At 71.5% G+C, this 50862-nt stretch carries 40 protein-coding genes; 19 read left to right on the top strand and 21 right to left on the bottom strand.

Going from position 1 to position 50862, the window contains the following annotated elements; genetic code table 11:
- Nucleotides 1-80 precede the first annotated feature (80 nt).
- A complete protein-coding gene (locus RM704_RS41290) occupies nt 81-1907 on the bottom strand; it encodes an acyl-CoA dehydrogenase (protein ID WP_033530539.1) in 1827 nt (608 codons plus the stop codon).
- 149 nt (nt 1908-2056) lie between these two features.
- Between RM704_RS41290 and RM704_RS41285 the strand changes: the two genes are divergently transcribed.
- The 4 genes from RM704_RS41285 to RM704_RS41270 all read left to right on the top strand — a co-directional run bounded on the left by RM704_RS41285 (nt 2057) and on the right by RM704_RS41270 (nt 7020).
- Entirely contained in the window at nt 2057-2554 is a 498-nt protein-coding gene (locus RM704_RS41285; protein WP_033530538.1) for an SseB family protein, read from the top strand.
- Nucleotides 2555-2839: 285 nt separating this feature from the next.
- A complete protein-coding gene (locus RM704_RS41280) occupies nt 2840-3811 on the top strand; it encodes a pirin family protein (protein WP_033530537.1) in 972 nt (323 codons plus the stop codon).
- A gap of 422 nt (nt 3812-4233) precedes the next feature.
- On the top strand, nt 4234-5658 hold the full coding sequence (locus RM704_RS41275) for a glycosyltransferase family 39 protein (protein WP_033530804.1): 1425 nt from the start codon (nt 4234-4236) through the stop codon (nt 5656-5658).
- A gap of 336 nt (nt 5659-5994) precedes the next feature.
- Nucleotides 5995-7020, top strand: coding sequence for an AI-2E family transporter (locus tag RM704_RS41270; protein WP_033530536.1), 1026 nt, complete (start codon nt 5995-5997; stop codon nt 7018-7020).
- A gap of 20 nt (nt 7021-7040) precedes the next feature.
- Here RM704_RS41270 and RM704_RS41265 read toward each other — a convergent pair whose 3' ends face one another.
- A complete protein-coding gene (locus RM704_RS41265) occupies nt 7041-9473 on the bottom strand; it encodes a SpoIIE family protein phosphatase (RefSeq protein WP_033530535.1) in 2433 nt (810 codons plus the stop codon).
- A 419-nt stretch (nt 9474-9892) separates the two neighbouring features.
- On the opposite strand from RM704_RS41265, the gene aspS reads away from it, so the two are divergent.
- The 3 genes from aspS to RM704_RS41250 all read left to right on the top strand — a co-directional run bounded on the left by aspS (nt 9893) and on the right by RM704_RS41250 (nt 13876).
- The gene (gene aspS / locus RM704_RS41260; RefSeq protein ID WP_033530534.1) at nt 9893-11656 is read left to right on the top strand and encodes an aspartate--tRNA ligase; all 1764 of its coding nucleotides are present in this window, start codon (nt 9893-9895) and stop codon (nt 11654-11656) included.
- 134 nt (nt 11657-11790) lie between these two features.
- Nucleotides 11791-12693: an intradiol ring-cleavage dioxygenase gene (locus RM704_RS41255; protein WP_033530533.1), complete on the top strand. Its 903-nt coding sequence runs from the start codon at nt 11791-11793 to the stop codon at nt 12691-12693.
- Nucleotides 12694-12871: 178 nt separating this feature from the next.
- On the top strand, nt 12872-13876 hold the full coding sequence (locus RM704_RS41250; RefSeq protein ID WP_033530532.1) for an intradiol ring-cleavage dioxygenase: 1005 nt from the start codon (nt 12872-12874) through the stop codon (nt 13874-13876).
- Nucleotides 13877-14594: 718 nt separating this feature from the next.
- Here RM704_RS41250 and RM704_RS41245 read toward each other — a convergent pair.
- The gene (locus tag RM704_RS41245; RefSeq protein WP_033530530.1) at nt 14595-15200 is read right to left on the bottom strand and encodes an O-methyltransferase; all 606 of its coding nucleotides are present in this window, start codon (nt 15198-15200) and stop codon (nt 14595-14597) included.
- A gap of 82 nt (nt 15201-15282) precedes the next feature.
- Here RM704_RS41245 and RM704_RS41240 point away from each other — a divergent pair, with 82 nt between their 5' ends.
- The gene (locus tag RM704_RS41240; protein WP_033530803.1) at nt 15283-15975 is read left to right on the top strand and encodes a GOLPH3/VPS74 family protein; all 693 of its coding nucleotides are present in this window, start codon (nt 15283-15285) and stop codon (nt 15973-15975) included.
- A 29-nt stretch (nt 15976-16004) separates the two neighbouring features.
- On the opposite strand, the gene RM704_RS41235 is transcribed toward RM704_RS41240, so the two are convergent.
- Together RM704_RS41235 and RM704_RS41230 are read right to left on the bottom strand one after the other, a co-directional pair.
- Entirely contained in the window at nt 16005-16712 is a 708-nt protein-coding gene (locus RM704_RS41235; RefSeq protein WP_033530802.1) for a hypothetical protein, read from the bottom strand.
- A gap of 194 nt (nt 16713-16906) precedes the next feature.
- Nucleotides 16907-17539 carry a pathogenesis-related family 1 protein gene (locus tag RM704_RS41230; protein WP_311592991.1) on the bottom strand — a complete coding sequence of 211 codons (633 nt, stop codon included), beginning with the start codon at nt 17537-17539 and terminating at the stop codon, nt 16907-16909.
- Nucleotides 17540-17858: 319 nt separating this feature from the next.
- On the opposite strand from RM704_RS41230, the gene RM704_RS41225 reads away from it, so the two are divergent.
- The 3 genes from RM704_RS41225 to RM704_RS41215 all read left to right on the top strand — a co-directional run bounded on the left by RM704_RS41225 (nt 17859) and on the right by RM704_RS41215 (nt 21231).
- A complete protein-coding gene (locus RM704_RS41225; protein ID WP_033530529.1) occupies nt 17859-18467 on the top strand; it encodes a DUF4956 domain-containing protein in 609 nt (202 codons plus the stop codon).
- Nucleotides 18464-19294, top strand: coding sequence for a VTC domain-containing protein (locus RM704_RS41220; protein WP_033530528.1), 831 nt, complete (start codon nt 18464-18466; stop codon nt 19292-19294). Before RM704_RS41225 ends, RM704_RS41220 begins: the two co-directional genes overlap by 4 nt.
- Before the next feature lie 155 nt (nt 19295-19449).
- Nucleotides 19450-21231 carry a carbohydrate-binding domain-containing protein gene (locus tag RM704_RS41215; protein WP_311592988.1) on the top strand — a complete coding sequence of 594 codons (1782 nt, stop codon included), beginning with the start codon at nt 19450-19452 and terminating at the stop codon, nt 21229-21231.
- Between the two features lie 161 nt (nt 21232-21392).
- Here the strand turns inward: RM704_RS41215 and RM704_RS41210 are convergent, their stop codons facing one another.
- Complete coding sequence (locus tag RM704_RS41210) at nt 21393-22247, bottom strand: CAP domain-containing protein (RefSeq protein WP_033530527.1); 855 nt, start codon at nt 22245-22247, stop codon at nt 21393-21395.
- A gap of 484 nt (nt 22248-22731) precedes the next feature.
- Here RM704_RS41210 and RM704_RS41205 point away from each other — a divergent pair, with 484 nt between their 5' ends.
- Both RM704_RS41205 and RM704_RS41200 read left to right on the top strand, forming a co-directional pair.
- Nucleotides 22732-23085 carry a cupin domain-containing protein gene (locus tag RM704_RS41205; protein ID WP_033530526.1) on the top strand — a complete coding sequence of 118 codons (354 nt, stop codon included), beginning with the start codon at nt 22732-22734 and terminating at the stop codon, nt 23083-23085.
- A 170-nt stretch (nt 23086-23255) separates the two neighbouring features.
- Nucleotides 23256-24614, top strand: a complete 1359-nt coding sequence (locus tag RM704_RS41200; RefSeq protein ID WP_033530525.1) for a pectate lyase family protein — start codon at nt 23256-23258, stop codon at nt 24612-24614.
- Between the two features lie 105 nt (nt 24615-24719).
- Here the strand turns inward: RM704_RS41200 and RM704_RS41195 are convergent, their stop codons facing one another.
- From RM704_RS41195 to RM704_RS41175, 5 genes are all read right to left on the bottom strand, one after another.
- Nucleotides 24720-25085 carry a PH domain-containing protein gene (locus tag RM704_RS41195; protein ID WP_033530799.1) on the bottom strand — a complete coding sequence of 122 codons (366 nt, stop codon included), beginning with the start codon at nt 25083-25085 and terminating at the stop codon, nt 24720-24722.
- 81 nt (nt 25086-25166) lie between these two features.
- Complete coding sequence (locus tag RM704_RS41190; RefSeq protein WP_033530524.1) at nt 25167-26114, bottom strand: hypothetical protein; 948 nt, start codon at nt 26112-26114, stop codon at nt 25167-25169.
- The gene (locus tag RM704_RS41185; RefSeq protein ID WP_033530523.1) at nt 26114-26755 is read right to left on the bottom strand and encodes a hypothetical protein; all 642 of its coding nucleotides are present in this window, start codon (nt 26753-26755) and stop codon (nt 26114-26116) included. The genes RM704_RS41190 and RM704_RS41185 overlap by 1 nt, the downstream gene beginning before the upstream one ends.
- Nucleotides 26756-26881: 126 nt before the next feature.
- The gene (metG, locus tag RM704_RS41180) at nt 26882-28612 is read right to left on the bottom strand and encodes a methionine--tRNA ligase (protein ID WP_033530522.1); all 1731 of its coding nucleotides are present in this window, start codon (nt 28610-28612) and stop codon (nt 26882-26884) included.
- Between the two features lie 131 nt (nt 28613-28743).
- Nucleotides 28744-30882 (bottom strand): VWA domain-containing protein, encoded by a 2139-nt coding sequence (locus tag RM704_RS41175; protein WP_033530521.1) that lies wholly within the window; start codon nt 30880-30882, stop codon nt 28744-28746.
- 253 nt (nt 30883-31135) lie between these two features.
- Here RM704_RS41175 and RM704_RS41170 point away from each other — a divergent pair, with 253 nt between their 5' ends.
- Nucleotides 31136-33217: a PhoX family protein gene (locus tag RM704_RS41170; RefSeq protein WP_033530520.1), complete on the top strand. Its 2082-nt coding sequence runs from the start codon at nt 31136-31138 to the stop codon at nt 33215-33217.
- 78 nt (nt 33218-33295) lie between these two features.
- Here the strand turns inward: RM704_RS41170 and RM704_RS41165 are convergent, their stop codons facing one another.
- The 5 genes from RM704_RS41165 to RM704_RS41145 form a co-directional block, all read right to left on the bottom strand.
- On the bottom strand, nt 33296-33511 hold the full coding sequence (locus RM704_RS41165) for a hypothetical protein (protein ID WP_033530519.1): 216 nt from the start codon (nt 33509-33511) through the stop codon (nt 33296-33298).
- Nucleotides 33512-33652: 141 nt separating this feature from the next.
- Entirely contained in the window at nt 33653-35659 is a 2007-nt protein-coding gene (locus RM704_RS41160; protein WP_033530518.1) for an FUSC family protein, read from the bottom strand.
- A gap of 57 nt (nt 35660-35716) precedes the next feature.
- Nucleotides 35717-36754: an endonuclease/exonuclease/phosphatase family protein gene (locus tag RM704_RS41155; protein WP_033530517.1), complete on the bottom strand. Its 1038-nt coding sequence runs from the start codon at nt 36752-36754 to the stop codon at nt 35717-35719.
- Between the two features lie 223 nt (nt 36755-36977).
- Complete coding sequence (locus tag RM704_RS41150) at nt 36978-37433, bottom strand: DUF7144 family membrane protein (protein ID WP_033530516.1); 456 nt, start codon at nt 37431-37433, stop codon at nt 36978-36980.
- A gap of 138 nt (nt 37434-37571) precedes the next feature.
- The gene (locus RM704_RS41145; protein WP_033530515.1) at nt 37572-38363 is read right to left on the bottom strand and encodes an alpha/beta fold hydrolase; all 792 of its coding nucleotides are present in this window, start codon (nt 38361-38363) and stop codon (nt 37572-37574) included.
- Nucleotides 38364-38522: 159 nt separating this feature from the next.
- Here RM704_RS41145 and RM704_RS41140 point away from each other — a divergent pair, with 159 nt between their 5' ends.
- A complete protein-coding gene (locus tag RM704_RS41140; protein WP_033530514.1) occupies nt 38523-40106 on the top strand; it encodes an aminotransferase-like domain-containing protein in 1584 nt (527 codons plus the stop codon).
- On the opposite strand, the gene RM704_RS41135 is transcribed toward RM704_RS41140, so the two are convergent.
- Nucleotides 40021-40959, bottom strand: coding sequence for a hypothetical protein (locus RM704_RS41135; RefSeq protein WP_033530513.1), 939 nt, complete (start codon nt 40957-40959; stop codon nt 40021-40023). The genes RM704_RS41140 and RM704_RS41135 overlap by 86 nt on opposite strands.
- A 329-nt stretch (nt 40960-41288) precedes the next feature.
- On the opposite strand from RM704_RS41135, the gene RM704_RS41130 reads away from it, so the two are divergent.
- Nucleotides 41289-41714 carry an SH3 domain-containing protein gene (locus RM704_RS41130; protein WP_311592972.1) on the top strand — a complete coding sequence of 142 codons (426 nt, stop codon included), beginning with the start codon at nt 41289-41291 and terminating at the stop codon, nt 41712-41714.
- Nucleotides 41715-41751: 37 nt separating this feature from the next.
- Here RM704_RS41130 and RM704_RS41125 read toward each other — a convergent pair whose 3' ends face one another.
- Nucleotides 41752-42246 carry a hypothetical protein gene (locus RM704_RS41125; protein ID WP_033530512.1) on the bottom strand — a complete coding sequence of 165 codons (495 nt, stop codon included), beginning with the start codon at nt 42244-42246 and terminating at the stop codon, nt 41752-41754.
- A gap of 121 nt (nt 42247-42367) precedes the next feature.
- Between RM704_RS41125 and RM704_RS41120 the strand changes: the two genes are divergently transcribed.
- The gene (locus RM704_RS41120) at nt 42368-43594 is read left to right on the top strand and encodes a PP2C family protein-serine/threonine phosphatase (RefSeq protein WP_033530511.1); all 1227 of its coding nucleotides are present in this window, start codon (nt 42368-42370) and stop codon (nt 43592-43594) included.
- Nucleotides 43595-43800: 206 nt separating this feature from the next.
- Nucleotides 43801-45114, top strand: a complete 1314-nt coding sequence (locus RM704_RS41115) for a hypothetical protein (protein WP_033530510.1) — start codon at nt 43801-43803, stop codon at nt 45112-45114.
- 322 nt (nt 45115-45436) lie between these two features.
- Here the strand turns inward: RM704_RS41115 and RM704_RS41110 are convergent, their stop codons facing one another.
- The 3 genes from RM704_RS41110 to RM704_RS41100 all read right to left on the bottom strand — a co-directional run bounded on the left by RM704_RS41110 (nt 45437) and on the right by RM704_RS41100 (nt 49783).
- Nucleotides 45437-46864 (bottom strand): sensor histidine kinase, encoded by a 1428-nt coding sequence (locus RM704_RS41110; RefSeq protein ID WP_311592966.1) that lies wholly within the window; start codon nt 46862-46864, stop codon nt 45437-45439.
- Entirely contained in the window at nt 46852-47577 is a 726-nt protein-coding gene (locus RM704_RS41105) for a response regulator transcription factor (RefSeq protein WP_311592964.1), read from the bottom strand. The genes RM704_RS41110 and RM704_RS41105 overlap by 13 nt, the downstream gene beginning before the upstream one ends.
- A gap of 244 nt (nt 47578-47821) precedes the next feature.
- On the bottom strand, nt 47822-49783 hold the full coding sequence (locus RM704_RS41100) for a YncE family protein (protein WP_033530509.1): 1962 nt from the start codon (nt 49781-49783) through the stop codon (nt 47822-47824).
- Between the two features lie 330 nt (nt 49784-50113).
- Between RM704_RS41100 and RM704_RS41095 the strand changes: the two genes are divergently transcribed.
- A partial coding sequence (locus tag RM704_RS41095) for a mechanosensitive ion channel family protein (RefSeq protein WP_311592962.1) occupies nt 50114-50862 on the top strand: 749 nt, incomplete at its 3' end.

Raw genomic sequence — 50862 nt, 5'->3', positions numbered from 1 at the left:
CCCCCCCGCCCCCCCCCCCCCCCCCCCCACGACCGGGGTGCGGCCGGGATGCGGCCGGGGGTGAGACGGTCCGGGACTGTCTAGAACGCCGCCTCGTCCAGCCCCATCAGCTCCAGGTCGACGCCCTCGGAGATCTTGCGGGCGAGGGTGACGCCCGGGAGGACGTTGGCCGCGAAGAACTTCGCCGCCGCGATCTTGCCGGTGTAGAACGCCTTGTCCTTGGCGGAGGCGTTCTGGAGCTTCTCGGCGGCGACGGCGGCACCCTTGAGGAGCAGGTAGCCGACGACGACGTCACCGGAGGCCATCAGCAGGCGGGTGGTGTTGAGGCCCACCTTGTAGATGTTCTTGACGTCCTGCTCGGTGGCGGCGAGGTCGGTGAGGAGGAGGCCGACGATGGCCTCCAGCTCGACGGCGGCCTTGGCGAGGTGCTCGCGGGCGCCCTCCAGCTGCTCGCCGCCCTCCCCGAGGGCCAGGAACTTCTTGATCTCCTCGGCGAGGCTGTTCAGCGCGGCGCCCTGGTTGCGGACGATCTTCCGGAAGAAGAAGTCCTGGCCCTGGATCGCGGTGGTGCCCTCGTAGAGGGTGTCGATCTTGGCGTCGCGGATGTACTGCTCGATCGGGTACTCCTGGAGGAACCCGGAGCCGCCGAAGGTCTGCAGGGACTGGGCGAGCTGCTCGTAGCCCTTCTCGGAGCCGTAGCCCTTGACGATGGGCAGGAGCAGGTCGTTCAGGGCCTCCAGGGCGGAGACGTCCTCGCCCGCCGCCTCCTTGACCTGGATCTCGTCCTGGATGGAGGCCGTGTAGAGGACGAGGGCGCGCATGCCCTCCGCGTACGCCTTCTGCGTCATCAGCGAGCGGCGGACGTCGGGGTGGTGGGTGATGGTGACCTTGGGGGCGGTCTTGTCCATGAAGTTCGCCAGGTCGGGGCCCTGGACGCGCTCCTTGGCGTACTCCAGGGCGTTGAGGTAGCCCGTGGACAGCGTGGAGATCGCCTTCGTGCCGACCATCATGCGGGCGAACTCGATGATGCGGAACATCTGGCGGATGCCGTCGTGCTTGTCGCCGACCAGCCAGCCCTTGGCCGGGTGGCGGTCGCCGAAGGTCATCTCGCAGGTGGTGGAGGCCTTCAGGCCCATCTTGTGCTCGACGTTGGTGGCGTAGACGCCGTTGCGCTCGCCCAGCTCGCCGGTCTCGAAGTCGAAGAGGTACTTCGGGACGAGGAAGAGGGACAGGCCCTTGGTGCCGGGGCCGTGGCCCTCGGGGCGGGCGAGGACGTAGTGGAGGATGTTCTCCTCCATGTCGTGCTCACCGGAGGTGATGAAGCGCTTGACGCCCTCGATGTGCCAGGAGCCGTCCTCCTGCTGGACCGCCTTGGTGCGGCCGGCGCCGACGTCCGAGCCCGCGTCCGGCTCGGTGAGGACCATGGTCGAGCCCCAGGTCCGGTCCACCGCGATCTGGGCGATCTTCTTCTGTACGTCGTTGCCCTCGTCGTAGAGGATGCCGGCGAACGCCGGGCCGGAGGAGTACATCCACACGGCCGGGTTCGAGCCGAGCAGCAGCTCCGCGTAGGCCCAGATCAGGGAGCGGGGCGAGGTGGTGCCGCCGATCTCCTCGGGCAGGCCGAGCCGCCAGTACTCGGAGTCCATGAAGGCCTTGTAGCTCTTCTTGAAGGACGCCGGTACGGGGGCGGTGTTGGTCTCGGGGTCGAAGACCGGGGGGTTGCGGTCGGCGTCGGTGAAGGACTCCGCCAGCTCGTTCTCCGCGAGACGGGCCAGCTCCTCCAGGATGCTCCTGGCGGTGTCCGTGTCCATCTCCGCGAACGGGCCGGTGCCGTACAGCTTGTCGCGCCCGAGGACCTCGAAGAGGTTGAACTCGATGTCGCGGAGATTCGACTTGTAGTGCCCCATGGCGACGGCTCCGTAAGAGGGATCGGCGAGGCACAGGATCCTCGCGCTGATTCACGTACCAACTAGTAGCTTGTCTGTCGATGATGCTACCCATCAGTAATAAGAAGCAACCCCGATCGGGTCATCTGTGACTCGTTACGCTTTGCCGCATGTACGGCTACGACCAGAGCGCCGGCCCCCAGCAGCAGCAGTACGCCCCGCCGCCGCAGCAGCAGATGCCCGGGCAGATGCCCGGCGGCCAGATGGGGGGCGGTTACGGGCAGCAGCCACCCCTGTACCCGGAGCCGTCCCCGCCCTCCCTCGCGGACGCGGTGCGGGCCTTCACCACCGGCCAGATGGCGGCGGAGGACTTCCAGCAGGTCTTCGCGACGTCCAAGGTGTACTGCCCGCGCGGCGACAACCCGGGGTTCCTGGCGCTGCACAACACCCAGCAGCCCGTGATCCCGATGTTCACCTCGCTCAAGGAGCTACGTCGGTACGCCGGCAAGGAGTCCAAGTACTTCGTGATCACCGGTGCGGAGGTGATCGATCTGCTGCCGACCGGGTACGGCTTCGTCCTCGACATGGAGGGGGAGCACCGGATGGTGTTCGACGCGAAGGCCGTGGAGCAGATGGTGGAGTTCGCCATGCGGCGGATGTACGGGTAGCTGCGCTGGTTGGGCCGGTTCCGGGTTCTGGGTTCCGGCTACCGGGTTCCGGGTGGTTGGTTGCGGTTCGTTGCGGGTGCGGGGCTGTGGGGGTTGCGCGCAGTTCCCCGCGCCCCTGGCGGGCTGCGCCCGCTGAATCGGGGATCACCTCCTCGCCGTTGGTCCGCTGGGGCCGACGGCGTTCTGCTGTCCGGGGTCGCGCGGGAATGCGAGGGGGTTCGCGTCTGTTGGGCCTGGCAGGAAGTTCAATAATCAACTAAACTGAGCGCACAAGGAGGTACCGACATGCCCGCAGTGACCGTCGAGAACCCGCTGATCCTGCCCCGTGTCGCCGCGCCGACCGACGCGGTGGCCCGTCCGGTGCTCGCCGTGACGACCGCGCCCAGTGGTTTCGAGGGCGAGGGCTTCCCGGTCCGCCGTGCGTTCGCCGGGATCAACTACCAACACCTCGACCCGTTCATCATGATGGACCAGATGGGCGAGGTGGACTACGCGCCGGGAGAGCCCAAGGGCACCCCCTGGCACCCCCACCGGGGCTTCGAGACCGTCACCTACATCATCGACGGTGTCTTCGACCACCAGGACAGCCACGGCGGTGGCGGCACCATCACCAACGGTGACACCCAGTGGATGACGGCCGGCTCCGGCCTCCTCCACATCGAGGCGCCGCCGGAGTCCCTCGTCACGTCCGGCGGGCTGTTCCACGGCATCCAGCTGTGGGTGAACCTCCCGGCCCGGGACAAGATGATGGCCCCCAAGTACCAGGACATCCGCGGTGGTCAGGTCCAACTGCTCACCTCCGCCGACGGCGGCGCCCTCCTCCGCGTCATCGCCGGTGAGCTGGACGGTCACCAGGGGCCGGGCATCACCCACACCCCGATCACCCTGCTCCACGCGACCGTCGCGCCGGGCGCGGAGATCACCCTGCCGTGGCGTGAGGACTTCAACGCCCTCGCCTACGTCCTCGCCGGGCGTGGCACCGTCGGCGCGGACCGGCGGCCGATCCACCTCGGTCAGACGGCCGTCTTCGGCGCGGGCTCCTCGCTCACCTTCCGCGCGGACGAGCAGCAGGACTCCCACGCGCCCGACCTGGAGATCGTGCTCCTCGGCGGACAGCCCATCCGTGAGCCGATGGCCCACTACGGTCCGTTCGTCATGAACACCCGCGACGAACTCCAGCAGGCGTTCGAGGACTTCCAGAAGGGCCGGCTGGGCACCATCCCGGCGGTCCACGGGATGACCCCCGAGGGGCTGTAGAGCGGGGCGCACCCCTGGGCAAACGAGGCTCTTCCTCGCCAATCGGGCCACCGGGAGCCGTCCGGGTTCACTGGCGACCGGGTGATCATGCACACCCGGTCGACGCCTGGATAAGCACCGTCTCCGCCGCGTAGGTTCTGGCGTGCCCACCCCTTCGGCTGACCTCCGGAGCGGGTGGCGCTCACGGGGGAGAGCGCACCACTCGGATCCCGCCTCGGCCATCGGCCGGGGCGGGCTCAGTCCTGCCCGCTCCCCCGCCGCTCAGGCAGGGAAACGGGGAGAGACACCATGCGCAGGCCGTTCCACGACGATGGATCCCGACGTCCGTCCGGCACTTCTCCGATCACTTGAGCGCGCCGGCGCTGTCGTTCCTGAGAAGCTGCGCGCCCCTCACGGCGGCCCGTTCGGCGGCCGCGGCGGCGGTGCGGCGGCTGCCGGTCTGGTCGGCTCCGGTGCTGTGGACGCTCGCGCTCGGCCTGTGGGGGTTGTCCCGGCAGCACAGCGTGTGGCGGGACGAGGCCGCGACCTGGCAGGTGGCGCGGCGGTCGACCGCCGACATCTGGCACATGCTGGGGCAGGTCGACGTCGTGCACGGGGCCTATTACCTGCTGATGCACGGTCTCTTCACCTGCTTCGGACCGAACACGACGACCCTGCGGTTGCCCTCGGTGCTGGCCATGGCGGCGGCCGCGGCCTGTGTCACGGTCATCGGACGTCGGCTGGCCGGGGTCTGCGCCGGTCTCGGTGGCGGACTGGCGTTCGGGCTGCTGCCTGCCGTGCAGTTCCACCTCCAGGAGGGCCGCCCGTACGCGCTGACAGCGGCCGGCGCGGGACTCTCGACGCTGCTGCTGGTGACGGCGCTCCAGCGGGGGCGGTCCGGCGCGGGGGCGCGCTGGGTGGCGTACGGGGGCGTGATCCTGGCGTGCGGGCTGCTGAACTGGCTGTCCTTGCTGATCGTGCCCGCGCATGCGGCGACCCTGGTGTGGACACGGGTGCCGCGCGCGACCTGGGCGCGCTGGGCGGCGGCCTCGGCGGCCGCCGTGGCGGGTGTCCTGCCGTTGATCCTGTTCAGCCGGCGCCAGGCCGAGCAGGTGTCCTGGATACCGCCGCTGACCTGGCACATGCTGATCGGCCCCGCGGTCCTGCTGACCATCGGCGGCCTGGGGGCGCTGTTGGACAGGCCCCGGGTGGGGCGGCTGTCGGTGGCGGCCGTCGCGCTGCCGCTGCTGGCGGTGCCGCAGCTGGGCCTGCTCGGCCTGTGCCTGGTCCGCCCCCTGTTCCTGGACCGCTACGTCCTGTTCAGCATGCTGGGTCTGGGGATGCTGATCGGGGTGGCCCTGAGCGCGGCGGTACGGGCCGTCCGGCCGGGGTACCCCCGCACGGCTTCCTGGCTCGTCCCGGTGCTGGTCGCCGTCGCGATGGTGGCGCTGTTGCCGCATTCGCTGGCCAAGCGGTCCCCCGCCAGCCGGGTCGACGACGTCCTGGCGACGGCCGTGAACGTTCGGCACCTGAAGCAGCCCGGCGACGCGGTCCTCTTCGCCCCGTCCGCCCGGCGCGACACCGCGCTCGTCTCCCCCGACGACTTCACGGGCCTGCGGGACATCGCGCTGGCCCAAAGCCCCGTGACGTCCGGGACGCTCAAGGGTGTGGAGGCGGACCCGGCCCGGATACGGACCGCGATGCTGGCGCAACGACGGATCCTGCTGGTCACCGACGCGCCCGGGGTCGCCCGGCCGCTGTCGGGGGGACGGGACCGGATGAAGGCCGCTGTGCTGGAGGAGCACTTCACCGTGGTGGCGGACGAGTCGGTGCGCGGGCGACGGGTGATCGTGTACGAGCGGCTCTGATCGGTTGGCGGCTCTGCGACTCGGCGGCCCGGCGACTCGGCGGCCCGGCGGCCCGGCGGCCCGGCGGTTCGGTGGTCCGGTGGTGCGTGGGTCCGGTGGGCCGGCGGTTCGGCGGCCCGGCGGCCCGGCGGCCCGGCGGTCCGGCGGTTCGGTGGTCCGGTGGTCCGGTTGGTCCGGTGGTGCGTGGGTCCGGTGGGCCGGGTGGCTCGCGGTCCGGTGGGCCGGGTGGCTCGGGTCGCCGAGGTGGCTCGATGAGAGAGGGCCGGTTCGGGGCCCTGTCACCCGGGCGGGGCCTCATCCGACGACACCAGCCGTGGGGCGTGGTGCCCTGGGGGTGTGCAGTTGCTCCCGGAACCCGTGCGGCGTGTGGCCGCGTGGTGTGCCGTCGTCCTGCTGGTGGCCGGGGTCGCGTACGTCGGAGTGCGGCTGTGCGTGGAGTTCCGGACGGCGGTGACGCCGGTGCTGCTCGCGCTGTTGGGGACAGCCCTGCTCGGACCGTTGCACCGGAGGCTGGTCAAAGCACGGGTTAACCGGTCGGTGGCGGCGGGGCTCACCTGCGTGGCCGTGGTCGCGGTCGTCGGTGGGGCCGTGTACATCGTGGTCGCGGCGCTCGTCGAGACGGGGGACCAGATCATCGCCTCGTTGCGGAACGCGGCCCAGGATCTCGCGTCGCACTTCGGGGCGGCGGGGACCTCGCTCGACGATCTGGCCGCCAACGCGAAGGAGTTGCTCAGCCGGTTCGGGGGGACGGCGGCGTCCAACGTCATCAGCGGGGTGAGCGTCGTCGGCGAGGCCATCGCCATGGCCGTCCTCGCGTTGTTCCTCGTCTTCTTCTTCCTGCGGGACTCGCATCGGGCCGTGCACACGGTGCGGGCGTTGTCACCGCGTGCGGGTGCGGACACCGTCGAGGCGATCGCGCGGCGGGCCTTCGAGGCGGTCGAGGGGTTCATGCGGGGGACCACGCTCATCGCCCTCATCGACGCCGTCTGCATCACGGCCGGGCTGCTGATCCTGGACGTACCGGGGGCGGTCGGACTCGGAGCGCTCGTGTTCGTCGGGGCCTACCTGCCGTATCTCGGCGCGTTCGTCTCGGGGGCGGTGGCCGTGCTGGTCGCGCTGGCGGACCGGGGGGCGGTGATCGCGCTGTGGACGCTGGGGATCGTGCTGGCCGTGCAGGTGCTGGAGGGGCATGTGCTGATGCCGGCCATCCAGAGCCGCACCGTGCAGATGCATCCGGCGGTGGTGATGGTCGCGATCACGGCGGGGGCGTCGGTGGCCGGGGTTCTCGGCATGCTGCTGGCCGTGCCGCTGACGGCCGCGGCGTTCGGGGTGGTCCATGAGGTGAGGGAGCGGTTCGTGTAGTCCCCGGCGATGCCCCCCGTTCATGGCGGCCCTGGTTCATGGCGGCCCTGGTTCAGGGATTCGCTGTGCGACCCCTCCGGCGGTGGCGTCTCGTACAGCTCGAACCAGATGCTCTTGCCGTCGCCGCGGGGGTCCACGCCCCAGGCGTCGGCGAGCATGTCCATGAGGACGAGGCCGCGGCCGGAGGAGGCGAGTTCACCGGGGTGGCGCTTGTGGGGGAGGTCGTCGCTGGCGTCGGTGACCTCCACGCGCATCCTGCGCTTGCCGCCGTCGCCGGTCATCTCGGCGACGAGGAGGGCGTCGGCATCGGTGTGGACGAGGACGTTGGTGAGCATCTCGGAGACGAGGAGGACGGCGGAGTCGACCTGGTCGCCGCAGGTCCAGTCGTGGAGGAGTTCGCGCACCTGCTGGCGGGCGCCGGAGATGCGCTCGGGCTCCGCCTGGGCGATGGTCAGGGCGGTGCGGCGGGTCGGCACGGACAGGGCGCCCGTGTCGCCGCGGCCCCGTCCCTCGCTCTCCCGGCACAGCAACAGCATCGCTATGTCGTCCTCGCGCCGGTCGGCGAGCGGGCCGGGCGAGTGGTGCGAGGAGGGGCCGTGCACCCCCTGCACGAGCGCGTCGGCCAACGCCTCCAGCCGCCCCGGCGCGAGCCCGCTCGGCTCCGGCCGATCGGCGGCGAGGGCGGCGGCCGGGGAGAGGACACCGGCGTTCGGGTGGCCGGACGTGGGGGGTCTCTCTTCCGGGGTGGCCGGCCGTTCCGACCCGGAGGGATCCGCTGCCGGCGGAAGCGCTCGCCGCTGTTCCGACTGCACCCCTCCCGCCCCCTCGACGTCCGAGACCCCCTCGACGTCCGAGACCCCCTCGCCGTCCGAGATCCCCTCGACCTCGTGCGGTGCAGCGTCGAAGGACTCCAGGATCGTGCGGATGCGGCGCCAGCCCGTGTCGAGGTCGTGGCCGCCGGTTTCGATGAGGCCGTCGGTGCACAGGAGCATGGTCTCGCCCGGCTCCAGCACCAGCCGGGTCGTCGGGTAGTCGGCGTCGGGGTCGACGCCGAGGGGGAGGCCGCCCGGGGTGGGCCGGACGAGGACCGTCCCGTCGGCCATGCGGATCACCGGGTCGGGGTGTCCGGCACGGGCGATGTCCAGGACGCCGGACGCCGGGTCGACCTCGATGTAGAGGCAGGTCGCGAAGCGGAGGTCGGGGTACGCGTCGCCGGCGGAGTCGGTGATGCCGTGCAGGAAGCGTGAGGCGCGGGAGAGGACGGCGTCGGGGCGGTGGCCCTCGGAGGCGTAGGCGCGCAGGGCTATGCGGAGCTGGCCCATGAGACCGGCGGCGCGTACGTCATGGCCCTGGACATCGCCGATGACCAGGGCGAAGCGGCCGCTCGGCAGGGCGATCATGTCGTACCAGTCGCCGCCGACCTGGAGTCCGCCGCCGGTGGGGACGTACCGCGCGGCGACGCTCATGCCCGGTATCTCGGGGCCCAGGGTGGGCAGCATCGTGCGCTGCAGGCCGTCGGTCAGTTCGCGTTCGGTCTCGGCCGCGCCGGCGCGGGAGAGGGCCTGGGCGAGCATGCGCGCGACGGTGGTCAGGACCGAGCGCTCGTCGGGGGTGAAGGTGACGGGGTGGGTGAAGCCCGCCATCCACGCACCCATCGTGCGGCCGGCGACGGTCAGCGGCAGGAACGCCCAGGACTGGCGGCCGAACTGCTCGGCGAGCGGCCAGGCCGTCGGGTAGCGCGCCTTGTAGTCCTCGGGGGAGGAGAGATAGACGGCGCGGCCGGTGCGGACCACCTCGGCGGCCGGGTAGTCCGTCTCCAGCGGCATGTGGGTGAAGGGTCGTTCGTCACCCTGGTTGTGCCCGTGGTGGCCGATGACGGTGAGGCGGTCGGCCTCCACGCCGAAGACCGCGAGTCCGTCCGGCGAGAACCCGGGCATCGCCAGGCCCGCCGCGACCCGCAGCACCTCGGCCGTGGACCGCGCCTCGGCCAGCGCCCGGCCCGCGTCCAGCAGGAACGCCTCGCGTGAACGCCGCCAGTCGCCGGTGACGGACGGAGCCCGGACGGCAGTCGCCGGGGACGGCTCGGTGACCTCCTGGATGGTGCCGATCAGCTCGAAAGACTTGCGCACCGGGTCGAAGGTCGGCTTGGAACGGCTGCGGATCGTACGGATCACGCGGCCCTGTTCGTCCATGACCCGGATCCGTACCTCGGCCAGGGTGTCCTCGGCGACGGCGAGCTGCACGACCGAGACGATCTCGTTCCAGTCGACGGGGTGCAGACGTGAGCGTGCCCCGGCCTGGGTGAGGGTCGTCGGTTCGGCGGGCAGCCCCATGAGCCGGGCGGCCTCGGCGTCCAGCGTGACGGTTCCGGCAGCGCTGTCCCAGGTCCACAGTCCCGTCGCGAGGGCGGACAGGACGTCCCCTACCGTGGGCGGGGGCTCACCAGTGCGCATTGACCCACTCTAAGAACAGCTGATCGGACCGTGCCACCGAAGCTGTGCCGGGCACCGGGTGGTGCCGGACGTCATGAGGGAGCCATGTGCCGACGAGGACCATGACCGAGCCATGACGAGAAACCACGACCGGTGGCGACGGAGGTGACGGCAATCGACGCTAGCGACAGTAACCGCTTGCGGTCCTGCCCATGGCTATGACCGTGCGTATCCGGTCAGGAGAACGGCGGCCGGGGGGTCGTTGCCTCGGCCCCGACGGTAAGCGCTGGAGGTCCTCGCCCCCCGGGGGAAATGGTGGGGAGGCGATCTCGGGGTGCCCGGTACCCTTGGCGTTGTTTCACGTGAAACAGCGGCCATAGGGAACACCGGCCGTGAGACACCCGCCAGATCCCCGATCAGCGAAGGCTGGATGAACGACGATGCATCGGTACAGGTCCCACACCTGCGGCGAGCTCCGCGCCTCTGACGTCGGCACCGACGTCCGGCTGAGCGGCTGGCTGCACAATCGGCGCGACCTGGGCGGCATCCTCTTCATCGATCTCCGCGATCACTACGGCATCACGCAGCTGGTGGCCCGTCCGGGCACCCCGGCCTACGAGGCCCTGGACAAGATCTCCAAGGAGTCGACCGTCCGCGTCGACGGCAAGGTCGTCTCGCGCGGCGCCGAGAACATCAACCCGGACCTGCCCTCCGGCGAGATCGAGGTCGAGGTCGGCGAGGTCGAGCTGCTCGGCGCGGCCGCTCCGCTCCCCTTCACCATCAACACCGAGGACGGGGTCAACGAGGAGCGGCGCCTGGAGTACCGCTTCCTTGACCTGCGCCGCGAGCGCATGCACCGCAACATCATGCTGCGTACGGCCGTGATCAGCGCCATCCGCCACAAGATGACCGCCCTCGGCTTCAACGAGATGGCGACGCCGATCCTGTCCGCCACCTCCCCCGAGGGCGCCCGCGACTTCGTCGTGCCGTCGCGCCTCAACCCGGGCAAGTTCTACGCCCTCCCCCAGGCCCCGCAGCAGTTCAAGCAGCTGCTGATGATCTCGGGCTTCGACCGGTACTTCCAGATCGCGCCCTGCTTCCGGGACGAGGACGCGCGCGCGGACCGTTCGCCGGGTGAGTTCTACCAGCTCGACGTGGAGATGTCCTTCGTCGAGCAGGAGGACGTCTTCCAGCCCATCGAGAAGCTCATGACCGAGCTCTTCGAGGAGTTCGGCGGCGGCCGGCACGTCACCTCTCCCTTCCCGCGCATCCCGTTCCGCGAGGCGATGCTCAAGTACGGCTCCGACAAGCCGGACCTGCGCGCCCAGCTGGAGCTGGTCGACATCACCGATGTCTTCGAGGGTTCGGAGTTCAAGGCGTTCGCCGGCAAGCACGTGCGCGCGCTCGCCGTGCCGGACGTCTCGGCCCAGCCGCGCAAGTTCTTCGACCAGCTCGGCGAGTACGCGATCGAGCAGGGCGCCAAGGGTCTGGCCTGGGTGCGGGTCGCCGAGGACGGTTCGCTGTCCGGCCCGATCGCCAAGTTCCTCACCGAGGAGAACGTCGCCGAGCTGACCAAGCGTCTGTCGCTGGCCGCCGGGCACGCGGTGTTCTTCGGCGCGGGTGAGTTCGAAGAGGTCTCGAAGATCATGGGCGCGGTGCGGGTCGAGGCCGCCAAGCGTGCCGGGCACTTCGAGGAGGGCGTCTTCCGGTTCTGCTGGATCGTCGACTTCCCGATGTACGAGAAGGACGAGGAGACCGGCAAGATCGACTTCTCGCACAACCCCTTCTCCATGCCGCAGGGCGGCCTGGAGGCCCTGGAGACCCAGGACCCGCTGGACATCCTCGGCTGGCAGTACGACATCGTCTGCAACGGCGTCGAGCTGTCCTCCGGCGCGATCCGGAACCACGAGCCCGACATCATGCTCAAGGCCTTCGAGATCGCGGGCTACGACCGTGACACCGTCGAGGAGCAGTTCGCCGGCATGCTGCGCGCGTTCCGCTTCGGCGCCCCGCCGCACGGCGGTATCGCGCCGGGTGTCGACCGTATCGTCATGCTCCTCGCGGACGAGCCCAACATCCGCGAGACCATCGCCTTCCCGCTCAACGGCAACGCCCAGGACCTGATGATGGGCGCGCCGACGGAGCTGGAGGAGGCGCGGCTGCGCGAGCTGCACCTGTCGGTGCGCAAGCCGCAGCCGAAGTAAGGCAAGCCTTTATAAGTGCTTTCCCGGAAAGGGACCTGAAGTCGTCCGTCGATTTCAGGTCCCTTTCGCATGGCCGGGGAAAAGGAGACCTTTTCTCAGCTCGTTGACAGGTTTCTTGTCTAACTTCCCGGCGCATGACAGCCAATCAACAGAGTCACGAAGAGCAGGACCGGCAGGACCGGCAGGGTCAGCAGGATGTGACGCGTCGCAAGGTCGTCGTGGCCGGCGCGGGTGCCGTGGCGGCGGTGGGCCTCGGTGGTGCCATGGCGGCGAACGCCTTCGCCGCAGAGCAGAGAGAGAAGACGGGCGACGGCTCCGCGCCCTTACCGGAGGAGTGCTACCTGCTGACCTCCGTGGCCATGGAGGGCCCGTACTACATCGACGCCGACAAGATCCGCCAGGACGTCACCGAGGACAAGGAGGGCATACCCGTCACCCTGCGCCTCAAGGTGATCGACTCCGAGACGTGCCGGCCGGTCCGCGACGCGGCGGTCGACATCTGGCACTGTGACGCGGTCGGTGTCTACTCCGGCTACGAGGACATGGGCAACGGGGACGGCGGCCCGGCCCCCACCGCCCCGCCTCCGACCGGCGACCCCTCCGGTCCGCCCCCGGGCGGCGGCCACCAGGAGCCGACGGACGACACGCGCTATCTGCGCGGCACATGGCGGACGGACCGGCAGGGCTTCGTCACGTTCAGGACCGTCTTCCCGGGCTGGTACCAGGGCCGCTGCGTGCACATCCACCTCAAGGTGCACGTCAACGGCGAGTGGACGGACGCCGGTTACGAGGGCGGCACCACCTGCCACACCGGGCAGCTCTACTTCGACGAGGAGTCCGTCCTCGCCTCCGCCGAGGTCGAGCCGTACGCGTCGAACACGGCGGAGCGCACCACGCTCGACGAGGACTTCATCTACGACGGCAACGGCGCCCGCGGTGGACTGCTGAAACTGCGCTACGACCCCCGGGACATCGCGAAGGGCGTGCGGGCCTCGCTCACGGTGGGCGTGGATCCTGAGGCGACCAACGAGGGATAGCGCGAGGGGAGAGGGAGGGCAGAGGGAGGGTAGAGCAAGGTATATCCAGATTTTCCGCCGAGAAAGGGCCCGAAAGGGACGGAGATTTCGGGCCCCTTTTCCGTTCGCTCGGGAAAGCCGGGGCAAACCACAGTCCCTTCTCATCGCTTTGACAGTCCGACTCCCTAATTTCCTGGCCATGACGGGAAACCAGACCGGGAACGAGAAGGCCCAGGGGCCGAAACACAAGCGGGACCTGACGCGTCGCAAGGTCGTCGTGGCGGGAGCGGGCGCCGTGGTGGCCGTGGGCGTCGGCGGAGCGGTCGTCGCGACCGCCAGCGCGGGCACCACCACGAAGGGCAACGCCGAGCCCCTCGCCTCCACGAGCGCGAGCGCCGGGGAGGAGTGCTACAAGCTCACCTCGGAGACCACCGAGGGCCCGTACTACATCGACGCGGACAAGCTCCGCCAGGACATCACCGAGGACAAGGAGGGCATCCCCCTCACCCTGCGCCTCAAGGTGATCGACTCCGAGACCTGCAAGCCCGTCCGCGACGCGGCCGTCGACATCTGGCACTGTGACGCGCTGGGGCTCTACTCGGGCTACGAAAGCTTCTCCGAGGGCGGCGGCACCGCGCCCACCGACGCGCCCTCGGGCACCCCCACGGACGTGCCGTCCGGCACCCCGACCGGGGAGCCCCCGGCCGGCGGTGGCGGCGGGGGAGGCGTGCACGAGGAGCCGACCAGCGACACCCGCTATCTGCGCGGCACCTGGAAGACCGACAAGCAGGGCCTCGTCACCTTCACGACGATCTTCCCGGGCTGGTACCGGGGCCGGTGCGTGCACATCCACACCAAGGTGCACGTCAACGGCGAGTGGACGGACGCCGGTTACGAGGGTGGCAACACCTGTCACACCGGGCAGTTCTTCTTCGACGAGGAGTCCGTCCTCGCCTCCGCCGAGGTCGAGCCGTACGCGACCTCCACGACCGAGCGCACCACCCTCGGCGACGACACCATCTACGACGGCAGCGGCACCCAGGGCGGACTGCTCAAGCTGAAGTACAAGAAGAACGCCATCGCCAAGGGTGTCGTCGCCTCCCTCACGGTCGGTGTCGACCCGGAGGCCACGAACACCGGCACGGACGGCTCCGTCCAGCCGGGCGCGTCGGAGACGGCGTCGGAGTCCGCCTCGGCGAGCTGACCCCGACCGGCGTACACCGTGGCTGAGCGGCCGACGGGCGTACGCCCCGGCGCACACGGGCGAAGGCCCGGAACCCCCTCCTCCTGGGTTCCGGGCCTTCGCCCGTGCGCGCGCCCCGGCCTCGGGTACCCGCTGGGGAAGTCATCAGGGGACGCACAGGTTTCTCGACGGGCGATCACAGGGGGAAGGGATGTGATGGGACGTACAGGGTGAGTGACCCGTACAGGAGGTACGCCCTGTACGGGACGGAACGTCGGAACATCGGAACGCTGGAGGAGGCCATGAAGCTGGCCGTGCTGGTGGCAGTGCTGCTGATCGTCGGGGCGGTGGTCGCGACCGTCGCGCGGCGGCGGCCCGTGGAGGATCCGCGGCCGTCGTCCGACCTGGACGCGGAGGCCGAGGCCAACCGCTGGGTCGTACGACTGGGCGGCAGCCTGGCCGGTATCGACGTACGGGCCCAGGCCCGGGCGGGCGGCAGCGCGGCCGAGTCCCTGACCGAGGCCACCGAACGCCTCCGCACCGCCCGCGCCCAGCTGACCGGGGCCCGCACACCGGACGAGTACGCGCGGGTCACGCGGACGGCGGTCGAGGGGCTGCGCCATGTGGGGGAAGCCCGTGTGGCGTTGGGGATGGACACGGCTGCGGGCGCGGGCGTGGGGTCGGCCGGTGGTGCGGGCACGGAGTCGGGCAAGGAGCCGGGTGGGCCGGGTGGCGGCGGTCAGGGAGAGACGCCGGTGGCGGCGTCGGTCCGTACGGCGATCAGCAGGCCGGTCGACCAGGTCAGCCGGGTCGTGCGGAAGTCCGAGCGGCCCTCCAGAGCCGCGAGCAGCTCGGTCACCGCCGCCCCGTGACCCTCCGGCCAACCGGGCAAGGGCGTCAGGTCGTCGACGACGTACGCGCCGCCGGGCGCCACCAGCCCCAGCGCGGCGTCGAGGTGGGTGAACTTGCCGGGCCAGGTGTCCGCGAAGACGAGGTCGAAGGGGGCGCCGTCGTACCGCTCCAGCCAGCGACCGCCGTCCCCGGTGACGAAGGTGACCCGCCCGTCCTCGGCGAACCGGTCACGCGCGACGGCCTGCACGGCGTCGTCGAGCTCGACGGTGACCAGGGTCGCCGTCTCGTTCATTCCGTCCAGGAGCCACGCGGTGCCCTCGCCCACCCCTGTGCCGAGTTCGAGGATCCGGCCGCCGGGGCGGGTGGCCGCGAGCGTGGCGAGCAGGCTGCCGGTGCGGGGTTCACACGACATGGTGAACCCGGCGACGCGGGCCGACTCCTGCAACTCGGGCAGGGAGGAGGGGAGTTGGCTGAGCCTGGGGAAGTCGTCCATGCGGGGATTCTGGGTGGGCGGGGGTGTCGGCCTCAACTCGATTGTGCGGAACCTCCGGTCCGCCGCCCGCGTCGTATCGATCATGACCATGTCGATCGACGCCACTCCCGCCGTGTCCGCACCCGTCCCCACGACCCTCGGGGAGGAGATCCTCCTGCTCTCCCTGGACGACACCACGGGTGAGGCCCGGCTGCCCTTGCGGACGCCCTACGCGATCGCGGCGGCGGCCCTGCTGGAGCGGGTGCTCTCCGGAGCGGACGGCGCGGACAGCGAAGGCGACGATGCCGATGCGGCCGACGGGGCCGACGGTTCGGGCAAGAGGGCCCTGCCGGACGACATCGGGAAGTGGATCCACGGGCGCAGCACGGCGGAGTACGAGACGGCTCTGCGCGGTGTCCTGGACAAGGGCCTGATCCGGAAGGAGAAGCGCCGGGTCCTGCTCGTCTTCCGCACCACCCGTTATCCGGAGGCCGACGGCACCGTGGAGTCCGCCCTGCGTGGGCGCCTGGCGGAGGTCGTGCTGGAGGGGGCCGACCCGGACCCCCGCACCGCCGCCCTGATCAGCCTTCTGCACCACGGTGACCTGCACACCCTCGCCTTCCCGGACGCCGACTCCGACGACTCCCCCGCCCGGCGGCGCATGGCGGAGATCGCCGACCACCACTGGGCCGACCCCACCCTCCGCCGGATGGCCGAGACCGCGGCGGCCACGGCGGCGGCCCTCACGGCGGCGACGATGGCGATGACGGTGGTGGTGATCGCGGCGGCGACCTGACCCCCCCCGGGGGACCTACCGTCTCCGGCTCACTCGGGTTCCTCCTCCGGTGGGGAGGTCAGGGCCTCCTCCTCCAGGAGGCGTTCGGCGATGTCGTCGGCCCAGGTCTGGGCCCAGCGGCGCAGTCGCAGGACGGCGTCGGCGTCGAGGCCGTGGCGGGCGAACTCCCGGTCGTCGAGCCACTCGGTGCCCTCCAGCCGGGACTGGAGGTCGGCGAGGTCGAAGGCGCTGGACGTGGCGGAGGTGTGGCGGCGGGCCAGTTCCTCCAGTTCGACGGCGGTCCAGTGGGCGGTGGCCGCGTGCACGGCGATCAGGTCGCGGGCGGTGCCCCGGTCGGCCACGGCCCGGACCAACGTGCCGACCACGTCCTCCAGGGAGAGGGTGAGGCCGAGAGGTGTCTCCACCGGTGGGTGCCAGAGGGTCTCCTTGAGGAGGTCCAGGGTGCGTTCCTCCGCCGTGGTGGGGTCGGTGACGACGAGACGGGCGGAGAGCGGGGCCGTCTCCACCGGGCGCACCAGCCAGCCGCGTTCCGCCAGCCCCGCTCGCACCGTGGCCGCGATCCGCTCCATCGGCGCCGCGTGTTCCGTCGCCGTCTCCAGGTCCCGGCCGGGCGGCCGCGCCTCGACCAGACCGTGCGCCTGCGCCGCGTGATCGCCGGTGAGGGCGAGCCCGTACGGGGCGCCGACGGCCAGCACGTCGTCGAGGAGATGGCGAAGCTGATCGGGTAGGCCGCTCACGCGCGGGTCCGTGGGGCCGTCGTGCCCGCGCGGGTCCGGAGCGTCGGTGTGCGGCTGCGGGTCCGAGAGGTCGGGGTGCGGGTGCGGGTGCGGATCCGGGGCAGGGTCGTTCACGCGCGGGCCTCGGGGACGGCGGGGAGGAGCGGGAGTGGGGCCATGGAGGGATTATCACGGCCCCCGCTGTCTTTCCCCGGTCAGTACGGCCGTCGCCCCACCCAGTTCCCCGGCGGGTCGAAGTTGGCGACCACGTAGGTCCAGCCGTTCCCGCACCTCGCCTTGGCCGCCCCGACCCGTGTCGAGGCACGCCAGACGAGCTGGGTGTAGTGGAGGCACTCCCGGTCGTTGACGCAGGAGTTGGAGGGGCGGTCGTAGTCGGACTTCTCGTCGAGCCACAGACGGGCCGCGTCCGCCAGCGAGTAGCGAGGGCTCGACCCCTTGGCCAGGTTCTCGCCGTACCGGCTGTTCGAGTGGACGAGCGCACAGTCGGCGACCCGCACCCGCGCCCAGGAGCGGGCCTGCGCGGCGACGGACTCGTCCCAGACCAGCGGGGGGACGCCGACGTCCGCCCGTGCCTGGTTGACGACCGACAAGAACCCTCTGACCTCGGCTTTCGGCGCGTTCGGCGCGTTCGGCGCGGCCGCCACCGAGCCGGCACCGGTCACCTCGACGCCGGTCACTCCGGCACCGGTCACCCCGGCCGCCGTCGCCGTGACCGTCTCCACGACCGGGGGCCGGGGGCCGACGGCCCGAGCCGCCCCCGGAGCGAGCGCCAGCGTCGCCGCCGCGGTCACCGCGGCCATCGTCCGCGCCCTGTCCCGTCGCACCACTGGTGCCTCCTTCTGCTCCAACTTCCTTACTGGCAAAGCCACTTGTAGGGCAGGGCGGGGGCCGGCCAGGGGCGACCGGATCTCCTGCCACCCCATCGGGGGAATCACGGCGCGTCCGGGTTTCGGCGGCCCGGACCGTCAGGCCATGGCACCGTTACCTCAGGGCGGGCCGCCCGCCGAGACGGTCTGTTCGGAGGGCGTGACCGTGGAGACATCGACGGGCGCCCGGGTTCACCTGCAGTTGGCCGGCGGAACTTCTCAAGTTCAGTTAAGGGAAGGCACAGCGGGCTCAAAGGTCGACCCTCGATCGTCTTTTGACATGGACCAGACCCTTCTCGTGGTCGCCGATCTGGCCGCCATCTCCGTGCTGACCTTCGCGGTCTACTTCCCGCGCCACCACCGCCGGGACCTCATCGCCGCCTTCCTCGGCGTCAACGTCGGTGTCCTAGCCGTGGCGATGACGCTCAGCTCGTCGTCGGTCGGCATCGGCCTCGGCATGGGGCTGTTCGGCGTCCTGTCGATCATCCGGCTGCGGTCCAACGAGATCGCCCAGCACGAGATCGCGTACTACTTCTCCGCGCTCGCCCTCGGCCTGCTGGCCGGCCTCCCGGAGCAGGTCAACGTCCTGTCGGCGCTGCTCATGGCGCTGATCGTCGCCACCATGTACGTCGGCGACCATCCGCGGCTGTTCGGCCGCTACCGGCAGCGCAGCCTGCGCCTCGACGCCGCCTACACCGACGAGGACGCCCTGCGCGCCCACCTCGAAGTGCTGCTGGGCGGGCGGGTGGTGAACCTCTCCGTGCAGAGCGTCGACCTGGTCAACGACATGACCCTGGTCGACGTCCGGTACCTCGTCACCGGCGAGGGCCCGCGCGCACCGCGCGAGGCCGGCGGCCGGATCGAGCGGGAACAGGGGGTCCGGGCATGACGGCCCTGGACTCCGTCGCCCCCGTCGTCGGGGCGCTGCGCCCCATCGGCCTCGACGAACTCGTCGACCGTGCCGAGCTGCTGACCCGGCTGGACCGCAAGTACATGCTGCCCCTCACCGACCTGCCCCTCGTGCTCGGCGGGCTGGACGGTGGGGGCCCCTCCCGGTCGAGCGAAGTCGAGACTGGGGGAGTCCAGGTGCTGGAGGTCGACGGCGAGCGGCAGTTCGCGTACCGGTCCGTGTACTTCGACACCCCGGACATGGACGGTTACCGGGGCGCCGCCCACCGCCGCCGACGCCGCTTCAAGCTGCGGATACGGACCTACCTGGCGTCCGGGCAGCACTTCCTGGAGGTCAAGACGCGCGGCCCGCGCGGCACCACCGTCAAGCAGCGCGTCCCCTACGACGGTGAGCTTGGCCGGCTGGGCCCCGAGGCGCGGGCGTACGTCGACGACGTACTCCGCGCGGCGGGCATCGACTCCCGCGGCTTCCGCCTGGTGCCGGCGCTCACCACCCGCTACCTCCGCACCACCCTCTTCCTGCCGGGCAGCGGCAGCCGGGTCACCGTCGACACGGACCTGACGTGGGCACTGCCCGACGGCGCCGAGCTGCGCACCCCCGAGCGGACCATCGTCGAGACCAAGGCGGGCCGCGCCGGATCGGGCGCCGACCGGCTGCTGTGGTCGCTCAGGCACCGGCCCTGCCCGGTCTCCAAGTACGGCACCGGGCTCGCCGCGCTGCGGCCCGACCTGCCCGCCAACCGTTGGCTGCCCGTTCTGCGGCGCCACTTCCCCACCGCACCTGCACTGAACGGGAGCCCCGCATGAACATCCGTAGGAACTCGTGGAACGCGTGGAATGCGCGGAGCGCAGGGAATGCGCGGAGCGCAGGAAAGGCGCGGAACGGGTGGAACTCGCGGAGCGCGTGGAGGAGAAGGGCTCGCGGGCTGCGTACGAGGACCGCGGGCGCCCTCGCCTCCGTCGTGCTCGCGACCGCCGCGCTGGCCGGGTGCTCCGCCGGGAGCGACTCCGGCTCGGCGTCGTCCGACTCCTCGGCGAGCGCGAGCGCGGCGGCGGCCGTGGACGGCACACAGAACGCGGCGGCCGTCCTCGCCGCCAACGAGGAGACGCACGCCGAGGACGGCGACACGGAGTACGAGGAGGCCGACGCGTCGGCGGCTGTCGCCATCGAACTGAAGGGCGACTCGGCCTCCGTCGACGGGAAGGGCGTGGACATCGACGGGTCCACCGTCACCATCACCTCCGGCGGGACCTATGTGCTGAGCGGGTCCCTCGACGACGGGCAGATCGTGATCACCGCCCCCGAGGCGACCGTGAAGCTGGTCCTGGACGGCGTCGACATCTCCAGCTCCTCCGGGTCGGCCATCGCCGCGACCGAGGCGGAGCGGCTGGTCGTCGTCCTCGCGGACGGCAGCGAGAACAAGCTGAGCGACACCGACTCCTACGCCGACGACGCCGAGGCCGACGCCGCCCTGTACAGCGCGGGCGACCTGACGATCGGCGGCAGCGGCTCGCTGACCGTGCGGGGCAACGGCAACGATGCCATCGCCGGCAAGGACGGTCTGGTCGTCGAGGGCGGGAACATCACCGTCGAGGCCGCAGATGACGGCATCCGTGGCAAGGACTACCTGGTGGTGAACGGCGGCACGGTCACCGTGACGGCGAAGGGCGACGGGCTGAAGTCCGACAACGCGGACGAGGAGGACGCCGGGTACATCGCCGTCGACGGCGGCACGGTGTCCGTCACCGCGAACGGTGACGCCGTGGACGGCGCCACCGACCTCGTCGTCACCGGCGGGAAGCTGACCGTGCGGGCCGAGGCCTCCGACGACACCTCGGCGCACGGTCTGAAGTCGGGTGTGATCACGGTGCTGGCGGGCGGCACGGTCGATGTGAACGCCTCCGCCGACGCGCTGCACGGCGACGCGGCCGTCCACCTCGACGGCGCCGACGTCACCCTCGCGGCCGGCGACGACGGCATCCACGCCGAGGGCGACCTGGTCATCAGCGGGGGCACGCTCGACATCACCGGCTCCAACGAGGGCCTGGAGGGCAAGGACATCCTGGTCAGAGGCGGTACGACGACGGTGACCTCCGACGACGACGGTGTCAACGCCTCGGGCAGCGAGGCGACTTCCGAGGAGGACGCGCAGGGCGGTGGGCCCGGGGGCGGGGGCGGTGGCATGGCGGTCGGCGACTACTCCGCCAAGGTCACCGGCGGCACGCTCGTCCTCGACTCCCAGGGCGACGGCTTCGACTCCAACGGCACCGCGGAGATCACGGGCGGCACGGTCGTCGTCAACGGTCCCGAGACGGGTGGCAACGGAGCGCTCGACGTCAACGGCGGCTTCACCGTCAGCGGCGGCACGCTGCTCGCGGCCGGCAGCGCGGGCATGGTCGTCGCCCCGGACGAGGAGTCGGAGCAGGGCTGGCTGTCGGCGACCCTGGACGCGTCGGTCGAGGCGGGCACCACCCTGCACATCGTCGACGCGGACGGCGAGGTCGTGGCGTCGTACGTCACCTCGAAGACCATCCAGAACGTCGTGTACTCGGGCGCCGGGATCAAGAGCGGCGAGGAGTACACCGTGTACTCCGGCGGCTCCATCTCCGGCTCCGACACCGGCGGGCTCGCGGGCTCCGGGAAGCTCGGCTCGGCGAAGGAGATCGCCACGGCCACGGCGGGCGAGGCCCCGGAGGGCGGCTTCGGCGGCGGTCCGGGCGGAGGCGGCGACCGAGGGCAGTAGCCGCACCGTCGCGGGACCCCCGGTGCCCCAGGGCCCCGTACTCCCGTGACCCGTGGTGCCGTGGGCCCAGCGGAGCCTCCTGCCCGCTGGGCCCCTGGTGTGTCCGTCGGGGACGGCGTCGGTTACGGCGTCGCGAGGGACGGCGTCGGCGTCCTCGGTGGCTACGCGGGCGTTCCGAAGTTCTGGGTCCAGTAGTTGCCCGGCTGGGCCAGGCCGATGCCGATCTCCTTGAAGCCGCAGTTGAGGATGTTCGCCCTGTGGCCGGGGCTGTTCATCCAGCCGTTCATGACGCTCTCGGCGGTGCCGTACCCGGCGGCGACGTTCTCACCCGCGGAACGGAAGGCGTACCCGACGCGGGAGAGCCGCTCGCTCATGTCCGAGCCGTCGGAGCCGGTGTGGGACATGTTCTGGTGGTCGGCCATGTCCTGGCTGTGGTCCTGGGCCGCCTTGGTCAGCTTGTCGTCCACGGTCACCGGTGAGCAACCGGCCTTCTGGCGTTCGGCGTTGACCAGGCTCAGCACCTGAGCCGTGGGACCGGAGGCCGCGTTCCCGGCGGAGGTGGCGGGAGCGCGTTCGGCCTGGGTGGCCTTCGGGGCGCTCGGCGGTGGCGTGGTCCTGGCCGGGGCGTCGGCGGCCTCGGGGGTGGACTTGGCCTTCGGCTCGGCGGACTTGGAGGGAGACGCGCTCGGCTTGGCCTTGGAACGCGACGGACTCGGGGAGCGCTCCGGAGTCTCCGGGGTGCTCTCGGCGGAAGGCGTCTCCGACGCGGAGGGTGTGGGCGACGGCGCCGGAGGAGCCGGGTCCGGCTTCTGCCCTCCCCACCAGGAGGAGGCCACACTGCTCCAGTCGCCGATCCCCACACCGCCGGCCCACGCGGCCGTGGGGATGCCCACGGCGCCCACGGCCACCACGAAGGCGGTGGCGACGGCTATCTTCTGGCGCTTCGTCCTCGGCTGCCGCGCCCCCGACCGTTTCGTCCTACGGCGGTGGCTGTTCGTTCGTCCCGTGCGTGTCATACGTGGCCTCACTGAATGGTCCGACTTCGACGCAATCGACCCCTTGGCAGGCCGTGGCCCTGGTGAGCCCGGTCATTATGGGGACCGCTCGGCGTACCGGGCAACGAACAGGTGTGCTGCCGCCGAGGTGCGTCGGCGAGGCCTTTCGAGGGGGTCGAGGCGTACGTCCGCAGTGGGTCGCCGTCCGCGCCCGAGCCGCCGAACCCGGCCTGGGAGCAGGCAGAAAGCCGTTGTCCCGAGGGCGTCGGTGCGGGAGTCGTCGCTCCGGACGATCAGTTGGATTCGCCGTCTGTGCGGCAAATGCCGGATGGGGCTTCGAGGGGCAGTATTTGTCGCTTTAACGAAACGGATCGATCGGTTCCATCGTGTGCAATTCGGTCGTGACGCATGTCACCCCGATTCGAGGTGTGTGCGCGACGGGCGCAGACTGGAGGGAGAAGCGGAGATCGCACAGACCCCGCAGTGATCCGGTCGTGGAGGAATCATGACGGCAGTCACGCGGACGGGAGCCCCCGTCGTGATCGAGGGTGACGGTCTTGAGGTACGCATCCAGGAGATCGGCGGCGGCATGTCCGTCGCCTTCATCAAGCTCCCCCAGGGCACCGACATGGCCCCGGCGCTCAAAGGACTCCCCGACGACCTGTGCCAGTGCCCCCACTGGGGCCAGGTCGTCAGCGGCCGGCTGAGGATGCGCACCAAGGAGGGCGAGGACTTCTACGAGGCGGGCCAGGTCTACTACTGGAGCCCCGGACACGCCCCGGAGGCACTGGAGGACACCGAACTCGTCGAGTTCTCCCCGACGAAGGAGTTCCAGGAGGTGATGGACCACATCAAGTAGCAGTCGGCGGTCGGCAGCCAACTCACAGCCAACTCCCGTTCAGGTTCCGGGAATCAGGGCGGCAACCTTTCCTCTCCCCGCGACCACACATGAGTCGGAACCCCCTTCACGGGGGCTCCACACGAACCACGTGTTCTCCCGAACCACGTACGTTACGTAAGGACTCATTCGTGGCCTCTGCCTCCCCGCGCCCGTCCCACCGCCGGTCCCTCCGCAAGCGGCGGACCCTCGTGGCCTCCGCCGCAGCCGTGGCCGCCGCTGTCGGCGCCGGCGTCCTGGTGATGAACGCCAACGCCAGCCCCGCCCCCACCGACCTGTACCACCAGGTGCTGCCCGCCAAGGACGGCTGGGCGGCGTCGGGTTCCGGTACGACCGGCGGTGCGAAGGCCGACGCGGCGCACACCTTCACGGTGTCCACCCGGGCGGAACTGGTGAAGGCGCTGGGCTCCGCCACCGACACCACGCCCCGCATCATCAAGGTCAAGGGCACCATCGACGCCAACACCAACGACTCCGGCAAGAAGCTGACCTGCGCGGACTACGCCTCCGGCACCGGGTACTCGCTCTCCGCCTACCTCAAGGCGTTCGACCCCGCGACGTACGGCAAGAAGGTCCCGTCGGGCACCCAGGAGACCGCCCGCAAGGCCGCTCAGGACAAGCAGAAGAAGAACATCGTCCTCAGGGTGCCGTCCAACACCACCATCGTGGGTGTCCCCGGCACCAAGGCCGGCATCCTCGGTGGCAGCGTCCTCGTCCAGAACGTCAAGAACGTCATCATCCGCAACCTGACCTTCGCGGACACCCAGGACTGCTTCCCGCAGTGGGACCCGACCGACGGCTCGGCCGGTGAGTGGAACTCCAACTACGACTCCGTCACGCTGCGCGGCGCGACCAACGTCTGGGCGGACCACAACACGTTCACCGACGCGCCGACCTTCGACAAGACCGAGGCGACCCACTTCGGCCGCAAGTACCAGGTGCACGACGGCGCGTTGGACATCACCAACGGTTCCGACCTGGTGACCGTCGAGCGCAACCAGTTCCTCAACCACGACAAGACGATGCTGATCGGCTCCAGCGACACCGACAGCACGGGCAAGCTGCGCGTGACGATCCATCACAACCTGTGGAAGGGGATCGTGCAGCGGGCTCCCCTGGCCCGCATCGGCCAGATCCACCTCTACAACAACGTCTACGACACCACCACGGTCAACGGCTACGCCCCCAAGTACAGCATCGACTCCCGCGCCAAGGCCCAGGTCGTCGCCGAGCGCAACGTCTGGAAGATCCCCGCCGACGCGAAGGTCGCCAAGCTGCTGAGCGGCGACGGCACGGGCTCCATGGCGGGCACCGGCAACATCGTCAACGGCAAGGCCACCGATGTCGTCGCCGCGTACAACGCCGCGAACTCCAAGAAGCTGAAGACCACGGTGAACTGGACCCCCGCCCTGACGGCCGGCCTCCAGACCGCGGTCACCGACCTGCTGACCGACCTGACCGGCACGACGGGCGCGGGCACGCTCCTCTAGCCGCCCGGTCCGCCACCCACGTGACGTCGCCCGGCCGTCCTTCTCCGACGGCCGGGCGACGTCACCGTGCCCGCGGCACGGGGGTCCGCGGGCACGCCGGTGGCCCTACCGGGCCACGAACTGCGTGAGGATCGCCTGGACCTCGTAGATGTCCACACCCTTGGTGAAGGTCTTCTCGATCGGTTGGTGGCTGCCGGACAGCCAGATCTTCAGCTCGGCGTCGAGGTCGAAGTGACCGGCCGTCTCGACCGCGAAGTGCGTGATGCTGCGGTACGGGACGGAGTGGTACTCCACCTTCTTGCCGGTGAGCCCCTGCTTGTCGATCAGGATCAGACGGCGGTCGGTGAACAGGATGGTGTCGCGGATCAGCAGGAACGCGGCGTGAACCTGCTCCCCGTGCCCGAGCAGACGTCCGTAGTCCTGCTGGGCCTTGCCGGGATCGACGGTGTGCGCGTTTCCGAACAGTGCCATGCCCTGGGAGACGCCCACGAGGACGTCCCGGGTTGCGAGCCGCCTACGGTTCGAGTGCCAGGCGCACCGGAACACACGCCGTCAGGCTTCGGTGGGTGTGGCTGCGATACGAAGCCACATGTCGCCTGCGCGCAGCCACAGGAAGCCGTCACGACCCTGGCCGCAACGCAGGACCACCCGCCCGGGCACTCGCATCCTGTGTCGCTCGGTCACCCTCCAGGCACCACCATCCAGCTCGGCTCGCACCACTTCCGTCGACCGCTGGTTGTGTACGCGCTTGGTCAGGACCGCTCGACGGCCGTGCACGGCGAACCCATCCGGGTCACGTACGGGGCTGGGCCAACTGGTCACCTCGCCCGTCGACGGGGTGATCCGCGTCAAGAACGTGCCTCCCCGCCGACTGCCGGAATACCAGACGAGCCAGACCCGGTCCCCCTCGGTGGCAGCGGTGCATCCCTCCAAAGGCCAGTCGGGAAGGCGCCCTCTCGGGGCCCAGATCGCCTGACCTCCGGCACTCCAGCCGGCCAGACCGGCCACAGACTCCGGATGTCCTCCGTAGATCCCCTCGTCTCCGTAAGCCGTCCAGATCGATCCCCCGCGATCGGTCACCAGAGCGGGGATGTCGTCGCCGATGCAGAAGGCGGCCTCTTGGTCACCACTTTCCAGAGAGAACACCACTGCGTTCGGGCTCCACGCTCCCGACTCCTCCTTGCCCGCTCGACCGCTTGCCAGGAGGAGTCGGGACTCCGGGAGAAGACCGATGTGGCTCGGACTGACCGGGACGTCCTTGATCGTCCTACGTCGAAGCGATCCGTCGGCCTGGCGCATCACGAGCACCGCGTCGAAGGGGACCTGCGGACGCCATCCCACCCAACCCTTCACGTAGCGGCTTCGGCGCAGGTACTGGCGATGGACGAGCAGAACAGCCAGCTCCCCCGTCGGGCCGACGGTCCACCACAGCGGGCGTCGTCCCGCCCAGCGTTCGGTCACAGACGGCTTCCAGACCCTCTGTATCTCGGCCGCTGCCATCACGGCTCCTGCGGCGTGGCCGGTGCGGGAAGATCGAGAACGCGGGCGAGGGCGGCTGTGACGGGAGTGCGGTGGCCGGGCAGGTGTCTGGAGGCCCAGTCGGCTGCCAGCGCCAGGAAGTCGGCCAGGTCGCGCTCGGCACCGGCGAGCAGGTCGCGGAGCTCGGCGACGGACAGCTGGATCACCGGACTGTCGCTCTGCTCGGCGTTGACAGTGAGCCGGACGGTGTCGCCGAAGCGCTCCGCGACCGGTGACACGGGGGCGTGGCCGAAGCCGAGCAGGATGCCGTCGTCGACGAACCGGTGCCATGCGCGCCAGTCCTCCAGCCCGTCGCAGCAACCGGGCAGGAAGGCGACGCCTGTGGAGTTGTCGGTGACCCGCAGACCGCCGGCCGCGAAGAGGTCGTCGAACGTCAGCAGTCCGTGCAGGAACGAGTCGAGCGCGTCGGCCGGATGGGGCGGCCGATCGCCGTCGGAGTCGATGTCGTTGCAGCCGGCGATGCGCATCACGGCCGTCCCTACCTCGGCGGGCGAGAGCTCACCGCTGAGAGGCAGAAAGGTGAACGACGCGATCTCGGCGACGGGCCAGAGGTCGAAGCCGTCAGGTGCGTCCATCTCCAGGACGGGCTGCATCACGATCACCCGGCGAAGTGTTCCGCATCCGGCACCCGTAGCGCGCCCCGATTACGTCGGGCGCCGAAACGGGACGTCACAGGGGACCGGTGACGCACCTTGGCGTCCTCGGTCCCCTGTTTCGAAGCCCGGGAGCTACGCCGGCTCGCCGCCGAAGCGCTCCTTGTACGCCTCCAGGTCGTCCTCCGTCAGCTTGGCGAAGAGGACCGGGGGGACGGTGAACGGGGTGCCGGGCGGGACGGAGTCGAGGGCCTTGGCCTCGGCTGCCGTGACCCAGGTCGCCGTGTCGTCCTCGAGGGTGAACGCGGCGCGCATCGCGGCCGAGGACGCCGGGATGAAGGGCTCGGAGACCACCGAGTAGAGGTGGATGAGGTTCATGGCCGTGCGGAGGGTGAGGGCCGCGGCCTCCTGGTCGGTCTTGATCTCCAGCCAGGGGGCCTTCTCCTCCAGGTAGGAGTTGCCCGCGGACCACAGGGCGCGCAGGGCCGCGGCCGCCTTGCGGAACTGCAGGGACTCCATGTGCCCCTCGTACTCGGCGAGCAGTTCGGCGATCTGCTCGCCCAGCTTCGCCTCCGCCTCGCCGGCCGGGCTGCCCGCCGGGACCTCCTCGCCGAACCGCTTCTTCGAGAAGGACAGCACGCGGTTGACGAAGTTGCCGAGGGTGTCGGCGAGGTCCTTGTTGACCGTGGCGGTGAAGTGCTCCCAGGTGAAGGACGAGTCGTCGGACTCCGGGGCGTTGGCGATGAGGAAGTAGCGCCAGTAGTCGGCCGGGAGGATCTCCAGGGCCTGGTCGGTGAAGACACCGCGCTTCTGCGACGTGGAGAACTTTCCGCCGTAGTACGTCAGCCAGTTGAAGGACTTGACGTAGTCGACCTTCTTCCACGGCTCGCGGATGCCCAGCTCGGTGGCCGGGAACATCACCGTGTGGAAGGGGACGTTGTCCTTCGCCATGAACTGCGTGTAGCGCACGGGGGCGTCGCCGGAGTCGGCGTCGTACCACCAGGACTTCCAGTCCCGCGTCTCGCCGTCCGGGGCGGCGTCCGACCACTCCTTCGTCGCGCCGATGTACTCGATCGGGGCGTCGAACCAGACGTAGAAGACCTTGCCCTCGGCCGCCAGCTCCGGCCAGGTGTCGGCCGGGACCGGCACGCCCCAGTCCAGGTCACGGGTGATGGCGCGGTCGTGCAGGCCCTCGTTCAGCCACTTGCGGGCGATGGAGGACGACAGGTGCGGCCACTCCTCCTCGTGGGCCGCGACCCAGGCCTCGACCTCGTGCTGCAGCTTGGACTGCAGGAGGAAGAGGTGCTTGGTCTCGCGGACCTCCAGGTCGGTGGAGCCGGAGATGGCGCTGCGCGGGTCGATCAGGTCGGTCGGGTCCAGGACGCGGGTGCAGTTCTCGCACTGGTCGCCGCGGGCCTTGTCGTAGCCGCAGTGCGGGCAGGTGCCCTCGACGTAGCGGTCCGGGAGGAAGCGGCCGTCGGTCGGGGAGTAGACCTGGCGGATCGCCCGCTCCTCGATGAAGCCGTTCTCCTTGAGCCGGCGCGCGAAGTGCTGGGTGATCTCGACGTTCTGCGGGCTGGAGCTGCGGCCGAAGTAGTCGAAGGCGAGCGCGAAGCCGTCGTAGACGGCCTTCTGCGCGTCGTGCGCCTGGGCGCAGAACGCGTCGACCGGGAGACCCTGCTCCTTGGCGGCCAGCTCGGCGGGGGTGCCGTGCTCGTCCGTCGCGCAGATGTACAGCACGTCGTGACCGCGCTGGCGGAGGTACCGGGAGTACACGTCCGCCGGGAGCATGGACCCCACCATGTTGCCCAGGTGCTTGATCCCGTTGATGTACGGAAGGGCGCTGGTGATGAGGTGTCGAGCCATCGGGGGATGCTCCCAGGTCGGTCGTTTTCGTGAGTCTTGAAATCCTAGCCGACATGGGTGTGCCGCCCGCCTCCCGTTTTGACGGGTGGGAGGCGGACGGCACGGGACGAGCTGTGCGGGCGGCGCCGGGGCTACGGGCGCCAGGTGGACAGGATGCCCTCGTAGACCTCGGCGTCCGTCAGTTCGCGGGGGGTCTCGCCGGCCAGGAAGTGGGACGTGTTGGGCGTCTTCAGCTTCCGGAGGTAGTCGAAGGCCTTGTTCTCCGGGTCGCCGAACGCGACGAACGCGAAGTGGACGGCCGGGTGGTTCTTCGCGGCGTCCGCGAGCGCCTGGTTCGCCGGGGTCTTGGCGTCCGGGGCGCCGTCGGTCTGGAAGACGACGAGGGCGGGGGTGCCGGGTGTCGCCTTCTGGTGCTGGGCGAGGACCTCCTCGACGGCCACGTGGTAGCTGGTACGGCCCATGCGGCCGAGGCCGGCGTGCAGGTCGTCGACCTTGTTGTCGAACGCGTCGAGGGTGAGCTCGCCGGTGCCGTCCAGCTCCGTGGAGAAGAAGACGACGGGGACGGTGGGGGGCTGCTCGGGGTCGAGGTGGGCGGCGAGGGCGAGCGTCTGCTCACCGAGGGCCTGGGCGGAGCCGTCCTTGTAGTAGCCGCGCATGGAGGCGGACCTGTCGAGGACGAGGTAGACCTTGGCGCGGGCGGTGGTGAGGTTCTGCTTGGCGAGTACGTCGTGGGCGGTGGTGTAGGCGGTGCGGAGGCCGGCGGGGACGGCCTCGGCTGCGCCGTCGGCCGCGTCCGTCTTCCCACCCGCACCACCCGTACCGCTTTCGTCGTCGGCCGCGGGTGCCACCTGTGGGGCATCCGCGCCGTCGGCGACCGCGGCTTCGGGGGTGGCTTCATCGGCCACGCGGACGAGGTCCGGGGTCTCGGAGGGCTCGGCGGGCTCGGGGGCGACCGGTTCGGCGGCCGCGGGTTCGGGGGTGGCGGCCGGCTCGGCGGCGACCGGTTCGGGGGTGACGTGCGGCTCCGGGGTGGCTTCCGGCTCGGTGCCGGCGGCCGGCTCCGGGGCGGCTTCGGGCTCCGGGGCGGGCTCGGTGGCAGCCTCCGGCTCCTCCGTGGCCTCCGGCTCGGCCTCCGCTACGGGCTCCTCGGCGGTCGCCTTGGTGGCCTCGGGCTCGGCCTCGACGACGGGGTCCGGCTCGGCGTCCGTCTTCGGCTCCTCCGTGGCCTTCGGCTCGGCCGGTGCTGCGTCCTTGGCCGCAGCCTCGGGCTCGGCCTCCGCTACGGCTTCCTCGGCAGTCGCCTCGGTGGCCTCGGGCGCCGCTTCCACGACCGGCTCCGGCTCGGCGTCCGCCTTCGGCTCCTCCGTGGCCTTCGGCTCGGCCGGTGCAGCGTCCTTGGCCGCAGCCTCGGGCTCGGCCTCCGCTACGGCTTCCTCGGCAGTCGCCTCGGTGGCCTCGGGCGCCGCTTCCACGACCGGCTCCGGCTCGGCGTCCGTCTTCGGCTCCGGGGCGGAGTCCGCCGCCTCGGGCTCCGGCTCGGGCGCGGCTTCGGCGACCGGGGCGGTCGACGCCTCGTCGGCGGCGCCCTTCGTGTCGGCCTCAGCCTGCACCTCAGCCGTGGCGGGCTCGCCGTCGACGACCGGCGCGGGCTCGACGACGGTTTCCGCCTCCGTCTTCTCCTCCGCCTTCTCCTCCGCCTTCGCTTCTTCGATCGGCGCAGCAGCTTCCTTCGCCTCGCCGGTGGTCTCCGAGACCGGCTTCGGCTCGGCCTCGACCACCGGGTTCTCCGCCTCGGTCGGCACTCTGACCTCGGTATCCGCCCCGGTTTCCGCCTCGGCCGCTGGTGGCTCCGTCTTCGCCTCGGCCGTCACCTCAGCCTCAGCCACAGCCTCAGCCTTCGGCGTGACCTCGGTCGACGCCTCAGTCTTCGGCGCGGCCCCGGCCGTACTGTCCGCCTCAGCCTCCGGTGTCTCCGGCTTCCCCTCGGCGGTCTCGCCGCCCCGCGGCTTCGGGACCGTCACGTTGTCGAAGGCCGCGGAGACGAGTTCGTCGGCGACGGAGGAGGTCGTGGTGGTCGTGGTCGTGGTCGCGGGCTCGGTCGCCGGGGCCGGGACCCTCGGCTCGGCGGCCTGCTGCGTGGTGGCCCCCTCGGCCGCCGCCGCGGAGGTGTCCTCCGGTGCGGAATCCCGCTCCGCCTCCTGCGAAGGAACCGTGTCGCGCCCCTTGCGTGAGCGGCTGAACGCATTCCGCAGGAGAGAGAGAATGCCCATGTGCGCAACCCTTCGGGTGAGTTGAAGCCCGTCAATCCCTGGCCAGGACGGACACGTAAGGTTAGCGGCCGGGCGTGGCGATCTTGGGGTGGGGCGGGGGCCTTTCACTATCCCCGCCACCCCGCGCTGTCAATACCGCCTCAACTGCCGCAGGTTCACTCCCCGTTCACCTCACGTCCCCGTTCTCGAACACACGCCCCCCTAGCGTCGCGCTCACACCAAAAAGACACATAAGAGCATCGAGGAGCGCGCTGTGCGCAAGCTGCTGCCCATGATCGGCTCGCATCCCGGCGGCCGTTCCGCCCTGACCTGTCGCTTCCGCTGTGGCGACGCCTGCTTCCACGAGGTACCGAACACCAGTGCCAACGAGTACGTGGGCGACGTGATCGCGAGCGCGCTCAGCCGTCGCTCGGTGATGAGGGCCGCCGCCGTCGTCTCCGTGGCCGGCGCGGCCGGTACGGCCGTCTCGCTCGGCACCGCCCGGCCCGCCGCCGCGGCCACGTCGGCGGACGCCGCAGGGTCGGCCGGAGCCGCCGGTTCCAAGACCCGGCCCAAGGCCGCCCGCGGTCTGCGCTACACCTCCGTCGCGCCGAACACCGCCGACGCCGTGACCGTCCCCGACGGGTACAAGCAGAACGTCGTCATCCGCTGGGGCGAGCCCATCCTGCGCGGTGCCCCCGCCTTCGACCCGGAGAACCAGACGGCCAAGGCCCAGGCCGGCCAGTTCGGGTACAACTGCGACTTCCTCGCCCTGCTCCCGCTCCCGGGTGAGCGCGGCCGACAGCTGCTCGTCGCGAACCACGAGTACACCGACGAGGTGCTCATGTTCCGCGGCTACGACGCCGCCAACCCGACCCGCGACCAGGTCGAGGTCGCCTGGGCGGCGCACGGCCTGGCCGCCGTGGTCGTGGAGGAGGACCGGCGCACCGGCAAGCTCACCGCCGTGCCCCGCCACCACCTCAACCGCCGGGTCACGGCGACGACCGAGTTCCGGCTCACCGGCCCCGCCGCCGGTTCCGACCTGCTCAAGACCTCCGCCGACCCGACCGGCCGCAAGGTCCTCGGCACGCTCAACAACTGCTCCGGCGGCACCACCCCCTGGGGCACCACGCTGCACGGCGAGGAGAACTTCAACCAGTACTTCGCCAACAGCAGCCGTCCGACCGACAAGCGGTACGGCATCGGCACGGGCGCCAGCGAGCGCAAGTGGGAGCGGTTCGACAAGCGGTTCGACGTGGCCCAGGAGCCGAACGAGGTGCACCGCTTCGGGTACGTCGTCGAGTTCGACCCGTACGACCCGACCTCCACCCCGCGCAAGCACACCGCGCTCGGCCGCTTCAAGCACGAGGCCGCGACCATCCGGCTCACCGCCGACGGCCGTCCCGTCGTCTACTCCGGTGACGACGAGCGCTTCGACTACTTCTACAAGTTCGTCAGCAGCAAGCGGATGAAGAAGGGGTCGAGCCGCGCCGTCCGCGAGCACAACCTCTCGCTCCTCGACGAGGGCACGCTGTACGTCGCCAAGCTCACCGGCGACTCCCCCGCCATCGAGATCGACGGCACGGGCAAGCTGCCGGCCGACGGTGAGTTCGACGGCAGCGGCGAGTGGATCCCGCTGGCCACCGCCACCGCCAAGGGCGCCGTCTCGCACGTGGACGGGATGACGGCCGACGAGGTCTTCGTCTTCACCCGGCTCGCCGGTGACAAGGTCGGCGCCACCAAGATGGACCGGCCCGAGGACATCGAGCCCAACCCGGTCACCGGCAAGGTCTACGTCGCCCTCACCAACAACTCCAACCGAGGTGTCGGCTCCAACCCCAAGGCGGACGAGGCCAACCCGCGCCACGCCAACAAGCACGGCCAGGTGCTGGAGCTCACCGAGCGCTGGAACCGGCCCGAGAGCACGAAGTTCGCCTGGCTGCTCTTCCTCGTCGCGGGCGACCCGAACGACCCGGCGACCTACTTCGCCGGCTTCCCGAAGGACGACGTCTCCCCGATCTCCTGCCCGGACAACGTCGCCTTCGACCGGTACGGCAACCTGTGGATCTCCACCGACGGCGCCCAGCTCGGCTCGCACGACGGACTGTTCGGCGTGGCGACCAAGGGGGAGCGCCGTGGTGAGCTGAAGCAGTTCCTCACCGTCCCGAGGGGTGCCGAGACCTGCGGCCCGATCATCCAGGACCGCCGCGTCCTGGTCGCCGTCCAGCACCCGGGCGAGCTCGACGGGGCCACGGTCGAGAGCCCGAAGAGCACCTGGCCCGACGGCGCGGGCACGTACGTCCGCCCGGCGGTCGTCGCGGTGTGGCGTGCGGACGGCTGCGACATCGGCGTCTGAGCGACACCGGCGCACACACGGATGCGGGCCGCCCCTCCTGTCGGAGGGGCGGCCCGCACGTTCTCGCGCGAGCGGGGCTCAGGGAGCCAGGCAGCTGACGCCCGGGGCGGCGGCCGGGTCCAGCAGGGCGGTCGGGTCGAGGAGCGCGGCCGGGTCGACGAGCTCCGTCACGGCGGCCGGGCTCTCGGCGATGCAGGTGACGGTCCCGACCGGGTCCGGGATCGCGTGGGCGGCCGGTGCCATGGCACCGGCGAGGGCGAGGGTTCCGAGCAGGACGGTCGCGGTGCGATGCATGAAAAATCCCCTTATAGGTAGGGCGGTTGAACAGGATTGATCATGACTGCTTTTCAGCTGCGCATTCGCCCTCAGTCACCCGTGCGGGGATGACGTAACGATTCAGCGCCCTGCGCCGGGTTGACCTGGAGAGACCGGGGCTCAGCGGGGTGACGTGATCGTCCGGGCCGCCGCCACCTCCTGGCGGAGCGGCTCCAGCACGCTGCCCGGCGGTCCGCTGAGGTCGGAGCGGACCTCGTAGAGGGTGTCCGTCTTGCGGAGTCCGTCCGCCAACTCCCGCAGTTGCAGGGCCACTTGCTCGACCTCGGCGGCAGACGGCGGTTCCGCGCCCTGTTTGATCCGGACCCGCGCGGCCGTCGTCGTGTCCACGATCCGCTCGACCGCCACGACCAGCGGCCACCAGGCGGCGGCGCGTCGGCCGACGGGTGGCGGTTCGGTCAGGGCGCGCTGGAACTCCGTACGGATGGTGGAGAGGTCGCGATAGAGGCGGCGGCGCGTCCGGGCCCGGTCGGCGGGGTCCGCCGGGGTCTGCCCGAAGGCGCGTTCGACGTACGCGGCCGTGTCGGCGACGGCGTCCGCGAGCCGGTCGCCCACCCGGGCGTGCCAGCTCTCCGGCCAGAGCAGATAGCCCGCGACGAGGGCGATCGCGCAGCCCATGAGGGAGTCGACGAGACGCGGGACGAGCAGGTCGCTGCCCTGGTGGTTGAGGGTGTCCGAGAGCAGCAGGATCACCGGGGTGATGGCGGCCGTCTGATAGCCGTAGCCCCGGGGCGTGAACACCGGGATGAGCGGTGCGAGGAGCAGCATCACCGGCACGTCCCACCAGCCGCGCGGCACCTCGGTGAGGATCCCGGCGGCGACCACAAGACCCACGACCGTGCCGAGCGCCCGCAGCAGCGCCCGGGAGAACACCGACCCGAAGTCCGGCTTCAGGACGAAGGTGATGGTCAGCGCCACCCAGTACGAGCGGGGCACGGGAACGAGCGACACCAGGGCCTGGGCGATGCCGACGCACAGCGCGAGGCGCAGGCCGTAGCGCCAGGAGGTGCCGGAGAGGGCGACGTTCCGGGCGACCCGGACGGCCCGCACGCCCAGCGGCGCGGGGCGGCCCGCGCGGTCGCCGGCCTTCTTCAGCGCGTCCGGCGACTTCTCGGCGGCGACGTCGGCGGCGTGCCGCAGCGCCTGGTCGACCGCCCGCCCGATCTCGCTCCCGGGCTCCGGCAGGCGCAGTCCGAGCGGCCCCGAGTACCCCGTCTCCACGGCCTCCGCGAGATGCCGTACGGCGACCGGGATCTCGGCGGGCAGCGGCCGGCCGGACAGCCGTACCGCGGGGGCCGCCTCCACCAGCGGCGTGATCGCGTTCAACTGGGCCAGCAGGCGTACGAGTTCGGGACTGCGGCCGTGGTGGCGGGCGCGGCGGGCGAGGACCAGGTCGTAGGACTGGTTGAGGGACTGGGTGACCAGCACCCGCGCGTCCTCGTAGGTGTCCTTGCCGTCGTCCGGAGAGCCCGGAGAGCCCGGAGAGCCCGGGGGCCCCGCGGCGGCCCGGGTGTCCGGTGTCATGGTGGCGAGGAGGTCCGCGACCTTGCGGTAGGTGTCGGCGACCGCGGCCCGTTCCGGCACGCCCGCCCGGAGGGGCCAGGCGAGCAGGGCCAGGACGAGGACGAGGAAGCCGCCTCCGGTCAGCAGCAGCGGGGCCAGCCACCACTGGCCCGGCATCGGCAGCCCCGCGCCGATCACCGAGTTGAGCAGCAGGAGGAGCCCCGACACGGAGGCCACGGCGCCGATCGACGAGATCATCCCGGAGACGAGCGCGACCCCGGTGAGGACCCCGACGGTGATCCAGCCCTGCCCGTACACCAGCGAACCGAGCGTGATGCCCGCGGCGGCGAACAGCTGGGGGATCGCGATGTTCAGCAGCCGCATCCGGTACGCGGCCGCCGTGTCGCTGATGACGCCCGAGAGGGCGCCCATGGAGGCGAGCGCGCCGTACTCGGGCCGGCCGGCGGCGAGGCCGAGCACGAGGGGCAGCGTCAGCGCGATCGCCGCGCGCGCGACGGCCGGCCGGTTGACCGGTGCGGGCTGGGGCCGGAGGTTCCGCACCAGCCAGTCGGGCGGAGCGAGGCCGATGGGGAGCGTGCGGGGCATGCGCCCATTATCGCGGGGGTGATCGGGGTTTCCGTGGGGCGTGTGTGACCCTTTGGTTCACCCGCGCCGATGCAGCGCGAGGTCCACGGTGACGGCGTTGTGGTCGGTGCCTGACAGCTTCCGGAAGCGGACCTCGCGGGCGGAGAAGTCCTCCTCGGAGACGAGGACGTGGTCGATCTGGACGCCGATCCTCGGGGTCGTCGGGGAGGGCCAGGTCGGCCTGCGGTCCTGTCCGGTCAGCCGGGCGGCGTCACTCATCCCCGTGTCGAGGATCGCGCGGAAGGCCGCGTGGTCCTGGGTGGCGTTGAAGTCCCCGGCCAGGATGGTGGGTGTCCGGGCGTCCTTCGCCGCGTACGCGCGCAGCGCGCCGAGCTCCCGCCGCCAGGTGTCCAGCTGTCCCGGCAGCGGCGGCATCGGGTGCGCCAGCTGCAGCCGTACGGGGTGGCCCTCGACGTCGGCGACGGCGCCCGGCATGCCCATCGAGCCGGGGATCGGGTCGGCGGACTTCAGCGGGTACCGGCTGAGGATGACGGAGCCGGTGGAGCCGTAGCCCTCGACGGACCGGCGGTGCGGGTAGTCCGGGGTCCGGCCGCTCAGATCGCCGAGCGTGTCGCGGAGCTTGGCCGAGCAGGTGAGTTCGCACTCCTCGACGAAGACGATGTCGGGGCGGTCGCGGCGTACGGCCTTGACGAGGGCGTCGGTGCCGCGGCCGAACTGCACGTTCGACGTCAGCACCCGCACCTCGGCGAGCACCGGCCCGTTCGGCTCGCTCGCCTTGCCGTACGGCTCGATGTACCAGGCGAGGACGCCGAGGAGCACCACGCCCCAGGTCAGGCCGATCCAGCGGCGGGAGAGGAGCGCGAGGAGGAGGGCGAGGGCGGTGGGGGCGAGGAGCCAGGGCAGGAACGCGAGGAGTTGGGGGACCGGGGTGAAGGCGTCGATGTCGGCGGCGCGGGAGCCGACGACGAGGGTGACGCCCAGGAGGAGCAGGGTGGCGAGGAAGGCCTTGCCGCGGTGCCGCTTGCGCGGGGTCGGTTCGGCTGCCGGTGCGGGTTCCGGGGTCGGGTCCGGCCGCTCGATGGTCGCGCTCTCCACGGCCGGTGCCTTTCGCTGTTGTTCGCGGTCCTCTTAAGGACGGGTCGGCCGGGGGGAAGGTTGCGTGGACGGGCGCGGCTCAGGTCGGGGATCTCGCGCGATCCCCGCGCCCCTGGAGGGCGGCGGCGACGCGCCCCTGGAGGACGACGGCCCACGGGCCGGAAAGCGAAGCCGGGGGTGGCCGCGGCTTCGCTTTCCGGGGGTGAGGGGACCCGGCGGGCGTTCACCTGGTGCGCGTCGGCTCCGGGGAGGTCGCCAGGGACCACATCACGAAGACCGCGATGCCGATGCAGATGAGCGACCAGACGGGCGCGTACGGCAGGAACATGAAGTACTCGATGGCGAACAGCGAGGTCAGGGCGATCCCCACCGCGCGAGCCCAGTCGTGGCCCTGGATGACGCCCCACCCGGTGGCCAGGACGCCGACACCGATCACCAGGTGGATCCAGCCCCAGGTGGTGAGGCTGAACTCGAAGACGTAGCTGCCGATGTTCGTGTACACGTCGTCCGTGGCGATCCCGGCGATGCCGTTGAGGATGCCCATGACGCCGATGACCATCATCAGGACACCGGCGAAGACCATCCCGCCGTGGGCCCACTCCGAGCGGGCCCCCCGGTGGGATATCGACGTCTCCTGCGATGTGGCGTTCGAGCGTGGTGCGGTGCTGTGCTGGGCCATGAGGGCCTCCTCCTGAGGATGGACAGCTCACCCGCATGCTCACGCGGCAGGGGGACGGCCGCACCCGGTGTAGGCCGAACGGGTGAAACCGGGAGGTGGGGGGAGTGGGAGGCCCGGGACGGGGAAGCGGGGCGCGGCTCAGTCCAGGCGGGCCAGGAAGGCCCCGAGCACCTTGTTGAACTCGTCCGGGCGCTCCAGGTTCGGCAGGTGGGCGGCGCCGTCGACGACGTGGAGGGTGGAGTCCGGGAGGGCGGCGTGCATGGCCTCGGCGTCGGAGACCGAGGTGTACTCGTCGTCGGCGCCCACGACGACCAGCGCCGGCACGGTGACGCGGGTGAGCAGCTCGCGGTAGTCGGGGCGCTCGGCCCGGCCGCGCAGGGCCGCGGCGGCGCCCTCGGGGTCGCTGCCCGTCATCATGCGGCGCACCCGGGCCGCGACCTCCGCCTTGGCGTAAGGCGCGACCATCTTGAACAGCACCTCGTCGGCGTACCCCGTCATGCCCTCGCGCAGCAGCCGGTCGGCCATGGCGTTCCGGGTCCGTCCACCCTCCTCGGTCTCGGCGGCCGGGAAGGTGTCGGCGAGGAGGAGACCGCGGACGCGGTGCGGGAACAGGCGGTAGCACTCCATCGCGATCTGGCCGCCCATGGAGAGTCCCCCGAGGACGAACTCCGGGACCCCCAGGTCGTCCAGGAGTGCCGCGATGTCATCGGCGAAGGTGGACAGCGGGGTGATGCCCGGGACGACGGGGGACCGCCCGTAGCCGCGCAGATCGGGGGCGATGACGCGACGGGTGGCGGAGAACTCGGTGATCTGCGGGTCCCACATCGTGCGGTCGAAGGGGTGGCCGTGGACGAGGACGAGAGGGAGACGGGCAGGCCGGCCTGCGGGGCCGGTTCCCCCTTTGTCCTCGTATGCGAGGAAGGTGGTCATGGCATCGACCCTAGGGTGCCCCAACTCCTCGGTGCAATAAGATCTTTGCCCTCGGTGCAATGTGGTGGCGGGGCGAAGACGGAGAGGCGGGACACAGAGGCGACGAGAGCGGCAGGACGCAGCGGTGGGAGAGGAAGAAGACGAGGGAGAGGGAGAGTCGTGGCCGACTACCGGCGTATCGCCGATCGCATCGCGGAGGACATCGTCACCGGGCGGATGAAGCCCGGTGACCGGCTGCCGCCGCAGCGGGTGTTCGCGCGGCGGCGGGGGATCGCCGGGTCGACCGCCGGGCGCGTGTACGCGGAGCTGGTGCGGCGCGGTCTGGTGGTGGGAGAGGTCGGGCGCGGGACGTTCGTCCGGGCGGCACCGGCGGCGTCGACGGGGCGGGCGCTGGCCGAACCGGCGGGCTCGGCGCCGGTGAACCTGGAGCTCAACTACCCCTCGGTGCCGGGCCAGTCGGAGCTGCTGGCCACCGGGCTGGCGCCGTTGCTGCGGCCGGACGTGCTGACGGACGCGCTGCGCACGGCCCCGGCGACCGGTACGGCCGCGGCGCGCGAGGCGGCGGCCGGGTTGCTCGCCACGGCCGGCTGGCGCCCGGATCCGAGACGGTTCCTCTTCGCCGGGAACGCCCGCCAGGCCATCGCCGCCGCCCTCGCCCACCTCGTACGGCCCGGCGGACGCGTCGGCGTCGAGTCCCTGACGTATCCGCTGGTCAAGGAGATCGCCGGGCGGCTGGGGGTGACCCTGGTGCCGCTCGCCACGGACGGGGAGGGGCTCCGCCCGGAGGCCGTGGCCGCCGCGCACCGGGCGGCGCCGCTGTCGGCGGTGTACGCGCAGCCGACGCTGCACAATCCGACGTCCGTGACGATGGGCGCGGGGCGCCGGGCCGAACTCGCGCGTGTGGTGCGTGAGTTGGATCTCCCGGTGGTCGAGGACCGGATCTGGTCGTTCCTGGCGGATGGGGACGCGGGCGCCGACGGGGGCGGGGAGGCGAGCCGGAACGGCGGTGGCGGTGGCGGAGTCGGTGGTGCGGGGGCGCTGCCGCCGTTGGCCGCGTACGCGCCGGAGCGGGTGTTCGTCGTGGACGGGCTGTCCAAGCGGGTGGCGCCGGGGCTGACCGTCGGCTTCCTGGTGGTGCCGGAGGGGCGCATCGAGGGGGCGGCGGACGCGCTGCGGTCGGGAGGCTGGGTGGCGGGGCGGTTCGCCTTGGAGGCGGGGGTGCGGTGGATCGGGGACGGGACGGTCGGGCGGCTGGTCGCGGCGAAGCGGGCCGACGCGGCGGCCCGGCAGCGGCTGGTCGCCGAACACCTCGCGGGGTTCGCCGTGCGGGGGGACGCACGGGCCTACTACGCGTGGTGGGAGCTGCCCGAGCCCTGGCGAGCGGACACGTTCTGCGCGGCGGCGGCCGAGCGGGGTGTGGCGGTGACCCCGGGGTCGGCGTTCAGCGTCGCGGGGGTGGGGCGGGGGCCGGCTGCCGGCGGCCCGGTGGCAGGTGCGGGGTGGAGGCCGGCCCTCGGTGGTCCGGTGGCTGGGCGGGGGGCGGAGGCGTTCGCCGGTGCCGACCGGGTGCCGCCGCGTTCGCTCGTGCCGCCCCAGTGGCACGAGCGCCCGCGGTCGAAGCGGCCGGAGGAGCCCGCGGCTTCCGCCGCCGACTGCGTCAGGCTTGGGCTCGCGTCGGTTCCTCCGTCGGTGTTGGCGGGGGCGTTGCGGACGCTCGCCGATGTCGCACGAGGTGGCCCGTGAGCCAGGCGGTCGCCGCCACGGTCGTGCCGAGGAGCACCAGCCCCCAGGTCACCGTGCGCAGGGTGGCGGTGAGGGCGTCGTAGACGGCGCCGGCGGCTGCCGGGGAGACGTCCGGGGGCAGATCGGCGAGCGTGAGGTGGCGCCCGAGGGCCACGGCGACGCCGAGCAGCGCGCCGCCGAGCGCCGCGCCGAGACCCGTCGCGCAGACGGCCCGACGGCGCTGCGTCGCGACGAGTACACCACCGGCGGCCAGCGCGAGAGCACCGACCGGAAGCCAGAACGCGGCGATTTCGAGCACGCGATACCCCTTTCGAAGCTGGACCAGTTCCGCGGCCGACAACACCTCGACCCGGGTGTGCGCGAGCGGGATGCGATGGGCGAACGGCACGTGGTCGCGCACGAGTTGACGTTTGACGCGCTCGGCGACCGGCGCGAGGTCGAGCGTCACCGCCCGCGCGCCGCCGACGCCGGGCCCGCGCGCGCCCCCGCCGTCCGCGTCCTCCGCGCGCACCGCCTTCAGCACCGCGTCGTGCGCCGCCCGGTTCACCATGTGCCACGCCGTGCGGAACGCCTCGGTCTGGGTGAAGGAGCGCGCCGCGTCGTGCGTGAACTCCCGTACCGGACGCCGCAGGGGCGGCCCCACCCGCACCTCGCGCAGAATTCCCGAGGCGACCGCGTCCGCGAGCGCCTCCCGTACGTCCGGGTCGGTGGCCAGCGGCGCCATGACCGCCTCGTACCGCGTCCGGTCCGCGAGTTCGTACGTCGCCCACGCGGCCAGCGCGCCCACCGGCGTGAGCAGGCAGGCGAGCGCGGTCAGTACGGCGGACAGGGCGCCACGGGCAGGGTGGGACACCCCTCCAGGCAAGACCCCCGCCCACGACCTCGCGAGCGCTCCCGCCCCACGTGACTGCGAATGGCCCCCGAGGACAAGCCGAACGGGGAGGGGCCCTTGCCCCGTCGGCACGTCCGACCGGCGGCGCCGGTCCTCTCCGGTGGAGCACTCACTCGAACGGGTGTTACCTGGAGGAAGAATGACAGGGGGTGGCGAAGGGGGCGTCGAGGAGGCAAGGCATGCGTAGCGATCCGCGTACTCCGAGTTCTGACAATTCCTCGTGCATTTCCTCGTGTTGCCCGGCCACTTCGGCCCTGCGGACCTTCGTCGCGGCCGGGATCACCGGTGGTGTGCTCGCGGTGTCGGCGCTCGGGACGACGGCGGCGGCCCACTCCGGCCACGCCGACCGGGGCTCCGACGACTCCGTGCGGGGCACGATCGTCGCCCGCGGTGACCTCAACCTCCGCGAACAGCCGACCACGCACTCCCGCGTCGTGGGCTCCCTCGCGCCCGGCAGCCACGCCACCGTCGACTGCGAGGTCCGAGGCCAGAAGGTGTTCGGCGACCCGCACTGGTACTGGCTCGGGGACGCCCGCGGCTGGGTGAGCGCGGCGTACGTCGACACGCACGGCCACTCGGTGCCCAACTGCACGGACCCGTGCCCGAACTGGAAGGACTGCGATCCCTGCCGGGACGGGCACGGGAACGGTTCCGGGTCCGTCTCGTTCACGTGGACCTTCACGGCCTCCGGTACCTGGGAGTGGGAGGAGGAGTGAGAGGAAGCGGGAGGACCGGGCGCGCCGGGCCGACCGGTCAGCGCGTGCGGTGGCCCGTCGCGTCCTCGTGGGTGTAGTAGCGGTAGAAGGCCGCCGCGAAGACGGCCGCCGCGACGGCGAGGGCCATGATCGTCGAGCGCACCACGGTGTGCTGGGGGGCCTGGCTGTAGAGGAAGCCGAAGGCGCAGCCGGCGAAGGAGGCCCAGAGGAGGGCGTGCGGTTCGCGCCGCAGGCGGGGAGCCACGGTCTGTACGGCGAGGTAGAGCGCCGCGAACACGAACGCGGTCACGAAGCCGAAGAGGACGTTCCAGCCGGTGATGGGGCCGGCGTCGCGGTTGATCGCCGCGGCCCAGTAGCCGTAGACGAGGCCGAGGGCCACGGGCAGGATCCGGCTCGCGAGCCTGTGGGTGCGCTCACTGAAGACATCGGGTGTGGCCGGCTCCGCCGACCTGCCCGGGGCCGAGGGACGGCCCGGGGCCGAGGGCATGCCCGGAGTCACCCGCCGTCCCGGAGTGGGTGCCGAATGAGCCATGGGAGCACTCCTCTCTCTTCCCTCCCCCGCCACTCTCCGCCCCGTCTACCAGAGCACACCTGGGGAGGGCCGCTGGCAAGTCGGGATGCGGGGAGTGTGGGGGCGTGTTTCGCTGTGGGGCATGCGGATGCGGATGCCGGTGCCGCTCGGGCGCCGGGAGCCGGACCCCGTCGCGCGGCAGCAGCCGCTGCGGATCCGCGGGCGGAACGTCGCCTGGCTGCCGCCGCTCGTCGTGCTGCTCGCCGTACCGGTGCTCGACTGGATCACCGGCGGCGACTTCCGGGTCATCTCCTGGCTGGTGCTCGTCCCGGGCACGGCCGCCGCGGTCTGCGGGGTGTGGACGACGGCGCTGTATGCGGCCCTCGCGCTGTTCATGTACGCCGTGGGCGACCACTCCTGGTCCCCCGAGGAGCGCACCGGCCTGCCCGATTTCATCCTCGTCGCCCTCGGCGGGGTTCTGTCCGTGCTGGCCTGCGCGGTACGGCTGCGCGGCGAGGAGCGGATGCGGCACATGCGGGCCGTCGTCGACACCACCCGCCGTATCCTGCTGCGCCAGCTCCCGCCGGACGTCGGCGGCCTGGACCACGCCGAGATCTACCTCGCCGCCGACAGCACGGCCCGCGTCGGCGGCGACTTCTACGACATCCAGCCCAGCCCTCACGGCACGCGCGTCGTCATCGGCGACGTCCAGGGCAAGGGGCTCGGGGCGGTGGAGGCGGCCTCCGTGCTGCTGGGCACGTTCCGCGAGGCCGCCTACTACGAGGCCGAACCGGACACTGTGGCCGAGCGGCTGGAGACGCGTATGGTCCGCCATGTGCGCTACTGCGCGCACGTCGGCCGCGCGGACGCCGAACGCTTCGCCACCGCCGTCCTGCTGGACTTCCCCGAACTGCGCAGCGAGCGCACCGACTGGGGCCCGGACCTCACGGGGCTCGACACCCTCACCGTGGGCATCGTCAACTTCGGCCACGAACCCCCGTTGCTGCTCTCCCCCCGCAGCGTGCGCTTCCTCCCCCTGCGGGACGGACTGCCGCTGGGGCTGGCCGAGTTGGCGCCGCGGGGACCCCGGACGGTCACCGTGCGGCTCGCCGCCGACGAGACGTTGCTCCTGGTCACGGACGGGGTGACGGAGGCGCGTGACGGTCGCGGTGTCTTCTTCCCGCTCCGCGAGTACCTCACCCGCGCCCTCGCCGCCGGTACGCCCGCCCTCGACCCCGAGTCCCTGGTCCGCCTCGTCCGGGACGGCGTCCTCGCCCACACCGGCGGGGTCCTCGACGACGACACGACGATCTTCGCGGTGCGGCGGGCGTCGGAGCCGGTGCGGCGGGCGCCGAGCGCCCCGGAGTGAGCGCTCCCGCCGCGCTCCCGGCCCTGCACGGGCCCGTCTCCTGCGTGCTCCTGCCCTGCTCCTTTCCCCCTTTGCACGCGCAGCGGTTACCGTGCTGGCTGGTGCGGGTGATCGACGGGGAGTCGGCCGGGAGGCCGGCGGGTGTCGATGACCGGTGACGACCGACCGGCGACGACCGGTGACGGCGAGTCGATGGGGAGGGAACGATGCCCGGAACGGTGCTGCTGCTCGCGGCCTCGCCCATGGGCAAGGGATGCCTGGTGGACGCGGCCTCCGTGCTTCCCGTGCTGGCGGCCGTCACGCCCGAGGTGCTGTCCGGCACGGGGACGGCGAACGTCGTGGAGCTGGCCGATCCGCTGGAGCCGCAGGCCGTCCTGACGCGGTTGCGCGCGGCGGCCACCGCGCCCGGTCCGCTCACCGTGTATCTCGCCGGGCAGCTGCAACTCGACCGCAAGCAGCGGCTCGTGCATCTGGCGCTGGCGCGTACGACACCGGCGACCGTCCGGTACACCGCGTTCCCCTGGCACTGGATCGTGGAGGAGCTGAGGCTGCGGACGCCCGGTTCCACGACGCTGTTCGTCGATCTGCACGCCGACGCGGAGGTGTGGCAGCAACTGGCCGGGCGGCCGCCCGCGCTCGGGCCGGGGGTGAGTGTGTACGGGCGGGTCGCGCCGCCGGTCGGAGGGGTGCGGCGGGGGGTGGCCGTGCCGGGGTACATGAAGGCGTTGGCGACGATACTGCGCAGTGGGCAGCGGCCGGAGCCGGCGGTGCTGCACGAGCAGGTGCTCGCCCGGACAGGCGGTTACGGCGACCTGGTGATCTCCTACGACGCCACGGGCCCGGCGCCCGGTGCCACGCTCGGAGGCCCCGCTCCCGCCGCCCCCGCCGCCCCCACCCCTTCCCCGTCCCGTTCCCAGGGGGCTCGGCCCGCGGCTCCCCGGAGCCACCTTCCGGTCCCACCCGTGCCGCACGGCCCACCCGCGCCGCAGCTCGCGCCCGCGACGGGCTTCCCCACCGCCCCGGTGCCGCCGAACGCCCTGCCCGGACCCTCGGCGGCCGGATCGACCGTGCCCCCGGCGCATGAGGCGGCCGTCGTCGATCCGCACGGCGCCATCAGCGTGGCCGTCGGGGCGGGGCGGCATGCCGAGGCCGACGCTCTGGCCGCTCGGTGGGAGCAGGACGCCCTGCGGGAGTTCGGGGACGGGTCGGAGGAGGTGTTGCACTGGCGGGAGGTGCGGGCGGACCTGGCCATGTTCGCGGGCGACCCGGCGGGCAGCTGTGAGGCCTGGATGGGGGTCGCGCGGGCGCGGCTGGCGGCGGGGCGGCCGGCCCGGGACCCGGCGGTCGAGGCCGCGGTCGACCGGGCGCACCATCAGTGGGGGCTGATCACGGACACTGTGCGCGCCCATGAACTCGGCGTCGACTTCGTGGAGTTGCGTGAGCGGGTTCCGGGACGTCGCGCCGGTGCCCTGGAGCACGCCCGGCAGCATCTGGCCGAACTGCGGCGGCAGCCCGCCTAGTGCCGCGACGGGGTGACGTTGCCTGTCGTGGCACTGGATGAGGTCGGCCCGGCACTCGCCCGGTAGGCCGAGCCGGTCGATGAGCCGTCGTTCCGTTCGTCGTAGATCGATGAGCCGTCGATCAGGGCGAGTACCGGGCCGACCTCGGAGGGGGAGTTGTACGAGGTCACACCGTGTGTACACACGGTGGACGCCGCACGATGATCACTTAAGCGGTCGTCGCTCCGGAACGGATCGGGGCCGGATCAGAGGTCGATCAGAAACTCCCCATCCGTTGGCAAAGTCCTCCTCCTTTCACAACCGTTGGGCTATGCCGGGCGGCTCACCACGGCGCCGGGATACGGACCCTGAACCAGGCCCCCCGGTGCGACGGCTCGGACGGTTGGAGCGTGACCACACCCCCGTGGGCCGTCGCGATCGCCGACACGATGCTGAGGCCGAGCCCGCTGCCGCCGGCCCGCGTCTCGTCCCCGCGTACGAAGGGGTCGAAGAGCCGGGCGCGGAGTTCGTCGGGGATGCCGGGGCCGTCGTCCAGCACCTCGATCACCCGGTGACCGTCCTCCGTGCCGAGCCCCAGCGTGGTCGTCGTTCCCGGTGGCGTGTGCACGCGGGCGTTGGCCAGCAGATTGGCGACCAGCTGGTGCAGCCGCAACGGGTCACCGGTGACCGTGTGGTCGCCGGGGGCCAGCAACAGCCGTACGGGACGGTCGGGGTGGCAGGCACGGGCGGCGGAGACCGCGTCGCGGCACAGCTGGGCCAGGTCCACGCAGGTCAGTCGGAGGGGCTGGCCGAGGTCCAGGCGGGTCAGCAGCACCAACTCGTCGATGAGCGTGCCCATCCGGCCGACCTCCGTGGTGATCCGGCCGAGCGCCTCCTGCCGCATCGGTTCGTACGCGGGGTCGCCGACCCGGGCGAGTTCGGCGTAACCGGAGATCGTGGTGAGCGGGTTGCGCAGTTCGTGCCCGGCGGCCGCCATGAACTCGCGCAGCCGCCGTTCGGTGTCCTGCCGTTCCCTGACCTCACGGCGACCGAGGCGGCGGGCGCCGATCAGGACGGTGGCCAGGAGGGGGAGCGCGGCGGCCGTCTCGACCTGGAGCAGGTGGGCGACCGCCTTCCGGTCGTCGGCGGTGGACCTGGCGGTGACGACGTAGCCGCCCTCGTGATTGCGGCCGGTCCCCGTCGTGCGCACCACCTTCGCGCGGTAGCTCTCCCCGAACGCCGAGGGTGTGGACCGGGCCGCGTACGCCTTCAGCCGGGCGGGCGTGAGCGCCGGGAACGCGGGCAGGCCGGCGGACCCGGGATGGCGCTCGACGACCTTCCCCTTCTCGTCGAGGACGAGGACGAGACCGTTCTCGTCGAGGGGCGGGACCGGGGAGACGACCGAAGGGGAGGACGCCGTCGACGCTGCCGACGCGTCCGGAGTGGCCCCCTGCTTCCCGGGGCCGACGAGGGCGACCGCGCCGTCGAAGCCGCTGGCTCTCGTGATCTCCTGGTCGGTGCGGGCCGTGAGGTGGTGGGCGAGGGTGTGGGCGGAGAGCGCGGCGACGGCGCCCAGGGTGGCGATGGTGGCGATCAGCCAGAAGCCGACGGTGCGTCGGCCGGTGCGGTGGGGGCGGATCGGCTGCTCGACTGGAGGCAGGGGACGCCCGGGGAGGGGACGGGAGCGCGTGTCGTCCGACGCGAGCAGCCCGACCGCCCGGATGTTCTCCCCCAGTCCGGTGAACCCACTGAAGTCGTTCAGTCGGCGCACAGTTGGTAGCCCACTCCTCTGACCGTTCGTATGAGGGACTGGCCCGGCTCGCCCAGTTTGCGGCGCAGGTAGTAGATGTACGTGTCCACGACACCGGAGCCCTCGTCGCGGTGGTTCCAGACGCGTTCCTGGATCTGGCGCCGGGACAGGACGCGGCCGGGGTTCTCCATGAGGTAGCGCAGGAGGGCGAACTCGGTGGTGGTGAGGTCGACGGGGCGGCCGTCGGCCCAGACCTGGTGGGCGTCGGCGTCGAGCTGGACCGCGCCGGCGCGGAGGCGGTTGCGGTCGGGGTGGCCGCCACCGGCCCGGCGCAGCAGGGCCCGGACCCGGGCGGCGACCTCCTTCAGCTCGAACGGCTTCGTCACGAAGTCGTCCCCGCCCATGTCCAGGCCGCGCACCCGGTCGTCGACGCCGCCGAGGCCGGTGAGGAACAGCACGGGCACCGCGTTGCCCCGGTCGCGCAGGGTCCGGCAGACCTCGAAACCGCTGAGGTCGGGGAGGTTGACGTCGAGGAGGATCAGATCGGGGTCGTACCGGGTGACGGCCTGCAGCGCCTGGCGTCCCGTCGCGGCGGCGGTCACCTGATGGCCGAGGAACTCCATGGCCATGGTCAGCATGGAGCGGATCCCCTCCTCGTCGTCCACGACGAGCAGTCGCCCCGCCGAACCGGCGGGCGGGGCTGTTGAAGAGGCGGAGGGCACAGGCGTGGTCATGTCCTGTTCCTTTGCGACCGTGACCCCAAGTTGAGGTCTCAAGTTCGAACAGGGTCGTATCGTCACACATACCCGCAGGTAAGGGAGAGCCCTTTCGAGACCATGCGGAACGCCCCCTTCCCCACGACTCGCCGACGGCGCACCGCCGGCACGTCCGCCGTCGTGACACACCGGTGGCCCGCGACGTCCGACGTCGCGGGCCACCGGGTGGGGAGGTCGCCCCCGGCCGGGGGCGACCTGCGTGCTAACTGGTGTAGATGAAGTACTTCCAGGCCCCGTACGTCGTGGTGTTGACGTTGTCGCCGGACGTCGTGTCGTGGTACTCCGAGCGGAAGCGGAGGCGGACGTTGGTGGTCGGCGTGCCGGTGAGGGTCACGTCGGACTTGCCCGCGGTGCCGAGGGGGAAGTACTCGCTGCCCCAGTCCCGCCAGGCGCCGTCGTAGTGGAACTGCAGCTGGAGCCGCTGCTTGCGGTCCGGGTAGTACGACATCGTGGTCTTCAGGACCGGGTCCTTGGACTTGCGGATGTAGTGGTACTTCTGGCCCCAGGCCGTCCGGGTCGTGTAGTGGCCCGAGATCGACGACGCGATGGCGACCTTGGTGTAGACGGTGTTGGTGACCGTCCTCGCCTTGTAGCGCGCGTCGCCCGCGAACTTCACCGAGAGCTTGGTGTCACGCTTGAGGTCGACGGTGACCGACAGGTTGCCGCTGGAGTTCACCGTCCCCGACTTCACCAGCTTGTTCGGCCGGTCCGAGCCGTAGGGGTCGGCCCAGATCTCGACCTTGCGGTTCTTGTAGGTCGTGCCGAGGTGCGCGGTGAACTTCACGTCCGCGCCGTACGCGTAGGTCTTGCGGTTCTTGTCCAGCGTCAGCGCGGGCGTCGCCCGGGAGACCTCGACGGAGCGGGAGGCGGACGCGGCGGTGTGCTGCGCGTCGCCCGCGTACGACACCTTGTAGGTGACCTTGCCGCCGGCCGGCGGGGTGTCCGTGAAGGAGAACTTGCCGCCGGTGCCCAGCGTCTTGGTGCCGAGCGACTTGCCCTGCGGGGACTCCATGTCGGTACGGGTGACCGTGAGCGGGGTGCCGGCGGGCAGCGCCAGGCCCGAGGTGAGCTTGCCGGAGACCGTGAGCGGCTTGGCGCGGGTGGCGGTGGCCGGGGCGCTCATGGTGAGCGTGCCGGCGTACTTGCGGGGCTCGTCGAGCGCGTGGAACTCGATGTTCGCGCCCGACCCGCTCAGCACGAACAGCTTGGCGCCGTCGTGCGACCAGCTCAGGTAGTGACCGTTGAACGGCATCCAGCTGTGCGAGAGGTTGCGCACGCTGGGCGGCTGGGCCGCGCCGCCGCTGAAGACGTAGGTGTCACCGGTGTCGTCGGTGTCCAGGACGGTGGCCGCGACCGTGCCGTCCGGGGCCACCGAGACCGTCTGCGGCTCGGAGGGCACCGGGTAGGTGCGCACCTGCTCCAGATCGGAGAGCCGGTACTCGGTCAGCGCGCTGTTGCCCGGCCCCGCCACGACGACCGACTGGCCGTCCGGGGTGAGGACGGCGTCCTTGTAGAAGCCGCCCTTCTCGGCGGAGGCGCGGATCACCGGTGTGCCGGAGGTGGTGTCGTAGACGACGATCGGGGCGGAGCTGATGCTGTCGTCGAGGGCCAGCAGGGTGCCCGGGTTGTCGGGATCGGCGTAGAGCTTCGGCGGGTCCGACCAGTCGTGGCCGGCCGCGAGGTCCAGGTTCACCGTCGGCGTCTCGGCGGTCAGGTCGACCGCGCCGAGCCCGGAGTCCCAGTCGCGGCCCCAGCCGAAGTACAGCTTGCCGTCGGCGAGGGCCAGTCGGGAGGGCTCGCTGTTCTCGCCGGTCGGGTACTCCGCGCGCTGCGTGAAGTACTCGGTGTCGATGGCGACGATCTTGTCGGCGTCCGGGAGCGCGGCGTACAGCGTGCTTCCGTCCGGGCTCAGTTCGAGGTCGCGCACGCCGGTCAGACCGGCGATCGTGGCGACGACGTCGCCCCGGTAGTCGGCGACGACGACACGGTTGCCGTACGGGTCGGAGAAGAAGACGTGCTGGTGGGTGCCGTCGACGACGGTGTCGTCCGCCCAGTCCGACAGCGCGATGGGCTGGGTGGTGTCGGCGGACGCCACCGGCGCGACCGCAAGCGCGGCCGAACTGAACAGGACTGCCAGCGCGGTGGCAGCCGGAAGAGTGCGCATACGCACAGGTTTCGAACCCCCCGGAACGAAAGAAATGGGCGCGTCGTCGTATGCCGTCGCGCGGGGCCGGTGTGTTCGACCTGTGCCGCGTGTGTGACTCCCGTGACGCGTGAGCGAAGAGTAAGTCATGCCACTGACAAGAGCGTCACAGGGGGTGGCCGGGAACTCAATGGATTTACGGGACGGACGTCCACTCCGGCGCACGCGCCCTCCGCGCACCCCGCGCGCGGTCACCCGAACGGCCCTGAGCGCGCCGTCACCCGGTCGGCCCACTGCTATCCACAAGGGGAGGGGACGTATCCGACGTACCCGCGAAGGGGAGAACCACCCATGGTCAGCCTGTCCGTCGACCTGTCCGTCGACTTCACCCGGGGCTTGAACGACGCCTGGTCCAAGGTCGCGCAGTTCGTACCGCAACTCGTCGCGTTCCTCGTCATCCTGGTCGTCGGCTGGTTCGTCGCGAAACTGGTCTCCCGCGTCGTCGACCGCGTCCTGCGCAAGGTCGGCTCCGAGCGCCTCTCCGAACGTGCCGGAACGTCTCGGCTGCTGCGGGACTCCTCGTACGACCTGACCGGCATCCTCCGCCGGATCGTCTACTACGCGCTGATGCTGATGACCCTGCAGTTCGCGCTGGGCGTCTTCGGTCCGAACCCCGTCAGCGCGCTGATCGGCGACATCGTGGGCTGGCTGCCGCGTGCCGTCGTCGCCGTGGTCCTCGTGGTCGTCGCGATGGCCGTCGCGGGCGCGGTGCGCCGGATCGTCGGGGGCGCGCTCGCCTCCCTCTCCTACGGCCGCGCTCTCGCGACCGCCGTCTGGGCCTGCGTCGTCGGCCTCGGCGTCATCGCCGCGCTCGGCCAGGCCGGCATCGCCCAGGACGTCACCCGGCCGGTCCTCTACGCGGCGCTCGGCACGGTCGCCGGCATCCTCGTCGTCGGTGTCGGCGGCGGTCTGATCGGACCGATGCGGCAGCGCTGGGAGCGGATGCTGACGACGGTGGAGCGGGAGACCGTCCAGGCGCGGGGCAGCGTGGCGGCGTACCGGGCGAGCCGGGAGGGGGCCATCGGCCACCAGGCCGGCTC

Origin of the sequence: Streptomyces gottesmaniae (assembly GCF_031845845.1) — a bacterium.
GTDB classification, from domain to species: Bacteria; Actinomycetota; Actinomycetes; order Streptomycetales; family Streptomycetaceae; genus Streptomyces; species Streptomyces akebiae.
Note: the sequence above shows the minus strand (reverse complement) of the source record. Positions and strands in the feature narration are given on the sequence as shown.

What these genes read in the sequence shown, in the direction of transcription:
- RM704_RS41120 (WP_033530511.1), top strand. Translation starts at nt 42,368, where the DNA reads ATGCGGATGCGGATGCCGGTGCCGCTCGGGCGCCGGGAGCCGGACCCC.
- RM704_RS41280 (WP_033530537.1), top strand. Translation starts at nt 2,840, where the DNA reads ATGCCCGCAGTGACCGTCGAGAACCCGCTGATCCTGCCCCGTGTCGCC.
- RM704_RS41150 (WP_033530516.1), bottom strand. Translation starts at nt 37,433, where the DNA reads ATGGCCCAGCACAGCACCGCACCACGCTCGAACGCCACATCGCAGGAG.
- RM704_RS41115 (WP_033530510.1), top strand. Translation starts at nt 43,801, where the DNA reads ATGCCCGGAACGGTGCTGCTGCTCGCGGCCTCGCCCATGGGCAAGGGA.
- RM704_RS41250 (WP_033530532.1), top strand. Translation starts at nt 12,872, where the DNA reads ATGACGGGAAACCAGACCGGGAACGAGAAGGCCCAGGGGCCGAAACAC.
- RM704_RS41145 (WP_033530515.1), bottom strand. Translation starts at nt 38,363, where the DNA reads ATGACCACCTTCCTCGCATACGAGGACAAAGGGGGAACCGGCCCCGCA.
- RM704_RS41265 (WP_033530535.1), bottom strand. Translation starts at nt 9,473, where the DNA reads ATGCGCACTGGTGAGCCCCCGCCCACGGTAGGGGACGTCCTGTCCGCC.
- RM704_RS41240 (WP_033530803.1), top strand. Translation starts at nt 15,283, where the DNA reads ATGACCATGTCGATCGACGCCACTCCCGCCGTGTCCGCACCCGTCCCC.
- RM704_RS41255 (WP_033530533.1), top strand. Translation starts at nt 11,791, where the DNA reads ATGACAGCCAATCAACAGAGTCACGAAGAGCAGGACCGGCAGGACCGG.
- RM704_RS41165 (WP_033530519.1), bottom strand. Translation starts at nt 33,511, where the DNA reads ATGCATCGCACCGCGACCGTCCTGCTCGGAACCCTCGCCCTCGCCGGT.
- RM704_RS41190 (WP_033530524.1), bottom strand. Translation starts at nt 26,114, where the DNA reads ATGGCAGCGGCCGAGATACAGAGGGTCTGGAAGCCGTCTGTGACCGAA.
- metG (WP_033530522.1), bottom strand. Translation starts at nt 28,612, where the DNA reads ATGGCTCGACACCTCATCACCAGCGCCCTTCCGTACATCAACGGGATC.
- RM704_RS41125 (WP_033530512.1), bottom strand. Translation starts at nt 42,246, where the DNA reads ATGGCTCATTCGGCACCCACTCCGGGACGGCGGGTGACTCCGGGCATG.
- RM704_RS41245 (WP_033530530.1), bottom strand. Translation starts at nt 15,200, where the DNA reads ATGGACGACTTCCCCAGGCTCAGCCAACTCCCCTCCTCCCTGCCCGAG.
- RM704_RS41105 (WP_311592964.1), bottom strand. Translation starts at nt 47,577, where the DNA reads ATGACCACGCCTGTGCCCTCCGCCTCTTCAACAGCCCCGCCCGCCGGT.
- RM704_RS41290 (WP_033530539.1), bottom strand. Translation starts at nt 1,907, where the DNA reads ATGGGGCACTACAAGTCGAATCTCCGCGACATCGAGTTCAACCTCTTC.
- RM704_RS41205 (WP_033530526.1), top strand. Translation starts at nt 22,732, where the DNA reads ATGACGGCAGTCACGCGGACGGGAGCCCCCGTCGTGATCGAGGGTGAC.
- RM704_RS41160 (WP_033530518.1), bottom strand. Translation starts at nt 35,659, where the DNA reads ATGCCCCGCACGCTCCCCATCGGCCTCGCTCCGCCCGACTGGCTGGTG.
- RM704_RS41210 (WP_033530527.1), bottom strand. Translation starts at nt 22,247, where the DNA reads ATGACACGCACGGGACGAACGAACAGCCACCGCCGTAGGACGAAACGG.
- aspS (WP_033530534.1), top strand. Translation starts at nt 9,893, where the DNA reads ATGCATCGGTACAGGTCCCACACCTGCGGCGAGCTCCGCGCCTCTGAC.
- RM704_RS41225 (WP_033530529.1), top strand. Translation starts at nt 17,859, where the DNA reads ATGGACCAGACCCTTCTCGTGGTCGCCGATCTGGCCGCCATCTCCGTG.
- RM704_RS41175 (WP_033530521.1), bottom strand. Translation starts at nt 30,882, where the DNA reads ATGGGCATTCTCTCTCTCCTGCGGAATGCGTTCAGCCGCTCACGCAAG.
- RM704_RS41100 (WP_033530509.1), bottom strand. Translation starts at nt 49,783, where the DNA reads ATGCGCACTCTTCCGGCTGCCACCGCGCTGGCAGTCCTGTTCAGTTCG.
- RM704_RS41285 (WP_033530538.1), top strand. Translation starts at nt 2,057, where the DNA reads ATGTACGGCTACGACCAGAGCGCCGGCCCCCAGCAGCAGCAGTACGCC.
- RM704_RS41195 (WP_033530799.1), bottom strand. Translation starts at nt 25,085, where the DNA reads ATGGCACTGTTCGGAAACGCGCACACCGTCGATCCCGGCAAGGCCCAG.
- RM704_RS41220 (WP_033530528.1), top strand. Translation starts at nt 18,464, where the DNA reads ATGACGGCCCTGGACTCCGTCGCCCCCGTCGTCGGGGCGCTGCGCCCC.